Annotated in this window: 49 protein-coding genes (2 of these 49 running past the window's edge); 24 read left to right on the top strand and 25 right to left on the bottom strand. The window is 67.8% G+C overall.

The window, feature by feature from the left end; translation table 11 throughout:
- Window positions 1–1,528: the 5' portion of an AcrB/AcrD/AcrF family protein gene (locus tag ACTHQV_RS16920; RefSeq protein WP_440491907.1), read on the bottom strand. The gene continues 323 nt to the left of window position 1, outside the view; 1,528 of the gene's 1,851 nt are visible here — the first part of the coding sequence; it begins with the start codon at window positions 1,526–1,528; its stop codon lies off the left edge, out of view.
- Between the two features lie 94 nt (window positions 1,529–1,622).
- On the opposite strand from ACTHQV_RS16920, the gene ACTHQV_RS16915 reads away from it, so the two are divergent.
- Both ACTHQV_RS16915 and ACTHQV_RS16910 read left to right on the top strand, forming a co-directional pair.
- Window positions 1,623–2,054 (top strand): GtrA family protein, encoded by a 432-nt coding sequence (locus tag ACTHQV_RS16915; protein ID WP_440491906.1) that lies wholly within the window; start codon window positions 1,623–1,625, stop codon window positions 2,052–2,054.
- A gap of 1 nt (window position 2,055) precedes the next feature.
- Complete coding sequence (locus ACTHQV_RS16910) at window positions 2,056–2,778, top strand: class I SAM-dependent methyltransferase (RefSeq protein WP_440491905.1); 723 nt, start codon at window positions 2,056–2,058, stop codon at window positions 2,776–2,778.
- Between the two features lie 37 nt (window positions 2,779–2,815).
- Here ACTHQV_RS16910 and ACTHQV_RS16905 read toward each other — a convergent pair whose 3' ends face one another.
- The 6 genes from ACTHQV_RS16905 to rpiB all read right to left on the bottom strand — a co-directional run bounded on the left by ACTHQV_RS16905 (window position 2,816) and on the right by rpiB (window position 7,647).
- Window positions 2,816–3,838 (bottom strand): glycoside hydrolase family 5 protein, encoded by a 1,023-nt coding sequence (locus ACTHQV_RS16905; RefSeq protein WP_440491904.1) that lies wholly within the window; start codon window positions 3,836–3,838, stop codon window positions 2,816–2,818.
- Between the two features lie 67 nt (window positions 3,839–3,905).
- The gene (locus tag ACTHQV_RS16900; protein ID WP_440491903.1) at window positions 3,906–4,949 is read right to left on the bottom strand and encodes a TrmH family RNA methyltransferase; all 1,044 of its coding nucleotides are present in this window, start codon (window positions 4,947–4,949) and stop codon (window positions 3,906–3,908) included.
- 196 nt (window positions 4,950–5,145) lie between these two features.
- On the bottom strand, window positions 5,146–5,607 hold the full coding sequence (nrdR, locus tag ACTHQV_RS16895) for a transcriptional regulator NrdR (protein WP_440491902.1): 462 nt from the start codon (window positions 5,605–5,607) through the stop codon (window positions 5,146–5,148).
- Window positions 5,608–5,664: 57 nt separating this feature from the next.
- On the bottom strand, window positions 5,665–5,820 hold the full coding sequence (locus ACTHQV_RS16890; protein ID WP_440491901.1) for a hypothetical protein: 156 nt from the start codon (window positions 5,818–5,820) through the stop codon (window positions 5,665–5,667).
- A 9-nt stretch (window positions 5,821–5,829) separates the two neighbouring features.
- Window positions 5,830–7,125: a serine hydroxymethyltransferase gene (gene glyA, locus ACTHQV_RS16885; RefSeq protein ID WP_440491900.1), complete on the bottom strand. Its 1,296-nt coding sequence runs from the start codon at window positions 7,123–7,125 to the stop codon at window positions 5,830–5,832.
- 81 nt (window positions 7,126–7,206) lie between these two features.
- Complete coding sequence (rpiB, locus tag ACTHQV_RS16880; protein WP_440491899.1) at window positions 7,207–7,647, bottom strand: ribose 5-phosphate isomerase B; 441 nt, start codon at window positions 7,645–7,647, stop codon at window positions 7,207–7,209.
- 73 nt (window positions 7,648–7,720) lie between these two features.
- Here rpiB and ACTHQV_RS16875 point away from each other — a divergent pair, with 73 nt between their 5' ends.
- The 3 genes from ACTHQV_RS16875 to ACTHQV_RS16865 all read left to right on the top strand — a co-directional run bounded on the left by ACTHQV_RS16875 (window position 7,721) and on the right by ACTHQV_RS16865 (window position 9,562).
- Window positions 7,721–8,188, top strand: coding sequence for a hypothetical protein (locus ACTHQV_RS16875; RefSeq protein WP_440491898.1), 468 nt, complete (start codon window positions 7,721–7,723; stop codon window positions 8,186–8,188).
- 1 nt (window position 8,189) lies between these two features.
- A complete protein-coding gene (locus ACTHQV_RS16870) occupies window positions 8,190–8,654 on the top strand; it encodes a DUF3429 domain-containing protein (RefSeq protein WP_440491897.1) in 465 nt (154 codons plus the stop codon).
- Window positions 8,655–8,719: 65 nt separating this feature from the next.
- Complete coding sequence (locus ACTHQV_RS16865) at window positions 8,720–9,562, top strand: GGDEF domain-containing protein (RefSeq protein ID WP_440491896.1); 843 nt, start codon at window positions 8,720–8,722, stop codon at window positions 9,560–9,562.
- 7 nt (window positions 9,563–9,569) lie between these two features.
- Here the strand turns inward: ACTHQV_RS16865 and hemA are convergent, their stop codons facing one another.
- A complete protein-coding gene (gene hemA / locus ACTHQV_RS16860; RefSeq protein ID WP_440491895.1) occupies window positions 9,570–10,814 on the bottom strand; it encodes a 5-aminolevulinate synthase in 1,245 nt (414 codons plus the stop codon).
- 248 nt (window positions 10,815–11,062) lie between these two features.
- Window positions 11,063–11,860, bottom strand: coding sequence for a glutamate racemase (gene murI / locus ACTHQV_RS16855; RefSeq protein ID WP_440491921.1), 798 nt, complete (start codon window positions 11,858–11,860; stop codon window positions 11,063–11,065).
- 97 nt (window positions 11,861–11,957) lie between these two features.
- Here murI and plsY point away from each other — a divergent pair, with 97 nt between their 5' ends.
- The 3 genes from plsY to topA all read left to right on the top strand — a co-directional run bounded on the left by plsY (window position 11,958) and on the right by topA (window position 16,481).
- Window positions 11,958–12,563 carry a glycerol-3-phosphate 1-O-acyltransferase PlsY gene (gene plsY / locus ACTHQV_RS16850; RefSeq protein WP_440491920.1) on the top strand — a complete coding sequence of 202 codons (606 nt, stop codon included), beginning with the start codon at window positions 11,958–11,960 and terminating at the stop codon, window positions 12,561–12,563.
- Between the two features lie 103 nt (window positions 12,564–12,666).
- Window positions 12,667–13,788 (top strand): DNA-processing protein DprA, encoded by a 1,122-nt coding sequence (dprA, locus tag ACTHQV_RS16845; protein ID WP_440491919.1) that lies wholly within the window; start codon window positions 12,667–12,669, stop codon window positions 13,786–13,788.
- A 110-nt stretch (window positions 13,789–13,898) separates the two neighbouring features.
- Window positions 13,899–16,481 carry a type I DNA topoisomerase gene (topA, locus tag ACTHQV_RS16840; protein ID WP_440491894.1) on the top strand — a complete coding sequence of 861 codons (2,583 nt, stop codon included), beginning with the start codon at window positions 13,899–13,901 and terminating at the stop codon, window positions 16,479–16,481.
- A gap of 39 nt (window positions 16,482–16,520) precedes the next feature.
- On the opposite strand, the gene ACTHQV_RS16835 is transcribed toward topA, so the two are convergent.
- The 6 genes from ACTHQV_RS16835 to ACTHQV_RS16810 form a co-directional block, all read right to left on the bottom strand.
- On the bottom strand, window positions 16,521–16,814 hold the full coding sequence (locus ACTHQV_RS16835; RefSeq protein ID WP_242118508.1) for an SEL1-like repeat protein: 294 nt from the start codon (window positions 16,812–16,814) through the stop codon (window positions 16,521–16,523).
- 105 nt (window positions 16,815–16,919) lie between these two features.
- Window positions 16,920–17,348 (bottom strand): TIGR01244 family sulfur transferase, encoded by a 429-nt coding sequence (locus ACTHQV_RS16830; RefSeq protein ID WP_440491893.1) that lies wholly within the window; start codon window positions 17,346–17,348, stop codon window positions 16,920–16,922.
- Between the two features lie 134 nt (window positions 17,349–17,482).
- The gene (recQ, locus tag ACTHQV_RS16825) at window positions 17,483–19,246 is read right to left on the bottom strand and encodes a DNA helicase RecQ (protein ID WP_440491892.1); all 1,764 of its coding nucleotides are present in this window, start codon (window positions 19,244–19,246) and stop codon (window positions 17,483–17,485) included.
- Window positions 19,247–19,285: 39 nt separating this feature from the next.
- Entirely contained in the window at window positions 19,286–20,068 is a 783-nt protein-coding gene (locus ACTHQV_RS16820) for a class I SAM-dependent methyltransferase (protein ID WP_440491891.1), read from the bottom strand.
- Window positions 20,065–20,997, bottom strand: a complete 933-nt coding sequence (locus ACTHQV_RS16815) for an alpha/beta fold hydrolase (RefSeq protein ID WP_440491890.1) — start codon at window positions 20,995–20,997, stop codon at window positions 20,065–20,067. The genes ACTHQV_RS16820 and ACTHQV_RS16815 overlap by 4 nt, the downstream gene beginning before the upstream one ends.
- A 66-nt stretch (window positions 20,998–21,063) precedes the next feature.
- Window positions 21,064–22,881 (bottom strand): ABCB family ABC transporter ATP-binding protein/permease, encoded by a 1,818-nt coding sequence (locus ACTHQV_RS16810; RefSeq protein ID WP_440491889.1) that lies wholly within the window; start codon window positions 22,879–22,881, stop codon window positions 21,064–21,066.
- Between the two features lie 95 nt (window positions 22,882–22,976).
- Here ACTHQV_RS16810 and ACTHQV_RS16805 point away from each other — a divergent pair, with 95 nt between their 5' ends.
- Together ACTHQV_RS16805 and ACTHQV_RS16800 are read left to right on the top strand one after the other, a co-directional pair.
- The gene (locus tag ACTHQV_RS16805; RefSeq protein WP_440491888.1) at window positions 22,977–23,213 is read left to right on the top strand and encodes a hypothetical protein; all 237 of its coding nucleotides are present in this window, start codon (window positions 22,977–22,979) and stop codon (window positions 23,211–23,213) included.
- Window positions 23,214–23,271: 58 nt separating this feature from the next.
- Complete coding sequence (locus ACTHQV_RS16800) at window positions 23,272–24,021, top strand: Coq4 family protein (protein ID WP_440491887.1); 750 nt, start codon at window positions 23,272–23,274, stop codon at window positions 24,019–24,021.
- A gap of 83 nt (window positions 24,022–24,104) precedes the next feature.
- On the opposite strand, the gene ACTHQV_RS16795 is transcribed toward ACTHQV_RS16800, so the two are convergent.
- Complete coding sequence (locus tag ACTHQV_RS16795; protein WP_440491886.1) at window positions 24,105–24,446, bottom strand: hypothetical protein; 342 nt, start codon at window positions 24,444–24,446, stop codon at window positions 24,105–24,107.
- A gap of 126 nt (window positions 24,447–24,572) precedes the next feature.
- Here ACTHQV_RS16795 and recF point away from each other — a divergent pair, with 126 nt between their 5' ends.
- Window positions 24,573–25,646 (top strand): DNA replication/repair protein RecF, encoded by a 1,074-nt coding sequence (gene recF, locus ACTHQV_RS16790; RefSeq protein WP_440491885.1) that lies wholly within the window; start codon window positions 24,573–24,575, stop codon window positions 25,644–25,646.
- Here the strand turns inward: recF and ACTHQV_RS16785 are convergent.
- Entirely contained in the window at window positions 25,628–26,044 is a 417-nt protein-coding gene (locus ACTHQV_RS16785) for a response regulator (RefSeq protein WP_440491884.1), read from the bottom strand. The genes recF and ACTHQV_RS16785 overlap by 19 nt on opposite strands.
- On the bottom strand, window positions 26,034–27,155 hold the full coding sequence (locus ACTHQV_RS16780) for a GAF domain-containing protein (protein ID WP_440491883.1): 1,122 nt from the start codon (window positions 27,153–27,155) through the stop codon (window positions 26,034–26,036). The genes ACTHQV_RS16785 and ACTHQV_RS16780 overlap by 11 nt, the downstream gene beginning before the upstream one ends.
- Before the next feature lie 266 nt (window positions 27,156–27,421).
- Between ACTHQV_RS16780 and ACTHQV_RS16775 the strand changes: the two genes are divergently transcribed.
- On the top strand, window positions 27,422–28,846 hold the full coding sequence (locus ACTHQV_RS16775) for a DEAD/DEAH box helicase (protein ID WP_440491882.1): 1,425 nt from the start codon (window positions 27,422–27,424) through the stop codon (window positions 28,844–28,846).
- Window positions 28,847–28,881: 35 nt separating this feature from the next.
- Here ACTHQV_RS16775 and ACTHQV_RS16770 read toward each other — a convergent pair whose 3' ends face one another.
- The gene (locus ACTHQV_RS16770) at window positions 28,882–31,374 is read right to left on the bottom strand and encodes an ABC transporter permease (protein ID WP_440491881.1); all 2,493 of its coding nucleotides are present in this window, start codon (window positions 31,372–31,374) and stop codon (window positions 28,882–28,884) included.
- A gap of 151 nt (window positions 31,375–31,525) precedes the next feature.
- Window positions 31,526–32,221 (bottom strand): ABC transporter ATP-binding protein, encoded by a 696-nt coding sequence (locus ACTHQV_RS16765; RefSeq protein ID WP_440491880.1) that lies wholly within the window; start codon window positions 32,219–32,221, stop codon window positions 31,526–31,528.
- Between ACTHQV_RS16765 and ACTHQV_RS16760 the strand changes: the two genes are divergently transcribed.
- The 8 genes from ACTHQV_RS16760 (at window position 32,220) to ACTHQV_RS16725 (ending at window position 45,008) form a co-directional block, all read left to right on the top strand.
- A complete protein-coding gene (locus ACTHQV_RS16760; RefSeq protein ID WP_440491879.1) occupies window positions 32,220–32,984 on the top strand; it encodes an arylesterase in 765 nt (254 codons plus the stop codon). The two genes, ACTHQV_RS16765 and ACTHQV_RS16760, sit on opposite strands and share 2 nt — an antisense overlap.
- A gap of 319 nt (window positions 32,985–33,303) precedes the next feature.
- Window positions 33,304–34,251, top strand: a complete 948-nt coding sequence (locus ACTHQV_RS16755; protein ID WP_440491878.1) for a dihydrodipicolinate synthase family protein — start codon at window positions 33,304–33,306, stop codon at window positions 34,249–34,251.
- Window positions 34,251–35,246, top strand: a complete 996-nt coding sequence (locus tag ACTHQV_RS16750) for a 4-hydroxyproline epimerase (RefSeq protein WP_440491877.1) — start codon at window positions 34,251–34,253, stop codon at window positions 35,244–35,246. Before ACTHQV_RS16755 ends, ACTHQV_RS16750 begins: the two co-directional genes overlap by 1 nt.
- A 26-nt stretch (window positions 35,247–35,272) precedes the next feature.
- On the top strand, window positions 35,273–36,688 hold the full coding sequence (locus ACTHQV_RS16745) for an amino acid permease (protein ID WP_440491876.1): 1,416 nt from the start codon (window positions 35,273–35,275) through the stop codon (window positions 36,686–36,688).
- On the top strand, window positions 36,685–37,920 hold the full coding sequence (locus tag ACTHQV_RS16740) for an NAD(P)/FAD-dependent oxidoreductase (protein WP_440491875.1): 1,236 nt from the start codon (window positions 36,685–36,687) through the stop codon (window positions 37,918–37,920). The genes ACTHQV_RS16745 and ACTHQV_RS16740 overlap by 4 nt, the downstream gene beginning before the upstream one ends.
- A gap of 76 nt (window positions 37,921–37,996) precedes the next feature.
- On the top strand, window positions 37,997–38,659 hold the full coding sequence (locus ACTHQV_RS16735) for a GntR family transcriptional regulator (protein ID WP_440491874.1): 663 nt from the start codon (window positions 37,997–37,999) through the stop codon (window positions 38,657–38,659).
- A gap of 237 nt (window positions 38,660–38,896) precedes the next feature.
- Window positions 38,897–41,836, top strand: coding sequence for a TonB-dependent receptor domain-containing protein (locus tag ACTHQV_RS16730; protein WP_440491873.1), 2,940 nt, complete (start codon window positions 38,897–38,899; stop codon window positions 41,834–41,836).
- Between the two features lie 61 nt (window positions 41,837–41,897).
- Window positions 41,898–45,008 (top strand): glycoside hydrolase family 2 TIM barrel-domain containing protein, encoded by a 3,111-nt coding sequence (locus ACTHQV_RS16725; protein WP_440491872.1) that lies wholly within the window; start codon window positions 41,898–41,900, stop codon window positions 45,006–45,008.
- A 197-nt stretch (window positions 45,009–45,205) separates the two neighbouring features.
- Here the strand turns inward: ACTHQV_RS16725 and ACTHQV_RS16720 are convergent, their stop codons facing one another.
- On the bottom strand, window positions 45,206–47,824 hold the full coding sequence (locus tag ACTHQV_RS16720) for a DUF5695 domain-containing protein (protein ID WP_440491871.1): 2,619 nt from the start codon (window positions 47,822–47,824) through the stop codon (window positions 45,206–45,208).
- Window positions 47,825–47,949: 125 nt separating this feature from the next.
- On the opposite strand from ACTHQV_RS16720, the gene ACTHQV_RS16715 reads away from it, so the two are divergent.
- Genes ACTHQV_RS16715 through ACTHQV_RS16700 form a run of 4 tightly spaced genes read left to right on the top strand, consistent with a single transcriptional unit; the run spans window position 47,950 to window position 53,095 of the window.
- Window positions 47,950–49,737 carry a glycoside hydrolase family 127 protein gene (locus ACTHQV_RS16715; RefSeq protein ID WP_440491870.1) on the top strand — a complete coding sequence of 596 codons (1,788 nt, stop codon included), beginning with the start codon at window positions 47,950–47,952 and terminating at the stop codon, window positions 49,735–49,737.
- A 15-nt stretch (window positions 49,738–49,752) separates the two neighbouring features.
- Window positions 49,753–50,322, top strand: a complete 570-nt coding sequence (locus ACTHQV_RS16710; RefSeq protein ID WP_440491869.1) for a DUF6805 domain-containing protein — start codon at window positions 49,753–49,755, stop codon at window positions 50,320–50,322.
- A gap of 17 nt (window positions 50,323–50,339) precedes the next feature.
- Window positions 50,340–51,344 carry an Ldh family oxidoreductase gene (locus tag ACTHQV_RS16705; RefSeq protein ID WP_440491918.1) on the top strand — a complete coding sequence of 335 codons (1,005 nt, stop codon included), beginning with the start codon at window positions 50,340–50,342 and terminating at the stop codon, window positions 51,342–51,344.
- Window positions 51,341–53,095 (top strand): DUF885 domain-containing protein, encoded by a 1,755-nt coding sequence (locus tag ACTHQV_RS16700; RefSeq protein WP_440491868.1) that lies wholly within the window; start codon window positions 51,341–51,343, stop codon window positions 53,093–53,095. Before ACTHQV_RS16705 ends, ACTHQV_RS16700 begins: the two co-directional genes overlap by 4 nt.
- On the opposite strand, the gene ACTHQV_RS16695 is transcribed toward ACTHQV_RS16700, so the two are convergent.
- The 4 genes from ACTHQV_RS16695 to ACTHQV_RS16680 all read right to left on the bottom strand — a co-directional run.
- Entirely contained in the window at window positions 53,092–53,979 is an 888-nt protein-coding gene (locus ACTHQV_RS16695; RefSeq protein WP_440491867.1) for a glycoside hydrolase, read from the bottom strand. The genes ACTHQV_RS16700 and ACTHQV_RS16695 overlap by 4 nt on opposite strands.
- Window positions 53,976–55,154 (bottom strand): M24 family metallopeptidase, encoded by a 1,179-nt coding sequence (locus tag ACTHQV_RS16690; protein ID WP_440491866.1) that lies wholly within the window; start codon window positions 55,152–55,154, stop codon window positions 53,976–53,978. The genes ACTHQV_RS16695 and ACTHQV_RS16690 overlap by 4 nt, the downstream gene beginning before the upstream one ends.
- 91 nt (window positions 55,155–55,245) lie before the next feature.
- Window positions 55,246–56,592: a TadE/TadG family type IV pilus assembly protein gene (locus tag ACTHQV_RS16685; RefSeq protein WP_440491865.1), complete on the bottom strand. Its 1,347-nt coding sequence runs from the start codon at window positions 56,590–56,592 to the stop codon at window positions 55,246–55,248.
- A protein-coding gene (locus ACTHQV_RS16680) for a TadE/TadG family type IV pilus assembly protein (protein WP_440491864.1) crosses the window boundary here: on the bottom strand, window positions 56,589–56,616 show its final stretch. 503 nt of this gene lie beyond the right edge of the window; 28 of the gene's 531 nt are visible here — the last part of the coding sequence; the start codon falls outside the window, past its right edge; it ends in the stop codon at window positions 56,589–56,591. Before ACTHQV_RS16680 ends, ACTHQV_RS16685 begins: the two co-directional genes overlap by 4 nt.

The raw sequence follows: 56,616 nt of genomic DNA, 5'->3' as shown, positions 1-56,616 counted from the left end.
TCAGGCGGGGGCCGAGATCGACATGGGTGAACATCACCGCCGCCGGAATCCGGTTCAGCGCCTGTAGCGCGGGCAGGCTGGCGCAGCGGGCGCTGGCGCGGAGGATCACCTTGGTGCGGGCGTCCTGCGGCTTGATGCGGACATGTTTGGCGAGGCCGCGGTTGGGCAGCATCGAGAGCAGCTTGCTGACCTGATCGACGGCGAGGTTGCCGAGGATGAGGACCGAGACCAGCGCCGCCGTGCCGAGGACGCGCACCGCAGCGCTCTTGCGCGACAACAGCCACGGCACGACCATCCATGCGAGCGCGACGGTGCCGGGGATCGCCAGCAGCTGTGCGGCGGGGCCCGAGCGGATCTGCCAGAACAGCATCGCCACCGCGAATGTCGTGAACAGCGTGACCACCGCCCAGCCGACGAAATCAGCCGACCGCCGTGCGCGCCATGTCGCGAAGATCGCGCCGATCAGGCCGATGATCGGCCCGGTGACGATCAGCAGGATGGTGCGGCCGGGCATGGTGTAGAGCGGTTTCGCCTCGCGCACATTGTTGAGCCAGGTGCGCGCCAGTTCCTCCGACACGCCCTCGGGCCTTTGCAGGCATTGCGGGAACAGCGTCGCGAAGGCGCCGGCCAGCGCGCCGCCCGCGATCAGCGTCAGCACGAGGCGCACGCTCCACGCCTTCGGGCCGATGCGCGCGATCATCACCAGCAGCGCGCCGCCGGCGACCACCGCCGACAGCCAGACCGGGGTCAGCGCGTCGCAGCGCATCGCATAATTGGCGTTGGAGGCGAAGGCGACGAAGCCGATCGCGCTCGCCCCGGCCAGCGTCGCGCCATAGACGGTCAGCCGCCGCGCCTCCGCCCGATCCCACACCCAGCGCAAGGCGACGATCGCCCCGGCCATCGCGCAATAGGGGAGCAGTTCGAGGCCGATGGTCAGCGACGCGGCCGAGGACAGGCCGACGACCATGCCGCCGCGCGCCTGTTTGCGGTCGGCGATGCCGGCGACGGTCCAGGCGAGACAGGCGAGCTGCCAGCCATGATGGTCGATGCGTTCGGGCATGAACATCAGCAGCGTCGACGAACAGCCGAGCAGGAACAGCACCGCCAGCGGCCATGCGACCGGCGATACCAGCCGCCGCACCGTCACCGACAGCGCGATCAGCGCGACGCCCATCGGCAGCAGCGGCGCGATGCCGACCGCCAGCCGCTCGGCCCAGATAGGTCCGGCAAAGGGTTTGAACAGCAGGATCAGCCCGGCGATCGGCAGGTCGACCAGCCGCGACCAGTGGATGTCGAGCCCGACCGGCGGGTTCAGCCGGTATTGGCGCAGATCGTACCAGCCCTGTCCGCCCATCCACGCGCGGACCTGCATCAGCCGCATATTGTCGTCGGTATCGGACAGGGCCAGCCAGTGAACCGCGTTCCACCGCTGCCACAGAAACCATGCCGCCATCACGACCCAGGCGAGCAGCAGCCAGCGCAGCCAGTGCCGGTCGAGTTCGTGGGCGAAGGAGGGATGCCTGGTCAAAACTACTTTCCCCCGCGCGCCGCGCATTCTACGGCGGCTGTCCAGCCATGGTGGCAAAGGCGGCGCTGTATCGGATGGCGCGCAAAGGACAAGGGTGGGCACGCGGGTGATCGCGCGGATCGAACGACTGATACCGGACGGGGTGCTCGGCCAATTGATCCGGTTCGGCATCGTCGGCGGGCTGTCGACGGTGATCTATGCGATCGTGTACCTGCCGCTGGTCACCTATGTCCTGCCGACCGGCTATGCCTTCGTCGCGGTCGTGCCGGCATTCGTCGTTGCCGCCGCGTTCGGCTGGGTCGCGCATGGTCGGTGGAGCTTTCGCGATCACGGCACGCGGTCGGGCGGGGCGGAGCAGCCGGTCAAGTTCTTGCTGGTGCAGGGGTTCGGCATGGTGTTGAACACCCTCTTCACCTTCGGGTTGGTCGATCTGGGCGGCATGGCCGACTGGGTGCCGCTGGTCCCGGCGGTGCTGGTCACGCCCTTCGCCACCTTCGCGCTCAATCGTTCATGGGTATTCGGATAAGATGGACCGCATCGTTTACGACCGCATGGCGGCGCACGACTCGACGCATTGGTGGTACCGCGCCCGCCGCGAGATCCTGGCCGATTATGTCGAACGCTATGCCGGGTTGAAGCCGGGGGCACGCATCCTCGAAATCGGGTGCGGGACGGGGCACAACCTGCCGATGCTGGCCGGGTTCGGCACGGTCGATGCGATCGAGATCGATCCGGCGGCGCGCGAGATCGCCAGCGAGCGGCTGGGCAAGCCGGTCGGCACCGCGCCGCTGCCGACGCTCGACGGGGTCGATGCACAGTACGAAATGATCGCGGTGCTCGATGTGGTCGAGCATATCGAGGACGATGTCGCGACGTTCCGCGGCATGGCCGATCGGCTGGCGCCGGGCGGCAAGATCCTCGTCACCGTGCCCGCGCATCAATGGATGTGGAGCGCGCATGACGTGGTGAACCATCACCACCGCCGCTATTCGAAGGCGACGCTGGCCAAGGCGATCGCCGATGCCGGTCTGAAGCATAACGGCCTGCGTTATTTCAACTCGCTGCTGTTTCCCGCCGCCGTCGCGGCGCGGGTCGCGGGCAAGCTGACCGGCAAGGACGACAGCGACGATTCGCCGCCGCCCAAGCCGCTGAACACCGCGTTCGAAGCGATCTTCCGGCTGGAACGGCATTTGCTGGGGCGCATTCCGATGCCGCCGGGGCTGTCGATCGTCACGCTGGTCACAAAATAGCGCCCCGGTCGACGGCCGACCGGGGCGGTCGGCTGCGCTATCGCTTGGTCGGGGCCAGCGCCTGGCGGATCGGTTCGACCCATTGGCCCTTGTCGATGTCGTAGACGACGAAGTCGCTGTCGAACTGCCAATAGGCCCAGGGGAAGCCGTGCGCCTCCGCCTCGCGCCGGACGGCGCTGGTGTAGCGGACGCGGGCTTCCATCGGGATGCCGCTCTTGTCATAGGCGCCGAATTCGCCGAGCAGGATCGGGCGGTTATTCGCCTTCGACCATGCCGTGACCTTGTCGTAATCGGCCTTGATCCGCGCTTCGTCGGCGGCGGTGAAGGGAATGCCGCTGACCTTTGCCATATCCTCGACCCAGGGTGCGCCCTGATGGGTGAAGCGGAACGGTTCGTAGGAGTGGAACGTCACGATGATGTTCCGGTCGTCCTGCGGGAGGGCAAGCGTCGGCAGTTCCTCGAGATTGTTCCAGCGGGTCGGGCCGATGATGAGCGTCCGGTTGGGATTGGTCGCGCGCACGACCGGGATCAGCCGGGTCAGCATCGCATTCCACCGCGCGGCGTCGAGCGGGGCATGGGGTTCGTTGAGCAGTTCGAACAACACGCTGTCCGGGGCACCCCGATAGCGCTCGCCGATCTGCTGCCAGAAGGCGATCAGTTTCGGTTCGCAGGCATCGGGTGCCGCCGAACAGGGATTGAAGTCGTGTTCGTCGAGGATGACGGTCAGGCCGGCGGCGGTGGCTTCCTTGACCACCCGGTCGAGCGTCGCCAGCCACTGCGGGTTCAGCCGGTTCTGCGCGTCCATATGCTCGAACGCCTGCAACACGACGCGGACGAAATCGAAGCCGCCCTGTTTGATGATCGCGAAATGCTTCGTCTGGAACCGTGCCTTGGCGGGGTCGCGCCATAGCGGGTCGTAGCCGATGATGTTGACGCCGCGCTTCAGCTTCGCCGCCGCCTGCCACGCCGGTTCGGCGGGCTTCGTGGTCTGGGCGGGGGCAGCCGACAACGGTGTCAGGGTGAGCGCGGCGGCGAGAAGGGCGAGGGTTTTGAAGCGCATGAGTGGAATCTTTCGGATCGGGCGGACGCGCGAAGCTATCGCGGTCCGCGCCGCCGTTCAATCGCGCTCAGCGCCGCCGCTTCGCCCCGTCGAGCGCCGAGAGCACGCCGCGCATGGTGCGAACCTCTTGCGACGTCCAGCCGGGCTTGGTCAGCAGCGTGCGCAGCGTCCGGCGCGAGGTGGCGGCGCGCTCGGGTGGGAAGAAGAAGCGCGCGGCCTCCAGCATATCGTCGAGCTGGCCGATCATGCCCTCCAGCTCCTCGTGCGGAGCAGGTTCGCCTAGGTCGACGACCGGCGGGCTGGCGAGGCCCTGACCCTTCGACCATTCGTAGGCGACGAGGATCACGGCTTGCGCGAGGTTCAGCGAGCCGAATTCGGGATTGATCGGGACGGTCAGGATGGTGCGGGCAAGCGCGACGTCGTCGGTTTCGAGACCCGAGCGTTCGGGGCCGAACAGGATCGCCGAGCGGCCGGCCTCGGTGCGGATCGCACTCGCGGCGGCTTCGGGGGTGACGACCGGCTTGGTGATGCCGCGCTTGCGGACGGTGGTGGCATAGACATGCGCGCAGTCGGCGACGGCGTCGGCCACCGTGTCGTAGACGGTGGCATCGCGCAGCACGCTGTCGGCGCCGCTGGCGGCGGGGCCGGCTTCGGGATTGGGCCAGCCGTCGCGCGGGGCGACGAGGCGCATTTCGGTCAGGCCGAAGTTGAGCATGGCGCGGGCGGCCTTGCCGATATTCTGGCCGAGTTGCGGGCGGACGAGGACGATGACGGGTTGGGTGGATGGCGCACCATCCCGTTCGGTTCGAGCAGGATCGAGCCTGTCGAGATCCGTCCGTCGAGAACTGGCGGCGGTCGAGATCGTCGACCAGTCGCCGCGGAATAGTCCTTCCTTTTTCTTCTTCGACCAGTCCTTGACCTGCGCCTCGCGCTCCAGCGCTTCGATGCGGGTCGGGAAGGTCTCGCTCCACATCAGTTCGACCGGGCGGCGGTCATGAGTGTAGCCGGAGATCGTGCCCGATTGGTGCTCGGCGATGCGGCGGTCGAGATCGTCGGTGTGGCCGGTGTAATAGGTGCCGTCCGAGCATTTCAGGATGTAGACGTGGAACATGGCGGGCCTTCTCGGGCGGGTTTCAGCCACGCTCGATACTGCCCGAACCCGGTGGGGGGAAGGGCGTTCCGGGTGGCGTGTTCTCGGTGGCGCGTTCTCGACGGACGCTTCTCGACAGGCTCGAAGCTGCTCGAACCGAACGGATTGGTGCGGGGTGGGGTGGGGTGAGGGGTGGGGGGGGCGGAGGGTGACGGGCCTACCCCTTGGCCGCATCCCCAACCGTGCCGGCAAATTCCTCAAAATCTTTAGCCTCGCGGAAGTCCTTGTAGACGCTGGCGAAGCGGATGTAGGCGACCGGGTCTAGGCCCTGCAGCCCTTCCATCACCAGTTCGCCGATGCGGCCGGCGGGGACTTCGCTGTCGCCGGTGGTTTCGAGCTGGCGCTGGATGCCCGAGACGAGGCGTTCGACCTGGGCTGGGGTGATCGGGCGCTTGCGACAGGCGGTCGCGACCGAGCGGAGCAGCTTGTCGCGGTCGAAGGGTTGGCGGCGGTCGCCGGACTTGACCACGGTCAGGTCGCGCAGCTGGATACGTTCGAAGGTAGTGAAGCGCGCGCCGCAGCCGGTGCACTGCCGCCGCCGACGGATCGCGGCGCCGTCGTCGCTGGGGCGGCTGTCTTTTACCTGGCTGTCGTCATGGGCGCAGAACGGGCAGCGCATCGGTTTTCCTGGGTCAGTCCGCCCGCGCCACCGTGTAGCGGCACGGGCGGCGGCGCGTCAGTAACGCGGCTTCTTGTTCGCCTTGTAATAGGCATAACCCGCACCGGCGGCGGCGCCGATCAGCGGGCCGACGAACGGCACCGGAATGGCGATGACCGCGCCCAGCGCGCCCCATTTCGCCATGCTCTTGCCGACCGATTTGTCCTTCACCATGCGACCTCCTTACAGACCCGGATAGATCGGGAACCGCTCGCACAGCGCCCGAACACGAGCCTTAACGTCCGCCTCGACCGCAGGGTCCCCGGCTTCGCCCTTGGCACGCAGGCCGTCGAGCACGTCGGCGACCATGTGGCCGATCTCGGCGAACTCGGCCGTGCCGAAGCCGCGGGTGGTGCCGGCGGGCGAACCGACACGGATGCCGCTGGTCTTGACCGGGGGGAGCGGATCGAACGGGATGCCATTCTTGTTGCAGGTGATCGCCGCACGCTCCAGCGCCTCGTCGGCGTCTTTGCCGGTGACGCCCAATGGGGTCAGGTCGATCAGCGCCAGATGGGTGTCGGTGCCGCCGGCGACGACGTTCGCGCCGCGATCTTTAAGCGTCGCAGCCAGCGTCTGCGCATTCTCGACGACGGCGCGGATATAGTCCTTGAACTCCGGGCGCAGCGCTTCGCCGAACGCGACCGCCTTGGCAGCGATGACGTGCATCAGCGGGCCGCCCTGAAGGCCGGGGAACACCGCCGAGTTGATCTTCTTGGCGATGGCTTCGTCGTTGGTCAGCACCATGCCACCGCGGGGGCCACGCAGCGTCTTGTGCGTGGTAGTGGTGACGACGTCGGCATGGCCGAACGGGGTGGGGTGCAGGCCGGCGGCGACGATGCCGGCGAAGTGCGCCATGTCGACCATGAACTTTGCACCGACTTCATCGGCGATCGCGCGGAACTTCGCGAAATCGATATGGCGCGGATAGGCCGAACCGCCGGCGATGATGAGCGTCGGACGGTGCTCGCGGGCGAGGGCTGCGACCTGATCGTAATCGATCAGGTGCGTTTCGCGATCGACGCCGTACTGGACCGCGTTGAACCACTTGCCCGACATCGCCGCCTTGGCACCGTGCGTCAGGTGGCCGCCGGCGTCGAGGCTCATGCCCATGATCGTGTCGCCGGGCTTGGTCAGCGCCAGCATCACCGCGCCGTTCGCCTGCGCGCCCGAATGCGGCTGGACGTTGACGAAGCCGCAGCCGAACAGCTGCTTGGCACGGTCGATCGCCAACTGCTCGACTTCGTCTGAGGGGTGGCAGCCCTGATAGTAACGCTTGCCGGGATAACCCTCGGCGTATTTGTTGGTGAAGACCGACCCCTGCGCCTCCAGCACCGCCTTCGACACGATGTTTTCCGATGCGATCAGCTCGATCTGGTAGCGCTCGCGCTCCAGTTCATGGGTGACGCCTGCGAATACGGCGGGATCGGCATCGGCGAGGCTGGTTTCGAAGAAACCGTCGGGGCGGAACTGGTCGGTCATGGGGCGCGGCTCCCGCTGAGAAAGAGGTCGCGCGCGCTTTACTGCCCACGTCACATAATTGCCACCCGGGGAATCGGGTTTTCAGGCGGGCGGATTGCCGAGCTTGTCGACGCGGCGCTGGTGGCGGTCGCCGCCGAACGGGGTCGTCAGGAACGCGCTCAGGCACGCCTTCGCCATTTCGCTACCGACCAGCCGTGCGCCCATCGCGATGACGTTGGCGTCATTATGTTCGCGCGCCAGCGCGGCCGACAAAGGTTCGGACACCAGTGCGCAGCGGCAAGCGGCCACGCGGTTGACCGCGATCGAGATGCCAATGCCCGATCCGCACAAGGCGACGCCGAATTCGGCGTCGTTGCCGCTAACTGCTTGCGCCAGCTTGTAACCATAGTCGGGATAGTCGACGCTTGCCGCTTCGGTGGGGCCGAGATCGGCGACTTCGTGTCCCTGGTCTTGCAACCAAGTGGCGAGTTCTGCCTTGAGCCCTAGGGCGGCGTGGTCGGATGCGAGTGCGATACGGGCCATGTGCCGCTTCTAGCCGTCGGGATCGCCGGGCGCTAGGCTGAGGTCAACGATGAAGGCGAAAGGGACGGAAGGGATGCGTGGAACGATCATCGTCGCGGCGCTTGCGTTGAGCGCATGCGGCGCATCCGAACGGCGCAGCGAAGGAGCCGCGACCCAGGCCGCGATCGAGAACAGCGCCGCCACGCCGCTGCCCGCGCCCAAGGCACCGACCCCGCCGGTCACCCCCACCCCGACACCGACCCCCAGCGCCACCGCGACGCCGGGCGCGAACCATTATCTGGGCCGCTGGACGGGCGTCGAGGGCATGTATCTGGTCGTCAGCGATCCGGCGCAGGGCGATGTGAAGCTGGAGATGCAATATGATCTCGACAACAAGGGCAATTATGTCGGGACGGTCGTACCCGAGGGCATCCGCTTCCAGCGCGGTGGCGAGACGCTGACGCTGAAACCCAGCAACGGCGATGCGACCGGGCTGAAATGGCTGGCGGGCAAGCCGGACTGTCTCACGGTCAAGCCGGGCGAGGGCTATTGCCGTGACTGACATGGCCGAACCGGTTCCGGTCGCGCGACCGCCGATCGCGGCGATGGTGCTCGGCTATGCCGGGCTGCTGCCGCCGATCATCGCGGTCGCGGTGCGGCTGATCGATCCGGCCAAGGGCGGCATGTTGCTGGCGCTGGCGCTGTTCTATGCCGCGCTGATCCTGAGCTTTCTGGGCGGGATGTGGTGGGGCGCGGTATCGGCGCGGGTGAGTGGTGCGACGCTAACGCTGTGGCTGGCGATCGCGGTGGTGCCGAGCCTGGTCGCGCTGGCGGCGGGAGCGGTGCTGTTCGCATCGGTGCTGTCGGCGGCGGCGATCGTTGCCGCCGGACTGCTCGGGTCGCTGCTGGTCGACATGGCGCTGGTCCGGGCCGGACATGTGCCGACGTGGTGGATGAAGCTGCGTGTGCCGCTGTCGGTCGGGCTGGCGGCGCTGACGCTGCTGACCGGGTTGCTGGCGCAGCCGTGAAAACAGCGTGTTTTCCTGTAAACGCCTGATTGAAAATTAGATTAGCTGCCCATATTTGCAGGTTCATGCGGATAGATTTCGATCAGGCGCGTGATGCGCTGGCATTTTTGGAATATCATCGGCTTGAACCAAGTCCGCTAAACTATGGCACCGCGCTCGCTCATCTGTCCGAGGCGTACCGAACACTGTCGTATGATGTCGGGGCGGCAATCGACAACGGTGGTTTGAACGATGCGCGCTTCGCTGAACTAGGCCGGCAATATGCCGCGGTGATCGCCGATCCTGGTCAGGAGCCCGACGCTGCGGAAATGCCGGCGGACGGTGCGTCGATCGCGGAACGGCTGGCCGCGACCGAGCGCGATGTCGCCGCATTGCGCGAACAGGTCACGGCCTTGCTCGCCACGGTCGGAAGCGGCCACGGGGGTATGGTCGATGCCGAGCATGACGAACTGACCCATGCGCTCAACCAGACCGGGGCGCGGCGCGTGCTCGACAACATCGCGGCGCAGGACCAGCGCTATGTGCTGGTGATGTTCGGTATCGACCGGCTGGTCGCGATCAACCGGCAATATGGCAATTCGGTCGGGGACAATATTCTCAACGCGTTCGTCAACAAATTGTCGAACACCTTTCCTGAGCATGAGGCGATCCGCTGGGCCGGCAACGAGTTCATCGTCGCCATTCCGGGGCAGACGCGATCGGCAGTGCTGGCGCAGGCCGAGGAGGCGCTGCTGCTGCTCGAACGGCGCAAGTTCAAGCTGCGCGGATCGGGCGAGGCGATCGGCAAGGTGACGGCGTCGGCGGCGATGGTGGCGGATCAGAACAACGATGTTCAATGGGTGATCGAGGAAGCACGCGCCAAATTGCAGGGCGCGATGCTGTCCGGTGGCAACCGCGTGGTCGCCTGACGCGCGGTCAGGCGGCCTTTTTCAGTTCCAACCGGCCCCAGATTTCGACCAAAGCCGCGGTCAGTTCCTGCATCATCGCGGTGTCGTGCGCCGGGCCGGGGGTGAAGCGCAGCCGTTCGGTACCGCGCGGGACGGTCGGGTAATTGATCGGCTGAACATAGACGCCGTATTCGCGCAACAGGATGTCGCTGATCCGCTTGGCCTTTACCGGATCGCCGACCATCAGCGGCACGATGTGCGTGGTCGTGTCCATCACCGGCAGCCCGGCATCGGCGAACAGCGTCTTGAGCGTCGCGGCGGCGGCCTGTTGCCCTTCGCGCTCGGCGGTCGACGCCTTCAGGTGGCGGACGCTGGCCAGCGCGCCGGCGACCAGCACCGGCGACAGGCTGGTGGTGAAGATGAAGCCGGGCGCATAGGAACGGATCACGTCGATCACGGTGCGATCGGCGGCGATGTAACCGCCCATCACCCCGAATGCCTTGCCCAGCGTCCCTTCGACGATGGTCAGGCGCGAAGCCGCGGCGTCGCGTTCGGAAATGCCGCCGCCGCGCGCGCCGTACATGCCGACCGCATGGACTTCGTCGAGATAGGTCAGTGCGTTGTATTTGTCGGCAAGGTCGCAGATCGCGTGGATCGGCGCGACGTCACCGTCCATCGAGTAGACGCTTTCGAACGCGATCAGCTTGGGCACCGACGGGTCTTCGGCGGCCAGCAATTCCTCGAGATGGGCGAGGTCGTTGTGGCGGAACACGCGCTTTTCGCAGCCCGAATGGCGGATGCCCGCGATCATTGAGGCGTGGTTCAGCTCGTCCGAAAAGATCACGCAGCCCGGCAGGATGCGGGCGATGGTCGACAGCGTCGCCTCGTTCGAGACATAGCCGCTGGTGAACAGCAGCGCCGCTTCCTTGTCGTGCAGGTCGGCGAGCTCGGTTTCGAGGTCGATGTGATAATGGGTGTTGCCGCCGATGTTGCGGGTGCCGCCGGAGCCGGCGCCGACATCGTGCAGCGCCTCCTCCATCGCCGCGATGACCGCGGGATGCTGGCCCATCGCCAGATAGTCGTTCGAGCACCAGACGGTGATCGGCTTCGGCCCGTTATGTCCGGCGAAGCAGCGCGCATTGGGGAACTGGCCCTTGTTGCGCAGGATATCGATGAAGACGCGGTAGCGCCCTTCCTCGTGCAGGCGGTCGATCGCCTGTGCGAAGACACGGTTGTAATCGACCGAGCGGGCCGGAACTGCGTCGATGCTCATGGGGCGCGGGTGTACCTGTTGCGAGGTTACGTTTCCAGCCGATAAAAACGGTTACCGTGATCGACCGGCTTGGACATTTTGTCTCAGGTGGTTGGCGGCGTGGGAGGCGCGGAGGGATTGGGGTTCGCGCAAAGGGGGCCGCGGACGTCATCCCAGCGCAGGCTGGGATCTCCCGGTTACAGAACGCGCGCCTCGCCGCGGGAGGCCCCAGCCTTCGCTGGGGCGACGACGGACGGCGGCGCGCGAACCTACAGCGCCTCGACCGATCCGAAGCCGCGCGATTCCAGCCCCGCCGCGACGCGGCGTTCCCGGTCGCCCAGCCGGGTAAAGACCAGCCGTCCGGGGGAGGGGGCGTCGGGGAAGGGGTGTCCCGCCGTCAGCGCGGCGATGCGGCGGGCGATGCCGGGGCCGCCATCGACGAAGGCGACCTGCGGCGCGACGGCGCGCATCGCGTCCTCCAGTAGCGGGAAATGAGTACAAGCGTTGACGATCACGTCGATGCGATCGCCCGCCGGCTGGTCGAACAATCCGGCGAGTTCGGCAGCGACAGCGGCAATCGGGGGTGGCGTGCCGGCCAGCGCGTGCTCGGCCAGTTCGACCAGCGCGGCCGATCCGTGGCGCAGCACGGTGCAGTCGCCGGCGAAGCGCGCCGCCAGATCGTCGACATAGGGCTGGCGGACGGTCGCCTCAGTCCCGAGCACGCCGATCACCCGGCTGCGCGATCGCTCCGCCGCGACCTTGATCGCCGGCACCGTGCCGACCACCGCCACGTCGAGCGCGGCGCGGACCACCGGCAGGGCGATGGTCGAGGCGGTGTTGCAGGCGATGACGACCAAGCGTGGGCGATAGCGTTCGACCAGCCGCCCGAGCAGCGCCGGCACGCGCGCGGCGATCTCCGCCTCGGTCTTGGTCCCATAGGGGAAGCCGGCCGAGTCGGCGGCATAGACGATCGGCGCGGTCGGCAGCAGCGCGCGGGTCGGCGCGACCACCGACAGGCCGCCGACGCCCGAATCGAAGAACAGGATCGGTTGCGTCGTCTGGCCCATCACCGGGCATACTCCCTTTGGCGTAGTCGCCCGCGTTGCATGGCGCCGCCGAACCCCTTACCCTCCGCGTGACAGACGGCAAGTTCAGGGGGCTATCCTGCCGAGCGAAATACTCTGGATCCCGCCGGCGGCGGCGTTGCTGATCGGCTATCTGCTGGGATCGATCCCGTGGGGCATATTGCTGACCCGGATTGCCGGGGCGGGCGACCTGCGCACGATCGGGTCGGGCAATATCGGCGCGACCAACGTGCTGCGTACCGGGCGCAAGGGGCTGGCGGCGGCGACGCTGCTGCTCGATCTGTTCAAAGGGGCGGCGGCGGTGTGGATCGTCGCGGCGCTGTTTCCGGGTGAGGAACTGATCGCCGGGGCGGCGGCATTCATCGGCCATTGCTACCCGCTGTGGCTGCGCTTTCGTGGCGGCAAGGGCGTAGCGACGATGATGGGCGTGGTCGTGGCGCTCAGCCCCTTTGCCGGGCTGGTCTATGCGGTGGTGTGGCTGGGGCTGCTGGCGGGTCTGCGCATTTCCTCGGTAGCGGGCATGTCGGCGGCGGTCGCGGCGCCGCTGGCGGCGGCATGGGCCGGGCGGTTCGACCTGGTGCTGCTGTTCCTCGGCCTCGCGCTGATCGTGCTGTGGAAGCATCGCGAGAATATCGAACGGCTGTTGGCGGGCAACGAGCCGAGGATCGGCCGCAAGCGTGACTGACTTTTTAAATGAGGGCGGCGCCGGCCCGCTCCCCCACCCGGCCACCCAATCAGAATACGCTGTGGGTGGCCGGGTGCGGGTAGCCCAGCAAAGTACTACTTTGCTGGGACCCGTGGGGGAGCGGGCCGGCGCCGCTGAACAGAACGCGGCGCGGTTCGCGGCGCTGCGGTTGATCCGCTCGGCGAATATCGGGCCGGTCACGTTTCGCACGTTGATCGAACGCTATGGCGATGCGGTCGCGGCGATCGAGGCGTTGCCGGTGCTCGCGGCACGCGGTGGCGGCCGTGCCCCGGTGCTGGCCGACGAAGCCGCGGTCCGGCGCGAGATCGCCACCGTCCGCGCGCTGGGCGGGCGCTATCTGCTGCTCGGCGATCCGGATTATCCGGCGTTGTTGGCCGAGATCGACAGCGCGCCGCCCGCGCTGATCGTGCGCGGCGACCTGTCGCTGCTGGCACGGCCGTGCGTGGCGATGGTCGGCGCGCGCAATGCGTCGGCAGCGGCGTGCCGGTTCGCGCGCGGGCTGGCCGAGGAACTGGGCGCGGCGGGATATTGCGTGGTGTCCGGCCTCGCGCGCGGCATCGACACGGCGGTGCATCAGGGCGCGATCGGCCATGCGACGATCGGGGTCATCGCCAGCGGCATCGACGTGGTCTTCCCGCCGGAGAACGCCGCGTTGCAGGAGGGGGTGGCGACGCGCGGGTTGCTGGTCGCCGAACAGCCGCCGGGCACGCAGCCGCTCGCCCGCCATTTCCCGTCGCGCAACCGGATCATCGCCGGGCTGGCGCTTGGCACGGTGGTGGTCGAGGCGGCGCCACGATCCGGGTCGCTCATCACCGCGCGGCTGGCAGCGGAGGCGGGACGCGAAGTGATGGCGGTGCCGGGATCGCCGCTCGATCCGCGGGCGCAGGGATGCAATGCGCTGATTCGCGACGGCGCCACGCTGGTGCAGAATGCCGCCGACGTGGCGGAAATGCTGCGCCCGATCGACGCGCGGGCGGTGCGCTCGCCGGGCAGAAGCTATGCCGCCGAACCCGCCGCGACCGATGCGAGCGATGGCGACCGGACGCGGATCACGGGGTTGCTGGGACCGGTGCCGGTCGCGGTCGACGAACTGGTCCGGCAATCGGGATGCCCGACGACCGTGGTGCAGACGGTGCTGCTCGAACTGGAACTGGCCGGGCGGCTCGACCGGCATGCGGGCGGGCGGGTCAGTCTGGGGGGATAGCCTGCCATCAAAGCGTAACGGCGCTGCGTCACCAGCCCGACCCGACTTGACGCCACCCCCCGGCGCTCCCCACTCTCGCGTACGTACGCACAAGGACCGACCGCCACATCATGCAGCTTGTCATCGTCGAATCGCCCGCCAAGGCGAAGACCATCGAAAAATATCTGGGGTCCGATTACCGCGTCCTCGCCTCCTACGGCCATGTCCGCGATCTGCCGCCCAAGGACGGGTCGGTGAACCCGGACGAGGGGTTCGCGATGGATTGGGAAACCTATGCCGACAAGACGAAGCAGCTGAAGGCGATCACCGACCTCGCCAAGACCGCCGACCGCCTGATCCTCGCCACCGACCCTGACCGTGAGGGCGAGGCGATCAGCTGGCATGTGCAGGAGGTGCTGAAGAAGCGTCGCGCGCTGCCCAAGGAAGTCGAGCGGGTCACGTTCAACGCGATCACCAAGCCGGCGATCCTGGCGGCGATGAAGGCGCCGCGCGACCTCGATACCGACCTGATCGATGCGTATCGGGCGCGGCGTGCGCTCGATTATCTGGTGGGGTTCACGCTGTCGCCGGTGCTGTGGCGCAAGCTGCCCGGGGCCAAGTCGGCGGGGCGCGTGCAGTCGGTGGCGCTGCGGCTGCTGGTCGAGCGCGAACGGGAGATCGAGACCTTTACCGCGCAGGAATATTGGTCGGTCGTCGCCAAGATGGAGGCCGACGGCACGCCGTTCGACGCGCGCCTCGTTAAACTCAAGGGCAAGAAGCTCGACAAGCTGTCGCTCGGCGATGCCGGATCGGCCGAGGTCGCCAAGGCGGCGGTGGTCGATGGCCGCTTCACCGTGGTCAATGTCGAGACCAAGCCGGCGACGCGCAATCCGCCGCCGCCCTTCACCACCTCGACGCTGCAACAGGAAGCGGCGCGCAAGCTGGGCTTCTCGGCCAGCCATACGATGCGGGTGGCGCAGTCGCTCTACGAAGACGGCGCGATCACCTATATGCGGACCGATGGCGTGCAGATGGACGGATCGGCGATCGATGCCGCGCGCGGGGCGATCGCCAACCGCTATGACGGCAGCTATGTCCCCGACAAGTCGCGCCAGTACCAGACCAAGGCCAAGAATGCGCAGGAAGCGCATGAGGCGATCCGGCCTACCGACTTTTCGAAAGACCGCGCCGGCGGTGGCGATCATGCGCGCCTGTACGACCTGATCTGGAAGCGCGCGCTGGCCAGCCAGATGGCTTCCGCGAGGATGGAGCGGACCGCCGTCGAGTTCGAGGACCAGACTGGCCAGACGGGCCTGCGCGCCACGGGGCAGGTCGTGCTGTTCCCTGGTTATCTGGCGCTGTACGAAGAGGGTCGCGACGACGTGGGCGACGAGGATTCGCGCCGCCTGCCGCTGCTGCGCTCGGGCGATGCACCGGCCAAGAAGGACGTCGTTTCCGAACAACATTTCACCCAGCCGCCGCCGCGTTTCTCTGAAGCGTCGCTGGTCAAGCGGCTGGAGGAACTGGGAATCGGGCGGCCGTCGACCTATGCCTCCATCATCCAGGTGCTGAAGGATCGCGGTTACGTTCGCGTCGAGAAGAACCGGTTCTTCGCTGAAGAAACGGGGCGGTTGCTGACCGCGTTCCTTGAACGCTTTTTCGAGAAATATGTCGGCTACGACTTCACCGCCGGGCTGGAGGAAGAGCTGGACGACGTGTCGGGCGGGCGGGCCGAATGGCAGGCGGTGCTCGAAGCCTTCTGGCGCGATTTCAAGCCGCGCACGTCGGAGGTGATGGAGCAGCAGCCGAGCGCGATCACCGCCGAGCTGGACCAGTTTCTTGGGTCATACCTGTTCCCCGAAAAGGCCGACGGGACCGACCCGCGGCTGTGCCCGAATTGCGGCGAGGGGCGGCTGGCGTTGCGTGGCGGCAAGTTCGGGGCGTTCATCGCCTGCTCCAACTATCCGGAGTGCAAATATACCCGCCGCTTCGCACAGCCGGGTGGCGAGGATGGCGGTGATGCCGGGCCGGAAGGGCTGGGCAAGGATCCGGCAACGGGGCTGGAGGTCGAGCGCAAGTCGGGACGGTTCGGGCCGTACATCCAGCTGGGCGAGGGCAAGGATGCCAAGCGCGCGTCGATCCCGAAGGATATCGGCGAGCTGAATCTCGAATGGGCGCTGAAGCTGCTGAGCCTGCCGCGCACCATCGGCAATCATCCGGAGACGGGCGAGCCGATCGAGGCGGCGATCGGGCGCTATGGCCCGTATCTGAAGCATGCCGGCAAATATGCGCGGTTGCAGTCGACGGCGGACGTGTTCGAAACCGGCATGAACGCGGCGGTGGTCAAGCTGGCCGAGGCGGCGGCAGGCGGCGGGCGTCCGGCGCGGGGTGCGGCCAAGGAGCCGCTGAAGGTGCTGGGCGCGCATCCGCGGACCGAGGCGGAGATCAAGCTGATGGAAGGGCGCTATGGCCCCTACGTGACCGACGGCACGACCAATGCGACGATCCCGAAGTCGATCGAACCGAACGCGCTGACGCTCGAGGAAGCGGCGCAACTGATCGACGACCGTGCGGCGGCGGCGCCGGCCAAGGGCAAGAAGAAGCCCGCGGCCAAGAAGGCGGCACCGAAGAAGGCGGCGGCGAAGGATGCCAAGCCGGCGGCGAAAAAGCCTGCTGCGAAGAAGGCCGCGCCGAAAAAGGCGGCGGCGGACTGAACCCGTCCCCCTGCGGCCGGTTCGTCCGGCCGCAGCGGGTCAGTGCGCGCGAACCTCGGTCCGCAGGAAGGCGCGGGCGGCCTTTTGCGCGTCGGCGATCTGGCGCGGCGTCATGTCGCAGGCGATCTCGGCGCGCCAGTGCTGCGCGTCCTCCAGCCCCGACATCGCGGCGAGGTTGAACCATTTGTGCGCTTCGACGAGGTCGATGACCGTGCCGCCGGTGCCGCTCGAATAGCAGATGCCGAGTTCGAACCACGCGGCGCCGGTGTCGCGTTGCGCTTCTTCCGCCCGGCTTTCCTGGAGAAAGCGGGCGCCTTCCAAACCAATGCCCATATCCACAACCCCTGTTGGTACGGGCAGAGAAATGAGGCAGCGGCCCTTGCAATTTAGTTAATGCGAATAACCACTTAGGTTACGTACGTTAAGGTACAAAGGATTTTAAGTCTCCGACAGTGCGTCGAGCGTGGGGCGGATGCCCGACAGGTCGTACCCCGCAGCACCACCGGCCGCGACCAGTTCGGCGGAATCGCGGCCGCCCTTCGCACTGGCAAGCGCCCACAGGTTGCACGAACGCGTGCCGGAGCGGCAATAAGCGAGGATCGGGCCGTCCGTTTCCGCCAGGATCGATGCCATCGCGTCGAGTTGCGGGTGGCTGAACCCGGCATGGGTGATCGGGATGGCGTGATAGGCGAGGCCCGCCGCCGCCGCGGCTTCGGCGATGGTGTCGCCGTCCGGCTGGCCGGCTTCCTCGCCATCGGGGCGGTTGTTGACGATGGTGGTGAAGCCCTGTGCCTTCAGCGTCGCGACATCGTCGGCGGTGATCTGTGGGCTGACCGAGATGCGGTCGTCGATACGGCGGATGTGCATGGGGGGAGGATAGCGGTGCTTGCAGGGGCAGGCAAATCTTCGCGGGGGAGTAGGCGCGCAACGCAGCCGTTCCGTTTGCCGCAATCCCCCTCCACCAGCTTCGCTGGTCCCCCTCCCCGCGAAGCGGGGAGGATTTAGTGTTGCTTGATGACGCTCAGGAACGCGTCGCCATAGGCTTGCAGCTTCTTTTCACCGATGCCGGTGATGCGGCGCATGCCGCCGATCGTCTGCGGGCGGTCGGTGGCCATGTCGCGCAGGACCGAATCGTGGAAGATGACATAGGGCGGCACGCCCGCCTCCTGCGCCAGTTCGCGGCGTTTGGCGCGCAGTGCCTCGAACAGCGGATCGCCGGTCGGGTTGGGCGTCGTGCCGCTGCCGCGCCGCCGCCGCTCGCGCTTCGGCGGGACGATCAGCGACAGCGTGTCGCCGCCCTTCAGCAACCCGCGCGCGGCGGGGCCGAATTCCAGCCCGCCATGGTCGTTGGCGCGGAGCGCATCGCGCAGTTGCAGTGCGCGGCCGACCGGTTTGAGCAGCGCGACCTCATCGTCATCGACGATGTTCCACACCGACAGGTTTTCGTGGCCGTTGGTCAGGCTGCGCTCGGTCGACTGGCCGGTCAGCACCTGTTCGATATAGGTCGCGCCGAACATCATGCCGGTGCGGAACACCGCCGAGAGATATTTCTGCGCGACCTGCGTCGCGTCGACCGCATTGGGCGGGGTCAGGCAATTGTCGCAATTGCCGCAAAATTCGGGCGGCGACTCGCCGAAATGGCGCAGCAGCATCGCGCGGCGGCAGCCGGCGGTCTCGACCAGCGCTCCGAGCGCGTTCAGCCGCTGGCGCTCGCCGGGCTGGCGGGCAGGCTCGACCTCGCCGATCCGCTGGCGCGCGCGGGCGAAGTCGTCGGCGCCCCAGAACAGGTGCGCGACCGCCGGATCGCCGTCGCGCCCGGCGCGGCCGGTTTCCTGATAATAGGCCTCGATCGATTTCGGCAGCCCGGCATGGGCGACGAAGCGCACGTCGGGCTTGTCGATTCCCATGCCGAAGGCGATGGTGGCGACCATCACCATGTCTTCGGACGCGACGAAGTCGTGCTGGTTGCGCTGGCGGACCGCGGGGTCGAGCCCGGCGTGATAGACGCGGACCGGGCGGCCGGTCTTGGCGAGCGCTTCGGCCAGCTTCTCGGTGCCGGCACGCGACTGGACGTAGACGATGCCGGGGCCGGGGGTGGCGGCGATCACGTCGGCGATCTGGCGCGTGCCCTGATCGCGCGGGGTGATGTGGTAGCGGATATTGGGCCGGTCGAAGCCGGCGACGATCAGCCCGTCCTGCGGAATGCCGAGCTGGTCGAGGATGTCGGCGCGGGTATGCGCGTCGGCGGTGGCGGTGAGCGCCAGGCGGGGGACGTCGGGGAACTGGTCGAACAGTGGGCGCAGCAGGCGGTAGTCGGGGCGGAAGTCGTGGCCCCATTCGCTGACGCAATGTGCTTCGTCGATCGCGAACAGCGCAAGGTTGCCGCGCGAGAGCAACTCGCGGAAATCGCTGCCCGAGGCGCGTTCGGGCGCGACATAGAGCAGGTCGAGATCGCCGTCGAGGAACCGACCACGCGTTTCGGCACGATTGTCGTCGGCGCTGGTCAGCGTCGCCGCGCGGATGCCGACCGCAGTCGCCGCGCGCAACTGGTCGTGCATCAGCGCGATCAGCGGCGAGACGACGACGCAGGTGCCCGGCAGCATCTGGGCGGGCAGCTGATAGGTCAGCGACTTGCCCGCGCCGGTCGGCATCACCGCCAGCGTGCGCTCACCAGCGAGCACGCGGTCGACCACCTGCCGCTGGACACCGCGGAAGTCGGGAAAGCCGAAGGTCGATTGCAATACGGGGATCGGGTCGAGCGCCATTGCCCTCCACCTAGGGACGCGAGGTGGCAGCGTCGAGGGTTAAGGCACCCGGACGGCGCGCCAGTTGTCGCCGGTAATCGCCGCCTCGCCGACCGTGCCGGTATAGCTGCGTCCGGCGGCGGTGAAGCGGATCGCGGTGCCGCGCAGGGTGCCGGTGACCGTCGCGCTGCCCATCGTGCCGGTCACGTCCTGGAACCGCTGATCGAAATGCAGCGGCATCTCGCGTCCGTCGGGCAGCATCGCCAGCCAGTTGCCACCGGCGACCGCCGGGACGATCCACAGATACACGCGGCGATCGGCAACCAGCCGTTCCGCGTCGGCGCGCCATTCGCCCATGTCGAAGGCGTGGGTGACGATCCGCGTGCCGGGGCGGAGTTCGGTGAGCAGGCGCGGGCGCAGCGCCATGTTGATCCTGGGCAACAGGTACATCGTGATGACGCTGGCGTCGCGCAGCGGCACGTCGAACAGATTGGCGCGGGTGAAGCGGGCGCGATCGGCCAGTCCGTAGAGCGCGGCGTTGCGGCGGGCGCGCTCGACCAGCGTGGCGTCGATCTCGACGCCGCTGGCGCGTGCGCCGAGGCGGGCGGCGGCAATCGGAATGCGACCGTCGCCTGACCCCAAGTCGATCAGCGTGTCGGTCGCGCCGACCTGCGCCATCGCCAGCATCGCATCGACGACCGGTTCGGGGGTCGGAACATAGGGAACGTCGTAATCGGGTTCGCGCGCGGCGATGCCCTGTCCGCGCAGGATGTCGCCCATGCCGTCGCCATAGGCGGTGGTGCAGCCGCCGAGCAGCAGTACCGCCGCCAGCAGCGCCCTCACGCGGTCGCCGCCGTCCGCAGCCAGGCGGCGGTTTCGGCCGGGTGGGTGACCGGGATCATGTGACCGCCGGCGATCTTCGTCAGGGTGGCGCCGGGGATCATGGCGGCGGTGCGGTCCCCCTGTTCCTCCGGGTTCAGCAGATGGTCGTCGCGGCCGTACAGGATCGCGACCGGCAGGGCGATCGATCCGTAGCGCGCGGCCATGCCGGATACGGCGCGGTTGGCGTCGTCGATCTCGAACGCGCCCGCCTGATAGCTGGAGGGGCGAAGCGCGACGAGGCCGCCGCCGCGGGTGCCGAAGTCCATCGGCACCGTGTCGGGGGCGAAGACATGCTTGGCGACGACCGGCCCGGTCAGGGTGGTGAGCGGTACGCCATAGGTCCATGCGGCCAGACCCCGGATCGGCGCGGGCGGCGCCTTGCCGCGGAAGATCGGCGGGATATGGTCCATCGGCTGGGTCAGCGGCGCGATGAGGGCGAGCCCACGGACCTTGCCCGGATGGTTGAGCGCGAAGGCCAGCGCGACCGCGCCGCCCATCGAGTGGCCGACCAGTAGCGGGCGATCGAGCCCCAGCGCGTCGATCAGGTCGGCGACCATGCGCGCCTGTTCCTCGATCGGCGGCTGGCTGCCATCGACGCTGCTATGCCCCCAGCCGGGCCGGTCGACTAGGATCAGCCGGTGATCGGCCAGTTGCGCGGTCAGCCCATAGGAGAAGTTGCGGAGCTGCCCGTACAGGCCGTGCAGCATGACCATGACCGGCCCGTCGCCGCCGGTATCGACATAATGCAGCCTCCCGCCCGGCACGTCGACGAAATCGCCATCGGCGGGCACCATCGCTTCGGAGGCGCTGGCGGCGAGCGCCGTCCACAGCGCGAGGCCGCCGCCGATCAGTGCCGTGGTCGTTGCCGCTTTTTTCAGCCTGTCGTTCATCGGTCACTCTCCCGCTTGGCCCTGGCCGATACGCTTGGGCGGCGGGGAGTGTCCATCGGATACGGTTTAGGCCTCGGCCAGTGCCGCCTCGCGCTCGGCGGCCTGGCGCGCCCACATTTCGGCATAGGTGCCGTTCGCGCGGAGCAGTTCGCCGTGCGAGCCGCTTTCGACGACGCGGCCGCCCTCCAGCACGACGATGCGGTCGGCATGGACCACGGTCGACAGGCGGTGGGCGATGACGATCGTCGTGCGGCCGCGCTCGATCGCTTCGAGGGTGGCGAGGATGTCGGCCTCGGTCCGGCTGTCGAGCGCGCTGGTGGCTTCGTCGAGGATCAGCACCGGCGGGTTCTTGAGCAGCGTGCGGGCGATGGCGACGCGCTGTTTCTCGCCGCCCGACAGTTTCAGGCCGCGTTCGCCGACGCGCGTGTCGAAGCCCTGCGGCAGGCTGGCGATGAACGGCGCGATCGACGCGCCCTGCGCCGCGCGGGCGATGTCGTCGGCGGTCGCATCGGCGCGGCCATAGGCGATGTTATAGCCGATCGTGTCGTTGAACAGCACCGTATCCTGCGGCACGATGCCGATCGCGCTGCGCAGCGACGCCTGCGCGACGGTCGCGATATCCTGTCCGTCGATGGTGATGCGCCCGGCGGTCGGATCGTAGAAGCGGAACAGTAGCCGGGCGAGCGTCGACTTGCCCGCGCCCGACGGCCCCACCACCGCCAGCGTCGTGCCGGGCGGAATGTCGAGGTCGATGCCGTTCAGGATCGTGCGGCCGTCGCCATAGCCGAACCCGACTCCTTCGAACCGGACATGGCCGCTGCTGACGGTCAAGGGCGGTGCGCCGGGGGCGTCGACGACCTCGGCCGGGGTGTCGATCAGGTCGAACATCGCGCCCATGTCGACCACCCCCTGCCGCACGGTGCGATAGACCATGCCGAGCAGGTCGAGCGGGCGGAAGAGCTGAGTCAGCAGCGTCGACACCAGCACGACGTCGCCCGCCGAGAATTGGCCACGCGCCCAGCCGAACACGACCAGCGCCATGCCACCGCCCAGCATCAGCGCGGTAATCAGCGCCTGCCCGATATTGAGCAGCGCCAGCGAGTTTTCGGACTTGACCGCCGCATCGGCATAGCTCGCGACGGCGCGGTCGTAGCGGGCGGCCTCGCGCTCCTCGGCGCCGAAATATTTGACCGTCTCGAAATTCAGCAGCGAATCGACCGCATGCGCGACCGCACCGGTGTCGAGGTCGTTCATCCGTTCGCGCAAGCTCGATCGCCAGTCGGTCACCCAGCGGGTGAAGGCGATGTAGAACACGACCATCGCCACCGTGCCGACGACCAGCCAACTGCCAAAGCGCGAGCCGAAAATCCATAGCACCAGCCCGAGTTCGAGGATGGTCGGCGCGATGTTGAACAGCAGGAAATACAGCATCGTGTCGATGCTCTTCGTGCCGCGCTCGACGACCTTGGTCACCGCGCCGGTGCGCCGTTCGAGATGGAAGCGCAGCGACAGCGCATGGAGGTGGCGGAACACCGATGCCGCCAGCCGCCGCGTCGCATCCTGCCCGACGCGTTCGAACACGACGTTGCGCAGATTGTCGAACAGCGTGCCGGCAAAGCGCGCGGCGGCATAGCCGGCGACCAGCGCCACCACCAGCCACAGCGCGTCGCGCGACCCCGCCGCCATGGTGTCGATCGCACCCTGCAAGGCGAAGGGCGCGCCGCGCACCTGCACGACCTTCGACGCGACGACCAGCGCCAGCGCGGCGACGATGCGCAGCTTCAGGCCGGTGGCGCCGGCGGGCCAGAGATAGGGGAGGAATCGGCGGAGGGTCGCCAGCATCGGCCGGGTCGGACCGGAGGCGGTTGCGGTATCGGGGGGCATTGCAAGCGTCATTTGGGGTACCGGGCGCGCCGGCGCAACGCTTCGTCGGAACAAGCGGCGGTCGAACGGATTGAAACAGGGCGAGGAGACGAGCGATGGCACCTCTGGTCTACGTGATGGCGATCCTGGGCTGCGGCGACGATGGCGCGACGTGCAGCCGCGAACGGGTCGCACCGGTCAGCTACCAATCGGTCGCGGAATGCCAGGCGGCGGTGCCGGCGATGCTCGCGCGCAACACCGATCTGTCCTATCCGGTCATCAGCGCATCGTGCGAACGCGGCGCCGCGCAGATCGCTAGCAGCCCGCAACGCACGAGGCGCAGCGCAGGCTGACGCTTGACGCCGAACTGGCTTCCGCATACTTACAGCGGTGTAAGTAACGGAGTCGGCGATGGCGACGCAGGGAATCGACACGGTGCAGCCGCTGCGCCGCGACTGGGGGACTGCTTGGGCGGCGCTCAAGCGGCTGCTGGCCGATGGTAATGATACGGTACAGGTGTTCCGCATCATGCGCGCGCTGAACGCCGATACCAGCCACCGCAACTATGCGCGACTGTTGCTCGAACCGGGCGGCGGGCGGATCGCCTATGACCGGGTCGAACTCACCCGGCGCTTTTCCGATCGCGCTTGGGTCGATGCGCTGCCCGAGGGTAGCGTCGGCGCGCATTATCGCGCGTTTCTCGATCGCACAGGTTTCTCGGCGCAGGGACTGGCCGATATCAGCTATGCCGATGGCGAAGGGTGGCAGGACGCGCCGCATCCGGTAGCGTGGTTCGGCCGGCGCGAACGCGACGTCCACGACATCTGGCACATCCTGACCGGCTACACTGCCGAGGAGCATCTGGGCGAGGCGTGTCTGGTCGCCTTTTCCTATGCGCAGACCGGTGGGCTCGGCTGGGCGGCGATCGGGCTGGGCGCGGCGCTCAAGTCGTTGCGGGTGACCGGCGAGCGAGCGTTCGCGAAGGCGGTGTGGGAAGGATATCGCCATGGCCGCCGCGCACGCTGGCTGCATGCCGAGGATTATGAGGCGCTGCTGGCCGAACCGCTCGACGCGGCGCGGCGGCGGCTGAACATCATCGAGCCTGTGGCCTATCATGCCGCGCAACAGCGGCTGCGCGAGCAGGGGTTGCAGGGGATTTAAGGACGGATTGGGCGTTCGCCCTCACCCTTCCGCGGCTGTGCCGTTCCCTCCCTCTCCCGTCGGGAGAGGGAAAGACGGGGTGCTTATTTTGCCAGTGCTGCGCTCGCCTTCGCCTCGCCGGCGTCGCGGACCGCCTTGGCGCGGGCTTCGGCCTGTTGCTCGACCAGCTTGGCCTCGTCGCGCATCGCGTCGGCGCGGACCTTCAGCCGTTCGGCGTCATAGCCGCCGGCCTGCTGCGCCTGGTTGAGCAGCCCTTCGGCCTCCACCTTCATCTGCGCGGTCTGGTTTTCGGCGGCAGCCTCGATCGCATCGGCTTCGGCATCGGCCTGATCGCGCAGCTGTTCGGCCTGCTGTTGCTGCGGGGTCTGCGATCCGCAGGCGGTGAGGGCGAAGGCGGCGGCAGCCGCGAGAGCGAAGCGGGTCATTGGGTTTTCCCTGTTCTAATTCGACAACCCCAATTCCCGGCGGCGCGGAAAGTTGCGTTCGTATAACATGGGCGCGGTCATGGCGGGTTCCGTCGGGCGGGGCGGGGCGGTAACGGTCGGTCGCAGATGCTGAACCGCCTGACCCTGACCGACTTTCGCAATCATGCGGCGGCGACACTCGAACCGGGACCGGGCTTCGTGGTGCTGAGCGGGCCGAACGGCGCGGGCAAGACCAATGTGCTGGAGGCGGTGTCGCTGCTGGCGCCCGGACGCGGGCTGCGCCGTGCCGCGCTGTCGGACATGGCGCGCGAGGGCGGGGCGGGCGGGTTCGGGGTCGCCGCCGAACTGCCCGGCGACGTGCGGCTGGGGACGGGGACGCAGGCCAACGCGCCCGAACGGCGGATCGTGCGGGTGAACGGGGCGGCGGCATCGGCGACGGTGCTTGCCGAATGGCTGTCGGTGCTGTGGCTGACCCCAGCGATGGATCGGCTGTTCGTCGAGCCGGCGGGCGAGCGGCGGCGGTTTCTCGACCGGATGACGCTGGCGCTGCTGCCCGGCCATGCCGCGCAGGCGACGCGCTATGATGCGGCGATGCGCCAGCGCAACCGGTTGCTGGCCGAGGACGTCGCGCCCGATCCCGACTGGCTGTCGGCGCTGGAGGCGCGGATGGTCGAACATGGCGTGGCGCTGGGCGCGGCGCGGGCCGAGTGCGTGGCGATGCTCGACGCACGGATCGCCGCGACGCCGCCCGCCGATTTCCCGCGCGCGGCGCTGGCGCTGGAGGGTTGGCATGGCGATGGCGCATTGTTCGCGCGCGAGCTGACGGCGGGGCGGGCGCGCGATGCGGCGGCAGGGCGAGCGCTTAGCGGACCGCACCGGGCCGACCTGATCGTCACCGATCGCGACCGGGGACAGGCGGCGGCACGCTGTTCGACCGGCGAGCAGAAGGCATTATTGTTGGGGCTGGTGCTGGCGCATGCCGAGCTGGTCGCCGAGCGCGCCGGGCGACCGCCGGTGCTGTTGCTCGACGAGGTGGCGGCACATCTCGACCCTGCGCGGCGCGCGGCGCTGTTCGCGCGGGCGGCGGGGGTGGGGCAGGTGTGGCTGACCGGGACCGAGGCCGGGCTGTTCGACGGGATCGCCAGCGATGCGACGCGGTTCCACGTCGCCGTTGGAAGCGTTCAGTCGACGGGCGCGTAGAAGCGCAGTTCGTTGGGGATTTTCTCAGGCGCTTCGCCATGCACCCGCGCCATCGCCGCCGCGATCGCATAGCCCAAGCCGGCGGTGTAGAAGGGTTTGGCGATGCAGCCGAGGATCAGTGGATGGTCGGCGACGTCCGGGCAATTGCCGCTGAGGAACAGGCAGGGGATGCCCCGCGCCGCCAGCGCGACCGCGACGGTCCGGCCCGAATCGCCCTGCGCGAGGCGCACGTCGCACAGCGCCAGATCGGGGCGATCGGCCTCCGCCAGCGCCAGCGCGCCCGCCTGCGTATCGGCGACGCCGGTGACGATATGGCCGTGCAGGGTCAGCGCATCCTCGACCAGCATCGCGACCAATGCCTCGTCCTCGACCAGCATGATCCGCAACCTATCCGGCATGGGCGCGCCCCGGAATGGAAAGGGTGAGACGATCGGTGCCGTTGCGGGTGATCGTGGCCCGCAATTGCCGCGACAGGCCGCGCACCAGCCGGCCGTCGTCGATCGCGGGCCGGGCGATGCCCATGGCCGGGCCGATCAGCGCGATCCGCATCGCATCGCCGCGCGCATCGATCGCGACCTGCGTCAGCGCGTCGGGATCGGGGTCGAGCATCGCATGGACCAGCAGCGCGACGGCGGCGGCCTGCTCGATCGGCAGACAGGCGGTGCCGTGCGCGGTGACCGCAATCGGGTCGCCATCGCCGCGTTCGGTGATCGCATCGAGCAGCGCGGCGATATCGATCGAGGTCGGCGTATCGGCGGCATAGAGCGGGCGGTGCGCGGCGGCCAGCACCTCCAGCCGGGCGGCGGCGGCGGCGAGCGCGGCCTTTGCCGTGTCGTCGACGGTATCCGCCGCACCCAGTCGGACGACGGCGACAGCGGTCTGCAACGCGTTGCGGACGCGGTGGTTGAGTTCGCCGAGCAGCCGTTCGCGGGTCGCGATCCCCTCACGCAACTCGGCCTCTATCTTCAGCCGGTATTTGGCGAGCGCGACATAGTGGCAGACGGTGTGGAGGAAGGCGAGTTCGTCGGCGTCGAACCGGTCGGTCCAGCGCCGGCCGAAGCCGAGCGTGCCGAGCAATGTCGATCCATGGACCAGCGGCGTGCAGGCATAGGCATCGATGCCGAGATCGCGGACGAAGCCGGTCAACGGGTCGTCCGACGTCTGCACGCAGAACGCCTGGATCGGGCGGCGCTCCTTTGCCGCATAGCCGCAAACCGCCTGTCCGACCTCCAGCCGCGCGCCGGCGGCGGCCTCCGCCTCGGTCAGGCCGGCATGGGCGACCAGCGTCAGGCCATCGGGGTCGAGCCGGTAGTTGAAGAAGACGTCGAGCCGCAATTCGTCGGAAATCAGCGCGAACAAATCCTCGACCATCGCCGCCGGATCGTCGGCGGCCAGCATCCGGTCGGCGGCTTCGCCCAGCAGGCGCAACTGGCGGCGCGGCAGGTTGTCGACCGGATCGGCAGGACGCGGACTGCCGGGAGTCGCGCCGAACGGGGCGAGATCGTTCATGTCCCGGCATGTACGGGCTTCACCCGGCGGATTCCATAGCGAAAACAGGCAAAACGGACCATGGCTTGACCATCGCGCCGCCCTCGCCTATCTGCCGCGGTGCAGCGACGCTTTTTCAGGCAGCGTGATCGGACCTTGATGGTTTCGGCTCCGCGTCGATGCTGAACCGGCTTCCCTAGTCACGCGGGTCGCAATTTTTTGCCCCGCCATTCGTGCGCCCATCGTGTGCGCTGCACGGATGCCGGACCTGTTTTATAGGAACTCTCATGTCCTTCCAGTCGCTCGGCCTGTCGAAGTCGATCCTCGACGCGCTCGCCGCCAAGAATTACGAAACCCCGACCCCGATCCAGCGCGACGCGATCCCGCTGGTCCTCGAAGGGCGCGACCTGCTGGGCATCGCCCAAACGGGTACCGGCAAGACCGCCGCGTTCGTGCTGCCCTCGATCGACTTGTTGGTGAAGGCGAATGTTCGTCGTCGCCCGATGCGCTGCCGGATGCTGGTGCTGGCGCCGACGCGCGAACTGGTCAGCCAGATCGCCGACAATGCCAGGGCTTATGCCAAGCACAGCAAGCTGACCGTCGCGACCGTGTTCGGCGGCGTGCCGGTCGCGCGCAACATCCGCGACGTAGCATCGGGCGTCGACATCCTCGTCGCGACGCCGGGCCGTCTGCTCGACCTGATCGACCAGAAGTGCCTGGGGCTGGGCGAACTCGAAATCCTCGTGCTCGACGAAGCCGACCAGATGCTCGACCTCGGCTTCATCCACGCGCTGCGCCGGATCGTGTCGATGGTGCCGAAGTCGCGCCAGACGCTGTTCTTCTCGGCGACCATGCCCAAGGACATTCGCGAACTGGCCGACAAGTATCTGACCGATCCGGCGACCGTGCAGGTGACGCCGGTGTCGTCGACCGCCGAGCGGGTCGAGCAATTAGTCACCTTCGTCCAGCAGACCGAGAAGCAGACGCTGCTCACGCTGTTCTTCCGCAATACCAAGATCGATCGCGCGCTGGTGTTCACGCGGACCAAGCACGGTGCCGACCGCGTCGTGAAGCTGCTGGCGGCGAACGGCATCGCGTCGAACGCGATCCATGGCAACAAGTCGCAGCCGCAGCGGGAAAAGGCACTGGCCGCGTTCCGCGACGGCACCGTGCCGATCCTGGTCGCGACCGACATCGCCGCGCGCGGCATCGACGTGTCGGGGGTCAGCCATGTGGTGAACTTCGAACTGCCCAACGTGTCGGAACAATATGTCCATCGCATCGGCCGCACCGCGCGTGCGGGTGCGTCGGGTGTGGCGTTCAGCTTCTGCGCCGATGACGAGCGGCCGTTCCTGAAGGGGATCGAACGGCTGACCAAGCAGAAGGTCGAGGTCGTGCCGCTGCCCGACGATTTCCTGCAGCAGAGCGCGCAGATCAAGGCGAGCCGTGCGCCCTATGCCCCCGACCGGCCCGAGCGGTTGCCCAGTGAGCGTGGCCCGGCGCGGCCGCGTGCTACCCATGCCCATGGCGCGAAGCCCGCGCATGGTCGCGGTGGTCCGGCGCGGGGCGGCCAGCCGCAGCGCGGCGAAGGGCAGGGCGGTGGTCGTCCGCCGCAGCGTGAGGCCGGTGCCGGTGGCGGCGGTCGTCCGGGTGGCGGCGGTCGCGGTCGCGGCGGTCGCGGCCGTGGCGGCGCACCGCGGGCCACGGCGTAACACTCCCAGATCCTCCCCGCTGCGCGGGGAGGATTTTATAGTTCGCGCAATGCCCTTGCCGGTCTTGCGCTCAGGATCGGCAGGGCGCCGAGCAGACCGATGCCGACGGTGACCCCGACCCCGGTCGCGAGCGTCAGGCCGATCGCGCGGTATTCGGGCAGCCATTCGAACGCGAACAGTTCGACCACGACATACCAGCCGCCGGCAATGCCGATCAGTGCCGCCAGCGCCGCGAGGATCGCGGCGAGCAGCAGATATTCGAGTGCCTGCGCCGCCAAAATCTGGCCGCGGGTGGCGCCGAGCGTCTTCAGGATCACCGAATCATAGGTCCGCGTCTCGCGTGCCGCGGCGATCGCGCCGACCAGTACGGCGATACCGGCGAGGATGGCGATGCCCGCCGCCGCGGCAATGGCGGTGGCCATTTGCGACACGATATCGCGGACCTGCCCGATCACCTCGCGCACTTCCACGACCGAGGTCGAGGGGAAGCGTGCCGAGAGCGCGCGCAGGATGGCGCGTTCGCGACCGGGTGGCATGGTGATCGTGGCGGCGAGGTTGTGCGGCACGTCGGACAGTGCGTTGGGGCTGAACACCATCACGAAATTGAAGCCCATATTGTCCCACGCGATCTTGCGCAGCGAGGCGATGCGAGCGGTGCGTTCCTGCCCGGCGACGCTGATCGTCAGCGGATCGCCGAGCTTCAGGTTCAGCGCCTGCGCCATGCGTTCGTCGACCGATACCAGCGGCGGGCCGGCATAGTCGGCGCCCCACCATTTGCCCGCGACCAGTTCGCTGCCGGGCGGCAGGGTACGGGCGAAGGTCAGGCCGCGCTCGCCGCGCAGCGCCCAAGCCCCTTCGGGAATGGTCTTCAGGTCGGTTACGCGGGTGTTGGCATAGGCGGTGATCGTGCCGCGCATCAGGGGCACGGTCTGGATGTCGGCGTCGGGCTGGAAGTTGACGATAGTTGCACGGAACGACGATTCCTGAGCCGGCGGCACGTCGAGCGCGAATAGCGCGGGTGCGCGGGCCGGGACGGTCCGTGCGATGTTGGCATCGAGGCTGGTGCGGATGGTCGCCAGCAGGACGAACAGGGTCAGGCCGAGGCCGAGTGCCACGACCAGTGCGCCGGTGCGCGCGCCGGGACGGTGCAGGGCGCTGACCGCAAGGCGCAGCAAGGGCCGGCGCGGGCGGGGCAGACGGGCGGCGCTCCAGCGGATCGTCCAGCCAAGTATCGATAATATCAAGAGAAGTCCGCCCGAAGCGGCCAGAAATGCCGCCCCGAACCAGGGGCGTTCGCTGGTCGACAGGACCAGCGCGACGATGCCGGCGAACGCCGCGCCCATCCATGCCGCCGCCTTCCACCGGGGCGGCTTGCGGCCGTCATGGACGCCGCGCAATAGTCCGGCGGCAGGGACTGCGCCTGCCGCCAACAACGGCGGCGCGGCGAAGGCGAGTGCGATCAGCAGGCCATAGGCGGCGGCCTGTAGCAACGGCAGGGGCTGGATGGCGAAGCGGGGCGCGACCGGCAGGACGTCGCCCGCGACCGCCACGATCAGCGGCACGGCGGCGACGCCGACGCCCAACCCGATGGCGATGCCGATCGCCGAAACTGCCATGATCTGAAGCAGATAGACGCGCGCAATCAGGCCCGAGGTCGCACCCAATACCTTGAGCGTGGCGATGCTCGACCGGCGGGTGGCGAGGTAGCTCGATACGCCGTTGCCGACGCCGATCCCGGCGATGACCAAAGCGGTCAGGCCGACCAGCACCAGAAATTCGCCCATCCGCGTCAGGAAACGTTCGGCCCCCGGTGAGGCACGGTCGCGGGTGCGGCTGTCCCAGCCCTGCGCCGGATAGCGGTCGGTAAACGCCTTGATCGCGGTTGCCGGGTCGTAGCGGCTGGCGATGCGGTACTTGCTTTCATACAGGCTGCCCGGCGCGATCAGGCCGGTACGCTGCAATCCCTCAGGCGACACCAGTGCCACGGCGCCCAGCGTGAACCCCTCGCTCAGACGGTCGGGTTCGTCGGCGATGATCCCGGCGACGGTGAAGCGCGCGGTGCCGAAGCGGACCGGGCCACCGACGCGCAGTTTCAACCGATCGACCAGCGCCGGCCCAACATAGGTTTCGCTCGGGCTGAGCGGGCGGGCGGTGCCGGTTTGCAAGGTCAGCGTGCCGTAGAGCGGGTAGTCGCTGTCGACCGCCTTCAGCTCGATCGGGGCCGTTTCCCCGCCGAAGTTGACACCCATCGATTGCATGCGCAGCGTTTCGGACACGCGGCCGAGCCGCGCCATCGAGCGGCGTTCGGCATCGGTCGCGGTCCGCTGCGATACCGAGAGTTCGAGATCGCCGCCGAGCAGGCTGCGACCACGGGCGGCGAGTTCGCCGGTGATCGATTGCGTCAGGCTGCCGATCGCGGCCAGCGCGCCGACGCCGAGGATCAGGCAGACCAGCAGCAGCCGGAGGCCGCGGAAGCGGGCATCGAGCTCGCGGCGGGCGAAGCGCCATGCGAGACGCCATTCGGTCATGCGATGGCTCGATGGGTGGCGGTTTGGACTAAAGGCACGATCGTACCCCCGCGCAGGCGGGGGGCCAGGGCGGCACACGCGACCGATAGTGCTGCTTGGCCCTGGGCCCCCGCCTGCGCGGGGGTACGAAAAGGGAAATTGCGCGACGTTCTCATCGCCCCGTATCCCGTGCGATACGGCCATCGGCCAGTTCGACCACCCGGTCGCAGCGTTCGGCCAGCGCCGGGTCGTGGGTGATGACCAGCAGCGTCGCCTGCGTGGCGGCGCGGCGTTCGAATAGCAGGTCCATGATCGCATGGCCGGTCGCACGGTCGAGATTGCCGGTCGGTTCGTCGGCGAACACCAATGCCGGGCGCCCGGCGAGTGCGCGGGCGATGGCGACGCGCTGTTGCTCGCCGCCCGACAATTGCGTCGGATAATGGTGGAGGCGGTGACCCAAGCCCACCGACGCCAGTTCGGCCTCGGCACGGGTGAAGGCGTCGGCGACGCCGGCCAGTTCCATCGGCACCGCGACATTTTCCAGCGCGGTCATCGTCGGCAGGAGGTGAAAAGCCTGCAACACGATGCCGATCCGGCCCCGCCGCGCGCGGGCCAGATCGTCCTCGCCCATGGCGCCGAAATCGGCACCGGCGACATGGACCTGCCCGCCGCTGGCGCGCTCCAGCCCGGACAGCACCGCCATCAGCGACGACTTGCCCGATCCCGATGCGCCCAGCAGTGCGACGCTGGTCCCGGCGGGGACGGCAAGGTCGATGCCGTGCAGGATGCGGGTCGCTGCGTCACCTTCGCCCAGCGTCAGGGTGACACCGCGCGCGTCGATGACCATATCGTTCGAAACGGATTGCATGGAAGGTTTGTCGCCAGTGACGAAGCAGGGACCCACATATGCGGGCGCGTTCGCCATTCTCCAAGGCGCGTTGCTGCTGTCGGGCTGCAACCAGCCCGATTTGTCGGAAGCCAATGACGCGACGCCGGTGAACGTCGCCGCCGATGCGACGCCCGCCCCGGTCGCTTCGCAGGCGCCGGTGGCCGGGCCGGAGCGGCTGGTGCTGGCGTTCGGCGACAGCCTGTATGCCGGATATGGCCTTGCCCGCGGCGACAGCCTGCCCGACGATCTGCAGGATGCATTGCGTGCCGAGGGGATCAATGCGCGGGTGGTGAATGCCGGGATTTCGGGCGACACCAGCGCGGCGGGGCGGCAGCGGCTGGCCTATACGCTCGACCGGCTCGACCGGAAGCCGGACCTCGTGCTGCTGGGGCTGGGCGGTAACGACCTGCTGCGGCAGATTCCGCCGGCCGAGACGCGGGCGAATTTCGTGGCGATGCTCGACGAATTGCAGAAGCGCGGCATTCCGGTGGTGCTGACCGGCATGATGGTGCCGCCCAATCTGGGGCCGGACTATGCCGCGGCGTTCAACCGCATCTGGCCCGACATGGCCAAGCGGTACGACGCGACGCTCGATCCGTTCATTCTGGCCGGGGTGATCGGCAACCGCGCGTTGATGCTGCCCGATGGCATCCACCCCAATGCGCAAGGGGTCGACCGGATCGTCGCGCGGCTGGGGCCGGTGGTGGCCGGGCGGTTGCGAGCGATCGATCCGGCGGGGTGAGAAGGATTTTCCCCTCGCCCCTCGTAGAGAGAGAGGGTTGCGCAGACTTGGTCTTTGCGTGGCAAAGGCTTAGTCGGAGCTGGGTGAGGGGTGATGCGCTCGCCCGAGCGAGCGCGCGAGCCTTTGGCTCGCACGACCCCTCTCCCAAGCTGCGCTAGCCAGCACGCTGGCAAGCTCCGCTAACCCTCTCCCCTATCGAGGGGAGAGGGATGAATAGGGACCATGGGCGAATGGAACGGATGTCCGATCGTCCTCACAAACCACCGCTCCGATTTCAGTTGGCATCCTCCACTTAATATCGTATACGAAAAACGCGATCATGGAGGATGATGTGGTTTCTGGTTCGAGCATGTGGACGGGCGTCTATCCCGCAGCGACGACGCAGTTCGCGGCGGATGGTTCGGTCGATATCGACGCGACGCAGCGTGGATTGGTAGCGTTGGTCGAGGACGGTGTCGACGGGTTGATCCTGCTCGGCACCTGTGGCGAGAATAATTCGCTCGACGTCGAGGAAAAGCATGCGGTGCTGCGCGCTGGCGTGGAAGCGGTCGGCGGGCGCGTGCCGTTGGTGTGCGGCGTGTCCGAATTCACGACGCGCCGCGCGGCGGCGTTCGCGAAGGAGGTCGAGGATATCGGCGTCGACGCGCTGATGCTGTTGCCGGCGATGGTCTATGTGCCGACGCCCAACGAACTGGCGACGCATTTCCGCACCGTGGCGGAAGCGACCGGGCTGCCGATCATGCTGTACAACAATCCCCCCGCCTATCGCGTGTCGGTCGATTTCGCGACGCTTGAACTGCTTGAGCCGGTCAAGAACATCGTCGCGGTCAAGGAAAGCGCGCCCGATCCGCGCCGCTTTACCGATGTCATCAATCGCTTCGGCGACCGTTACATCGTGATGGCTGGGCTGGATGATGTCGCGCTGGAGGGGATGTTGCTGGGTGCCAGCGGCTGGGTGTCGGGCCTGACCAGCGCCTTCCCGCAGGAATCGGTCGCGCTGATCGCGGCGGTCGATCGCGGCGACTGGGAAGAGGCGCGGCGCATCTATCGCTGGTTCATGCCGCTGCTGCACCTTGATGCCGAGCATGACCTCGTCCAGTCGATCAAGCTGGCCGAGGAGATCATGGGTCGCGGGTCCGAACGCGTTCGCTTGCCGCGCCTGCCGCTGGAAGGTGCACGTCGGGCCGAGGTGATCGCGATGGTCGAGAAGTGCGCGGCGACGCGGCCGGTGCTCAAGGCGGCGCCCGTCTCCTCCGTCGCCGCCTGATGCGGCACACCTTCTTCTGCATCGACGGCCACACGGCGGGCAATCCCGTCCGCCTGGTGGTCGGGGGCGCGCCGCTGCTGCGGGGTGCCAGCATGGCGGAGCGGCGCCAGGATTTCCTGGCGCGCTTCGACTGGATCCGCACCGGGCTGTGCTTCGAGCCGCGCGGGCACGACATGATGTCGGGCGGATTCCTGTACCCGCCGTGCGGTGATGCGGATGCGGCGATCCTGTTCATCGAGACGTCGGGCTGCCTGCCGATGTGCGGGCATGGCACGATCGGGATGATAACCTTCGGGCTGGAGAACGGGCTGATCACCCCGCGCGCGCCGGGGCGGTTGCGCGTAGAGGTGCCGGCCGGGGTAATTGACATCGATTACGTCGCGGAGGGCAACCGCGTCCGTTCGGTCAAGATCCGCAACGTGCCCGCTTATTTAGCGAAGCAGGGGCTGGAGATCGACGTGCCGGGATTCGGGCCGCTGTCGATTGATGTCGCCTATGGCGGCAATTATTACGCGATCATCGAGCCGCAGGGGGCCTATACCGGGCTCGACGATCTGGGCGCGGCGCGGATCGTCGAACTCAGCCGGACGATCCGCGACATGGTCCGCGCGGTCTATGAACCGGTCCATCCGACGGAGCCGACGATCCGCGGCGTCAGCCATGTGCTGTGGGCCGACCAGCCGAAGGGCGAGGGTGCGGACGGGCGCAACGCGGTATTCTATGGCGAGCGCGCGATCGACCGCAGCCCGTGCGGGACCGGCACCTCGGCGCGGCTGGCGCATCTGACCGCGACCGGACGGTTGCGGGTCGGCGACCGCTTCGTGCATGAAAGCTATATCGGCAGCCGCTTCGTCGGGCGGGTCGAGGCGGAGACGATGATCGGCGGCCAGCCGGCGATCGTACCGTCGATCGAGGGGTCGGCGATCGCGACGGGTTTCAACACGATCTGGATCGATCGCGAGGACCCGTTCTTCGCCGGCTTCACGGTGGTGTGACGTAGAACAGATATGGGGGAGCGGGCGTGGCACGAGGGATATGGGGGCCGCTGAAGCCCCTCGACGCAGTAGATGCGGAGCCGGATCGCAAGTTGCGCAAGACGCTCAGCTGGCCGCATCTGATTGCGCTGGGCATCGGGGCGATCGTCGGGACCGGCATCTATACGCTGACCGGGGTCGGAGCGGATCGCGCCGGGCCGGCGGTGATCCTGTCCTTCGCCATCGCGGGCGCGGTGTGCGCCTGCGCCGCGCTCGCCTATGCCGAGATGGCGACGCTGATCCCGACCGCGGGCAGCGCGTACACCTACAGCTATTCGGTGATCGGCGAAGGGGTGGCGTGGATCGTCGGTTGGAGCCTGATCCTCGAATATTCGCTCGCCTGTTCGACAGTGGCGGTCGGCTGGTCGGCCTATCTGGTCGGGTGGCTGGAGAGTGCCGGGGTGCAGTTGCCGGCGATGCTGTTGTCGGGGCCGCATGGCGGGGGAATCGTGAACCTGCCGGCGGTGCTGGTGGCGCTCGGCATTGCCGGCATGCTGGTCGCGGGGACGCGCGAGAGCGCGACGTTCAACATCGTGCTGGTCGCGATCAAGATGGTCGCGCTGGCAGTGTTCGTCGCCTTTGCCCTGCCGGCGTTCAACGGCGGCAATTTCGAACCGTTCATGCCATACGGCTTTGGCAGCGAGGTGCAGGGCGGGGCGACGCGCGGGGTGATGGCGGCGGCGGCGATCGTGTTCTTCGCCTTTTACGGCTTCGACGCGGTCGCGACCTCGGCGGAGGAGGCACGCAATCCGGGGCGGGACCTGACGATCGGGATCATCGGGTCGATGGCGGCGTGTACCGCCATCTATATGGGCGTCGCGGTCGCCGCGATCGGCGCGGTCAGCTATGTCGATCTCGGGCGCTCGGCCGAGCCGCTGGCCTATGTACTGCGCACGCTCCAGCATCCGTTTGCCGCATGGGCGATCGGGCTGGCGGCGCTGATCGCGCTGCCGTCGGTCATCCTGGTGATGATGTATGGGCAGAGCCGTATCTTCTTCGTCATGTCGCGCGACGGGTTGTTGCCGCGGGGATTGAGCCGGGTGTCGGCGCGGACGGGCTCGCCGGCGCTGGTGACGATGGTGACCGGGGTGTTCGTGGCGGCGGTGGCGGGGTTCTTCCGGTTGGACGAGATTGCCGAACTGGCGAATGCCGGCACGTTGCTGGCGTTCATCGCGGTCGCGACCTGCATGATGGTGCTGCGCAAGCGGGCGCCTGATTTGAAGCGCGTGTTCCGCTGTCCGGCGCCGTTCGTGGTGGGGACGCTGGCGATCCTTGGCTGCCTGTACCTGCTGGTCAGCCTGCCGACGCAGACACTGGTCCGCTTCGGGCTTTGGAACGTGGTCGGGGTGCTGTTCTATCTCGGCTATGGCCGGGCGCGCAGCCTGGTGCGGGCGCGCGGATGATCGATCGCACGCCGGCGACCGCGATCGTCATCGGCGATGGCGTCGTCGGGCTGAACGTCGCGCTGGCGTTGCAGCGGCGCGGCACGCTGGTGACGATCGTCGCCCCCAATGCGCCGTGGCGCGGGGCGTCCTGGGGCAATGCCGGGCATATCGCGGTCGAACAGGTCGAACCGCTGGCGTCGCTCGCGACGATCAGGAGCGTGCCGAAACGGCTGTTTTCGCGCGGCGGGGCGCTGGCACTGCCGCCGCGCGCGATCGGGGCGTGGTTGCCCTTCGCGCTCCGGATGCTGGCGGCGGCACGGCCGGCGCGCTTCCGGCGGGGGAAGGCGGCGCTGTCGGCGCTGCTCGCGACCGCGATCCCTGCGTGGCAACGGGTGCTGGCCGACGCGGGCGTGCCCGATCTGCTGCGCGTCGACGGACATTTCGTGGTGTGGGAGACGCCCGGGACCGCCGCGCGCGGCCGGGCGGCGTGGCTGGCAGCCGACACTGGCACCGCCCGCGTGCGCGATGCGACGGCCGACGAACTGGCGCGGCTGACGACGCTTTCCCGCGTGCCGATCGCCGGCGCGGTGCGGTTCGAAGGCAGCGGGCAGATGACCGACCCGACCGCGCTGGGCGCGGCGCTGACCGCCCGGTTCCTCGATCGGCGCGGGCGGTTCGTGCATGGCCGGGTGCGCGCGGTGGATCGCGACGGGCGGGTGACGCTGGACGACGGTACGACCCATGAAGCCGATGTCGCGGTCATCGCCGCCGGCGCCGCGTCGGCCGCGCTGGTCGCACCGTTGGGCATGAAGGCACCATTGATCGCCGAGCGCGGCTATCATGTCGAGGGCGATCCGGGCGACTGGCCGGCCGACCTGCCGCCGGTGGTGTTCGAGGATCGATCGATGATCGTCACCCGCTTTGCGCAGCGGCTGCGCGCGGCGAGCATCGTCGAATTCGCCCGGATCGACACCCCGCCCGATCCGAAAAAATGGGCGCGGCTGCGTGCGCATGTCGCGGCACTCGGGCTGAGCCTGCGCGAACCGGTCGAGCCGTGGATCGGCGCGCGGCCGACGCTGCCCGACTATCTGCCCGCGATCGGGCGGCGCGGCGCGGTCGCCTATGCCTTTGGCCACCAGCATCTGGGGCTGACGCTGTCGGCGACGACGGGCGAGGCGCTGGCGACGCTGTTGCAGGGCGGGACACCGGCGGTCGACCTGACGCCGTTCGATCTGGGACGCTTCGCATGAGGTGCGATTGCAAGGCCGGCTGCGCCCACGCTAAGGAACCGCGCCCGGCATCCTCCGACCGGGGGAGGCGCATTGCATGACCGGCATCATCATCCGCAACCTGTCCGACCAGCTGGTCGACCTGGTCCGCGATCGCATCCTCGCCGGCAATGTCGAGCAGGACCGCGCGATCCGCCAGGATGCGCTCGCCGCCGAACTGGGCGTCAGCAAGATCCCGCTGCGCGAGGCGCTGACCCGGCTGGAACAGGAAGGGCTGCTGCGCTCGCGTGCCAATCACGGCTATTTCGTCCGCGAACTGACGATCGACGAGGCCGAGGAAGTCTATGCGCTGCGGCTGCGGCTCGAGCCCGACGTCGCGGCGCTGGCGGCGACCCATGCGACCGAAGCCGAGCGCGAGACGGCGACGCGGACGCTGGCCCGGCTCGACGCGGCGACCAATGCGCATGGCGACGGGGTCGGCGCATTCAACCGCGCCTTCCACCTCGCCCTGTTGCGCCCGTCGCGCCAGCCGATCACGACGACGATGCTCGAGCGGCTGCACGTGCTCGGCGAACGCTATGTGCGCAAGCACCTCGAACCATTGGGTCGCGACCAGCGCGCCAACGACGAACATGCCCGGCTGCTCGACCGCTGGCTGGCGCGCGATGCCGCCGCGGTGCGCGACGCGATGTACGCGCATATCGAACAGACCGTGCTCGACCTGCGCAGCCAGTTCCAGCCGGACGCGCCGTCGGCCTGAGCGCGCCGACGCTAGGCGAACGATCTACCGGCAGCCGCAAGGTTGGCGGACCTCCGCTCGTATTCACCATATCCACCTACGACCAAACTGAAGCCAAAAAAGGCCATTTCCGCATCGAACGCATAGCCACCGGCCCAATACCGCAATAATCATACGCGTACATCGTATAATATATTTGATGAAACGCTATGGATGTGTATGGTCTGCCCATAATCATGGGGGGTAACGATGCGACAGATGACGAGATTGCTGGCGTCCGGGGCGGTGACTGCGCTGGTGCTGGGATGTGCCGTTCCGGCGGTGGCGCAGGTGACGACCGACGGTCAGGTAGCCAGCGATACGGGCGAGGGTGACGGCGAAACCATCACCGTCACCGGTACGCGCCTTGCTCAGCCGGGCGTGGCGAGCAACAGCCCGATCACGACCGTCGGTGCCGAGGAAATCCGCCTGCAGGGCGCGACCAACATCGAAAGCGTGCTCAACCGCCTGCCGCAGATCACCCCCGACGCGAACGAGAATGTGTCGAACGGGTCGGACGGCACCGCCCGCGTCAACCTGCGCAACCTCGGCAGCAACCGCAATCTGGTGCTGGTCAACGGGCAGCGGCTGTTGCCGATTCAGGCGACCGACCTGAACTTCATCCCGTCGTTCATGGTGCAGCGGGTCGACGTCGTGACCGGCGGTGCGTCCGCGGTCTACGGGTCGGACGCGGTGTCGGGCGTCATCAATTTCGTGCTGCGCGACAATCTGAACGGCGTGAAGACCGACGTGCAATACGGGTTTTCGGCGCACCATAACGACAATGCCGTGAACCGCGCGCGGGTGGTCGGAGCCGGGTTCAGCCCGGCGCTGCGCACCCCGATCGACGGCCAGCGTTTCGATGCGAACATCGCGCTGGGCGCCAATTTCGCCGAGGATCGCGGCAACGTCACCGCCTATTTCGGCTATCGCGACGTGAAGCCGATCCTGCAATATAACCGCGACGTGTCGGCCTGTGCGCTCGACCCGGTGTTTTCGGGCACGCCGTCGGCGGCGACCTCGCTCACCTGCGGCGGTTCGTCGAACAACCAATATGGCCGGTTCGTGCCGCTGCGCTCGGGCATTGCCGCCGGCGGATACAACAATACCAAGGATGGCGAGAAGACGTGGGTCCAGTACAATCCCAGCTTCCGCTACAATTACGCGCCGCTCAACTATTTCCAGCGTAACGATACCCGCTTCACCGCCGGTGCGTTCGCCAAATATGAGGTGAACCCTGCGGTCGAAATCTATGGCAGCTTCATGTTCATGGACGATCGCACCAATTCGCAGATCGCACCATCGGCGCTGTTCCAGGGCTATCCTTATTCGATCAACTGCAACAACCCGTTGATGAGCGCGCAGCAGGCGGCGTTGCTGTGCGGTGCCGCGGCGGCAGGCACCAACGTCAACCAGGACGTCTATATCGGCTATCGCCCGGTCGCCGCCCCGGCCCAGCCGCGCCGCGACGACCTGCGCCATACCGACTACCGCGTCACCGGCGGCTTCCGCGGCGAACTGGCGCCCGGCATCCGCTACGACGCCAACGCGCTGTTCTCGACCGTCATCTTCAACGAAACCTATCAGAACGACATCGACCCGCAACGTGCCAACCGCGCGCTGAAGGTCGATCTGGTCAACGGCGTGCCGACCTGCCGGTCGGTGATCGACGGTTCTGACCCGACCTGCGTGCCCCTGAACGTCTTCCAGTTCGGCGGGCCGACCGCGGCGGCGCTGAACTATGTCTATGCCCCGACCAGCACCGAGGGGCTGGACAAGGAAACCGTCCTGTCGGGCACGCTGACCGTCGATGGCGGGGAATATGGCGTGAAGCTGCCCTGGGCCGACAGCGGCATCGGCGCGGTCTTCGGCGTCGAGCATCGTCGCGAGAGCCTGGAATTCCGGGCCGATGCGCTGGCGATCGCCAAGGGGACGAAGGAGATCGAAGGCGGGTTCAACGTGACCGAAGGGTTCACCGAAATCCGCGTGCCGATCGTCGAGGAACGGCCGTTCTTCAGGGAATTGTCGCTGACCGGCGGCTATCGTTTCTCGAAATACAGCACCAACAGCGACGGCATCTCGACCTACAAGGGCGAAATCGCCTGGGCGCCGTCGCGCGATCTGCGCCTGCGCGGCGGATATAACCGCGCGATCCGTGCGCCCAACATCTCCGAACTGTTCGGCGCGCAGAGCCCGGGCAACGTAACGACGCAGGATCCGTGCGCCGGCGCCAGCCCAACGGCGACCCTGCAACAATGCCAGAACACCGGCGTCACTGCCGCGCAATATGGCAACATCATCGAATGCCCGAGCGAGCAGTGCACCGGCTTCTACGGCGGCAATCCGGCGCTGCGTCCCGAAGAGGCGGATACCTACACCGCCGGGCTGGTGCTGACGCCGCGCTTCGCCAAGCGGCTGATGCTGTCGGTCGATTACTTCAACATCAAGGTGAAGAACTATATCGGCGTGATCCCGGTCACGCTGACGATCAGCCAGTGCATTTCGACCGGCGATCCGTTCTTCTGTTCGCTGTTCAACCGCAATCCGCGCAACGGCGTGCTGTTCGGCGGCGATGCGACGACGGCGGGCTTCGTGACGTCGACGACGCAGAATACCGGGTCGCTCGCCACCAGCGGCCTCGATCTGGGCGTCAGCTATGGCGTGGATACCGGGATCGGCGGGTTCAGCGTCGACATGGTCGGTACGTGGCTGCGCGACCTGACCACCGAACCGCTGCCGGGTCTGGGTTCCTACGACTGCAAGGGGCTGTTCGGCGGCACCTGCGGCCAGCCGAGCCCCGAATGGCGGCATCAGGCGCGCTTCACCTGGACGTCGAGCGACGACAAGGGCTCGATCTCGCTCAACTGGCGCTACATCGGCCCGGCCAGCCTGTCGTTCAACACCAGCGATCCGTTCCTGCAAGGGTCGACCTATGTCGTGAATTCGCGCCTGCCGGTCGCCAATTATTTCGACCTTGCCGCGAGCGCTTCGGTGATGAAGGACGTGTCGCTGCGCATCGGCGTCAACAACCTGCTCGACCGCGATCCGCCGGCGATCGCGCAGGGCGTGCTGGCGTCGTTCGGCAACGGCAACACCTATCCGGGCGTGTACGACGCCAATGGGCGGACCTTCTTCGTCGGCCTGTCGGCCGAATTCTGATGAAGGACATGGGCGGCCGGCATCGGGTGGGTGTCGGCCGTCCGCGAATGGAGAAGAAGCAATGATCGGTCGCGTGGCGCTTGCCCTGCTGGTGTCCACGCTGGCGATCGCGACGGCGACGGCACAGACGCCTGCGGCCCCAACGGCGGCGCCTGCCGAATGGGAGCGGCCGGAGGTGATCCGCATCGGGGCCGAGCCGATGCATGCGACTTTCGACGGCTATGAGACGCGCGCGCTGGCGCTGCGCGACGATCCGGCGCGGTCGCGCTATCATCTGTCGCTCGACGGGCAGTGGCGCTTCCGCCGGTCGCCGACGCCGGAGACGCGGCCGGTTGGGTTCGAGCGGCCCGATTATGACGTCAACGGCTGGGGCACGGTGGCGGTGCCGGGCATCCTGCAGGCCGAGGGGCAGGGGACGCCGGTGTTCGTCGGCTCGGGATATCCGTTCCCGATGGACCAGCCCCAGATCGACCACCGGCTGAACGAGGTCGGGTCGTATCGCCGTGAGGTGATGGTACCTGCGCAGTTCGCCGGGCGGCGGATGCTGCTGACGATCGGCGCGGCGGGGGCGGCCTATTACCTTTGGGTCAACGGGCAGCGGATCGGCTATTCCGAAGACTCGAAACTGCCCGCCGAGTTCGACGTGACCGCGGCGATGCGGCCGGGGCGCAACACCGTCGCGATCGAACTGTATCGCTATGCCGATGGCAGCTATCTGGAAGATCAGGATTTCTGGCGGGTCAACGGGATCGAGCGCAGCGTCACCCTCTACGCCGCGCCGCCGACGCATCTGCGCGACATCGATGTGCGCGCGGGTCTGTCGAACGGCTATCGCGACGGGACGCTGGCACTGGATGTCGCGGTCGCCGGGACCGATGCCGTGCGCGTACGCGCGAGCGTGCTCGACGGCCGCCGGGTGCTGCTGTCGCGTGAGGGGCTGCCCGATGCGGCGCGCAACGTCCGCCTGACCGGCGACATCCCGGCGGTGCGAGCGTGGAGCGCGGAGACGCCCGAACTCTACACGCTGCTGATCGAACTGCTCGATGCGAAGGGCCACGTGGTCGAGGCGACGAGCCGGCGCATCGGTTTTCGCACCGTCGCGATCGACGGGGGCGAGGTGCGCGTCAACGGGCGGCGGATCATGATCCGCGGCGTCAACCGGCACGAGCATGACCCGCACACCTTCCGCATTGTCTCCGAAGCGACGCTGCACCGCGATCTGGAACTGATGAAGGCGGCGAACGTCAACGCGGTGCGCACCTCGCACTATCCCAATGATCCGCGCCTCTATGAACTGGCCGATCAGGTCGGGCTGTACGTGATGGACGAGGCCAATATCGAGAGCCACGGCTATCTGTCGCAGGCGCAGCAGAATGGCGATCCGGAGCATACGCTGCTCGGCTACAAACCCGAATGGAAGGCGGCGCATCTCGACCGGGTCGAGCGGATGGTCGAGCGCGATAAGAACCACCCCTCGATCCTCTTCTGGTCGCTGGGCAACGAAACCGGTGTCGGCAGCAGTTTCGAGGCGGCGGCGCAGTGGGTGAAGGCGCGCGATACGACGCGGCTGGTCAGTTTCCTCGGCCACAGCATGAGCGGGTGGCGGCACCCGACCAATGCCTATGTCGATATCTTCGCGCCGATGTACGACGATGTCGAGAAGATGGTCGATTATGCCCAGCGGCGCGAATTTACCCAGCCGCTGATCCTGTGCGAATATGCCCATGCGATGGGCAACAGCCTCGGCAATCTTCAGGACTATTGGGACGTCATTCGTCGATACCCGAAGTTGCAGGGCGGGTTCGTGTGGGACTGGGTCGACCAGACCGTCATTCGCAAGGATGCTGCGGGGCGTGACTATTGGGCGCAGGGGCGCGACTTCGTGGCCGATGGCGACGACAGCCCGGTCGGCGACGGGGTGATCCGGTCGGACCGGACGCCCGATCCCGAATATTGGGAAATGGCCAAGGTCTATGCCCCGATCGCGTTCGAACGCGACGGCGAAGGCTATGCGGTGCTCAACCGTCACGACCATATCGACCTGTCGCGCTTCACGCTCGATTATACGGTGCTGGAGGACGGGCGCGCGATGGCGACGGGACGCGTCGACATGCCGTCGGTCGCGGCGGGGCAGCGGGCGCCGCTTTCGCTGACGGTCCCGCCGGCGCGCGATGCCGGGGCGGAGCGGATGCTGGTCCTGCGCGCGCGGGCGAAGGCGAGGGCGATCCCGCTGGTCGCGGCGGGGCATGTCGTCGGCTACGAACAGTTCGCGCTGTCGCCGCCACGCGCGCTGGCTGCGCCCCAGGGGAGCGCCGTGCCGGTCGATGGCGGCGAGGTGCTGCGGCTGGCCGCGGGCGATGCGGTGCTGGAGATTGACCGGGCGAGCGGGCTGGTGCGGCGCTATGCGCGCGGCGGCACGACGATGCTGAGCGGCGGCACCCCCGATTTCTGGCGCGCGCCGACCGACAACGATATCGGCACCGGCATGACAAAAACCCACCGGATGTGGGAGCAGTTCAGCAACAACCGGCGGCTGGATGCGATCGCGGCCGATGGCGACGCGATCGTCGTTCGCCATGACATGGGCGTGGGATCGGTCAAGGTCACTACCCGCTGGACGATGGATGCGACCGGCACGGCGCGGGCGACGGTGCGGTTCGTGCCGCTGCGCGACGACCTTCCCGATCCGCCGCGGATCGGCATGCAGTTCCGCACGCCAGCGACGCTCGACCGCATCCGCTGGTATGGGCGCGGGCCGTGGGAGAGCTATGCCGATCGCAAGACCGCGGCGCTGGTCGGCGACTATGCGGGCACGCTGGCCGATCAATATCATGGCTATGCTCGACCACAGGAATCGGGGACCAAGCAGGACTTGCGCTGGATCGACCTGACCGGTGCCGGCGGGGCGGGGGTGCGCGTGACCGGCGACCGGCCGATGGCGGTCAATGCGCTGCCCTTTCCCTATGCCGACCTGATGGAGAAGCCGCCGGGCAAGGCGCATAGCAGCGACATCCGCCCGCATGGCGACGGCACGCTGCTGATCGACGTTGCGCAGAGCGGGGTCGGCGGCGATACCGGGTGGAGCACCGACGGCCGCCCGCATATGCGCTACCGCGTGCCGCTGGCACCGGTCGAGTGGACGTTCACGCTGGGCGCGCCGGCTGCGCGCTAGAGCAGGATGACATGGGTCAGACCCGTTCGTCCTGAGTAGCCATTGAGCTTGTCGAAATGGCGTATCGAAGGACCGTTGGTGGCAGGTGCTTCGATACGGGTCTTCGGCTTCGCTCAGCCCCTACTCAGCACGAACGGTTCTGCCTATTGTCATCATGCTCTAAGCTTGCCTCTCCGTCTCCCGGCGAGCGAAGGGGCCTAACTTGGCGTCAGCGTCACCACCGTTTGCGTCGCCGCCAATGGGATCGTCTTGAAGCCGCGCGCTAGCGAGCCCCGATCGACACGATAGGCAGTCCCGCCCGCCGGTGCCTCGATCGACAGATGCGCATTGGGCGTCGTCGCGCTGGCCGGGTCGAGCGTCAGTTCGATGCGGCGCGTCGCCGGCAGCCAGCGGGCACGCGCGATCGTGCCGGCAGCCAGCGTGATCCATTGCCCGGCGGGCGCGACGAACAGGCGGGTGCGCGCCCCGTCGCGCGGTTCGATCGTGATCGCTTGCGGAGCCTCGCGCACGATGCCGCCGAACCCCAGCCAGCCGAAGGTCGCGTCCTGCACCAGATAAGTCGCGGCGGCATAGGCATGGCCGAAATAGCCCATGCCGTAATCGCCGCTATAGGCATCCCAGCGCATCATGTCGGGTTCGGAGTGGAAGGCGGCGGAGGCGAAGCCGTCGCGATCGACATTGGTGATCCCGCCCATGAACCCGCCATAGGCGACGCGCAGCAGATGCAGGTCGGCCGGATTGCGGCGATAGGCATCGAACAAAGGCACCGCGTTCAGCGCCGATCCGTAATGGTGGAGCTGGCGCTCGATCCGCTGGACCTTTCCACCGTAGAGAAAGTCCCAATAGCGGCGGGCATTGCCGTTATAGCCCCAGTGCGGAACGGTCGGGTCGTAGCCGAGGATGACCTCGCGGGTGACTGCCGCCTCCTTCGCATGGCCGAAATGCTGCATCCATGCATAGACTTCGGGCTGGCCGGTCGAATCCCACGCCATCTCGCTGCCGAACGGATAGGCGAGGGTGCGCCAATGGTCGGCCCGCGCGCGCATGCGGCGTTCGATATCGTCGGCCTCGGGGGTCATTCCCTCGCGCCGCAGGTCGGCGAGGATGTCGAGGAACACCTCACCCTCCATCTGCCCGAACTGCGCATAATGCGGCGCGTCGCGCAGCATCGCGATCGTGGTGCGATAGGCATGGTCGAGGTAGAAGCGCCAGTCGTGGCGCGTGACCAGCCCGGCATGATGCCGCGCGAGCCGGTACAGCACCCAGTGCCCGATCGCGACATGCGGATAATTGTACGACCGGCCGAGATCGTCGGCCTGTTTGCGGTCCCACGATGCCCAGGTCGACCAGTCGATGCGCTGGTCGTAAGCGTTGGGGAACGCCTTCGGATCATAATAGAACAGGCTCTTCTTCACGCCGCCGCCTGGCACCTGCAACTTGCCGAGCACGGTTTCGTCGACCATGCGTTCGAGCTTCGCGACCTCGACCGCGTCGGGATGGTCGAGTTGCTTCATCATCGCCGCGACCCATGCGCCGGCGCCGCCCTCGTCGCTCATCCCCGCGATCCAGACGCGCTGGTCCTGCGTGACGATGCGGTTCTCGTCGCGGTCATAGGTCAGGATGGCGGGCGCGCGGCGGAACGGGTCGCGGGTGTCGTCAAACCATTGGCGGGTGGTCGCGAACTGGCCGAGATCGGCGGATACCTGATCGAGCGGCTTGGTGACGTAATAATGGACGCTCTGTACGCTGCCATCGGCATAGGTGATCGCGACCCGCGCCCGGCCCCATCCGGTGCCGGTGACCCGCCAGCGATGCCAGCCGCGCGGGCCGGCGACCTTCGTCAGCGTCAGCGCATCGGCGGGGGTGACGCTGACCTGCCGCACCGCCTGCGGCGATCGGACGAACAGGTCGGCGGGGCTGTCGGTCGGGACGACATAGCCGGGCAACCCGATGGCAAGCGGGCGGCGCTCGGTGACCAGCGTCCCCTCGATGTTGCGGATCGAGGGTGCGGTGACGAGGCGGACGCCGATGCTGCGCACCGCGCCCGGCGCCAGCGTGAAGCCGGTGGCCGGGTTCCAGGGCTGGCCGGCATCGCCCATGCCACCGCTGGCGACCATCCAGTCGTAGAAGCCCTCGAACGTCTGCTGGCGCGGGGTGCGATCGGTGAAGATATCGCCGGCGGGCGCGCGCTTGGCATCGTGCAGGATGCGATATTGTTCGAGCGGGGTGCGGCCATCGGGCAGGACCAGCAGCGCCGGCCCCTTGCCGTTCAGCCGCGTGACCTGAAGATAGCCGGCATCATTGCCGATATAGGGATCGACGAAACTGGCCTTCGCATGCGCCGCCTCCAGCGTGCGGTCGGTGATGATGTTGTCGAACACCATCGGCATGCCGAGCGCGCCGATCTCGACCGGGGTCGTGCCCCGGTTGCGCAGCGTGAAGCGCAGCACCAGCGCCCCCCGGTCGCGCAGCCACGTCCGCTCGACGGTCAGCGGCAGGCGCTCGCCCATCGTCGCGGTCATGTCGGCGCGGGCGATCACGGTACCGCCGGGCGGCAAGGCGCGGACCGCGACGCGGTGCCGTGCCGAGGAGAAGTCGCGCCATGCGCCACCCGCCGTCCGCAGCCGCAGATGCAGGTCGCCCAACTGGACGAAGCCGTCGCCCTGCCGTTGCTGCGCGCGATCGCCAAGGGCGAAGTCGAACCCCGGTTCGGCGCGTGGGGAGAGGTGCAGCAGCGTCTGGCTGGCAGGGTCGAGCGTGACGGTCAGGTCGCCGACGCCATGGCGGACGGGGGCGGGGGCAACGGCCGGGAGCATCGCCCCGGTACCAAGGAACGCGCCGCCCAAATAAAGTGCCCATTGCCGCATAACGCTGCCTCTCCCGTCGACCAATCGGTTGACTCCAATAACCATTGCCCTATCGTATACGATATTATCGGGAGATGGAAATGCTGGTTGGTCGTCGTGCGTTTCTAATGTCGTCGGCGACGTTGCCGATGTTCGCGCTGCCGGCGGCGGCGCGCACCATGGCGGCGATGCCGGCAACCGCCAAGCCGTTTCCTCTGTCGGCGGTGCGGCTGCGCCCGTCCGATTACGCGCGCGCGGTCGAGGTCAACCGCGCCTATCTGCTGCGGCTGTCACCCGACCGGCTGCTGCACAATTTCCACAAGTTCGCCGGCTTCGTGCCGAAGGCGCCCGTTTATGGCGGGTGGGAAAGCGACACGATCGCGGGGCATACGCTCGGCCATTATCTGTCGGGGCTGGCGCTGACCCATGCCCAGACCGGCTGTACCGACTGCGTCACCCGCGCGACCTATATCATCGCCGAACTGGCGCGGTGTCAGGCGGCGCAGGGCGACGGCTATGTCGCGGGCTTCACCCGCAAGCGCAAGGACGGGACGGTCGTCGACGGGAAGGAGATTTTCCCCGAGATCATGCGCGGCGACATTCGATCGGCCGGATTCGATCTGAACGGCTGCTGGGTACCCTATTACAACTGGCACAAGCTCTATACCGGTCTGTTCGACGTCATCGACCATATCGGCCCGAACGAACAGGCGATGGCGATTGCTGTCGCACTGGGCGGCTATATCGACCGGGTGTTCGCCGCGCTCAGCGACGATCAGGTGCAGGCGATGCTGGCCTGCGAATATGGCGGGCTGAACGAGAGTTTCGCCGAACTTCACGTCCGGACCGGCGATGCGCGCTGGCTGCGGCTGGCGGAGCGGATCTACGACAAACGCAACCTCGACCCGCTGACGCAGAAGCGCGACCAGCTGGCGAATTTCCATGCCAATACGCAGGTGCCCAAGCTGATCGGGCTGGCGCGGCTGCACGAGATCACGGGGAAGGCCGAGCCGGCGACCGCGGCGCGCTTCTTCTGGGAACGGGTGACCCGCCATCACAGCTATGTGATCGGCGGCAATGCCGACCGCGAATATTTCAGTGCGCCGGACACGATCGCACAGCACATCACCGAACAAACCTGCGAACATTGCAACACATACAACATGCTCAAGCTGACCCGGCATTTGTACGGCTGGCAGCCTGACGGTGCGTTGTTCGACTTCTACGAGCGCGCGCATCTCAACCATGTGATGGCGCAGCAGGAGCCGGTGAACGGCGGTTTCAGCTATATGACGCCGCTGATGACCGGGGCGAAGCGCGACTATTCGGCGCGCGATGGCGAGGAATTCTGGTGCTGTGTCGGCACCGGCATGGAAAGCCACGCCAAACATGGCGAAAGCATCTTCTGGACCGGTGACGATATGCTGATCGTCAACCTCTACATCCCCGCCGATGCGACCTGGGGGGCGCGCGATGCGACGCTGGGGCTTGAGACGGCTTATCCGTTTGACGGGGCGGCGACGCTGACCTTTGCGACGCTGGGCAGGCCGGGACGCTTCCCGGTCGCGCTGCGGGTGCCCGGCTGGGCGAAGGGGCGCGAACTGCTGGTCAACGGCAAGCCGGTCGAGGCGGCGTCGGCGGGCGGCTATGCGATCGTCACGCGGCGCTGGCAGGCGGGGGACCGGGTGACGATCCGCCTGCCGCTCGACCTGCGGATCGAGGCGACCCCGGGCGATGCGCAGACGATCGCGGTGCTGCGCGGGCCGCTGGTGCTGGCCGCCGATCTGGGCCGCGCCGATGGCGAATGGGACAAGCCCGATCCGTCGATGGTCGGCGACGACCTGCTCGCCGGATTTGTGGCGGTCGCGCCGGAGGCGGCGTAATATGCGACGCGCGGGGTGATCCGCCCCGGCGACCTGAATTTCGTACCCTTCTACCGCCAATATGACCGGCGATCGGTGGTGTATTTCAAGCGGTTCACCGATGCGCAGTGGCAGGTCGAGGAAGCCGCGTTCCTTGCCGAACAGGCCCGGCAAAAGGATCTGGCGGCGCGATCGGTCGACGTCATGCATCTGGGCGAGATGCAGCCCGAGCGCGATCATGCGCTGACGTCGGACATATCGTATCCGGTCGTCTATCGCGGTCGCAACGGCCGCGATGCGCGCAGCGGCGGCTTCTTCGAATTCACCATGGCGGTGAAGCCCGGGCCGCTGGTGCTGCAGGCGATCTATTGGGGTGACGAGCGCAAGCGCAGCTTCGACATATTGATCGACAATCAACGGATCGCGACCCAGACGCTCGACGCCGACCGGCCGGGCGCGTTCTTCGACGTTGAATATCCGGTGCCCGAACCGCTGACCCGAGCCAAGCGGCAGGTGAAGGTGCGGTTCGTGCCGCATGACAAGAACAGCGCCGGGCCGGTGTTCGGCGTGCGGCTGTTCACCGCCAAGCCGGGATCGGTCGCGTGAGCGACGCGCAGGTGCGCATGACGCTGGCGGAGGTGCGCGACTATGCGCGCGCCACGCTGACCCGGGTCGGACTGGCACCGGCGCATGTCGCGGCGGTTGCCGAGACGATCGTCGCGGGCGAGCGCGACGGCTGCGGCGCGCACGGGCTGTACCGGTTGCTGGTCGCCGCCCATTCGGTCGCGAGCGGGGTGGTGGTGCCCGATGCGGTGCCGGTGCTGGAGCAACGCGCGGCGGGCGTCGTCCGGGTCGACGGGCGCGGCGGCTTTGCGCAGCTGGCGTTCGAGACCGGACGCGATGCGCTGGTCACGGCCACGCGCGCGAACGGGATCGCGGCGCTGGCGATCAACAACGTCGTGCATTTCGCCGCCCTGTGGCCGGAGGTCGAGGCGCTGGTCGAGCACGGGCTGGTCGCGCTGGCGGTGACCGCCAACCATGCCTGGGTCGCGCCGGCGGGCGGTACGCAGCCCGTGTTCGGGACCAATCCGATCGCGTTCGGCTGGCCGCGTGCCGGTGCCGCGCCGTTCGTGTTCGATTTTGCGACCAGTGCGATCGCGCGCGGTGAGATCGAACTGCATCGCCGCGCCGGAAAACCGGTGCCGGCGGACTGGGGCCATGCCCCCGACGGCAGTGACACGACCGATGCCGCGGCGGTGCTGGCCGGCGCGATGCGGACGTTCGGCGGGCACAAGGGGTCGGCACTGGCGCTGATGGTCGAACTGCTCGCCGGGCCGCTGATCGGCGACCTGACCAGCGCAGAATCGATCGCCTGGGACGGCGGGCGCAAGGGATCGCCGCTGGGCGGCGAACTGATCCTCGCGCTCGATCCCGCCGGGTTCCTGGGCGAGGCGGCAGCGGCCGAGATGGCGCGTGCGGAAAGCGTTTTCGCCGCGATCGAGGGGCAGGGCGCCCGCATATCGGGCGCGCGCCGCCACGCGCTGCGCCCAATCAGCGACCGCGACGGGGTGTCGGTGTCGCGCGCGCTGCTGCGCGATATCGATCAGGTAACGGGGGACAGGGCATGACGATCACACTGGCACTGGCGCTGTCGATCGCGGCACCGGCCGTGGCGCAACCGGTCGCGACCGTCGCCGCGCCACCGAGCGACACGGCGTTCCGGCAATTGTCCGAGCGCGAATATGCGTGGCGCAAGACGCTGACCGGTCCCGGCGAGGATGCCCCGACCAGCAAGAACGCGACGCTGCCCGATGTCGGCCCGGCGGCGCAGGCGCGCATGACGCAGCGCTGGACCGAGACGCTGGCAGCACTCGACCGGATCGATCCAGCGACGCTCGGTAGCGCGGCCCGCGACGACTATACTGTCTATCGCGCGCAGATCGCGGCGCTGCTCGCCCGGCAGCGGTTCCGCGATTACGAAAAGCCGCTGAATGCCGATACCAGCTTCTGGATGGACCTGGCGGGCATGGCGCGCGAGGCGTATCGCGACGAGGCGGCGTTGCGGCTGTACCTGTCGCAACTGGCCAGCGTTCCGCGCTATTTCGACCAGCAGATCGCGAACATGCGCGCCGGGTTGCAGCGTGGTTTCACGCCGCCGCGCGTGACGCTGCAAGGCCGCGATGCGGGCGTGCGCGAGGTGGTGCAGGCGGGTGCGAGCGAGGCATCCCCCTTCTACGCGCCGTTCCGGACCTTGCCCGCCACGATCCCGACCGCGCGACAGGACGCGCTGCGCGCCGAGGCGAAGCGGGTGATCGCCGAGGCGGTGGTGCCGGCGCATGCGAAGCTGATGGCGTTCCTGCGCGACGATTATATCCCCCATGCGCAGGAGAGGCTGGCGGCGTACGACCTGCCCGACGGGCGCGATTACTACCGGTCGAAGGTCCGCGAATATGTCACCCGCGACCTTCCACCCGAGGAAATCCATGCGATCGGCCTTAGCGAGGTCGCCAAGATTCGCGCGCGGATGCAGACGGTGATGACGCAGGTCGGATGGCAGGGCGACCTGCCGTCGTTCCTGAACCATCTGCGCACCGATCCGCGCTTCTATGCAAAGACCCCGCAGGACCTGCTCGACCGCGCCGCGTGGATCGCCAAGACGTTCGACGGCAAGGCGGCGACCTATTTCGGGCGGCTGCCGCGGATGCGCTTCGCGATCAAGCCGGTCGCGCCCGATATCGCCCCCTTCTACACCAGCGGCCGGGGCGGGCCGGGCATCTATCTGGTCAACACCTACGACCTGCCGTCGCGCGGACTCTATTCGCTGCCCGCGCTGACGCTGCACGAAAGCGCGCCGGGTCATGCCTTCCAGATGCCGTTCGCGATGGAGCTGACCAACCTGCCCGAATATCGCCGCAACGAATATATCTCGGCTTATGGCGAGGGCTGGGCGCTGTACAGCGAGGCGCTGGGCGAGGATATGGGGATGTACGAGACGCCCTATGACCTGTTCGGGATGCTGTCCTATCAGATGTGGCGCGCGGCGCGGCTGGTGGTCGATACCGGCATCCATTCGAAAGGATGGACGCGCGAACAGGCGCAGGCATTCCTGCGCGACAATACCGCATTGTCGAACCATGAGATCACGACCGAGGTCGATCGCTACATCGCGTGGCCGGGACAGGCGCTGAGCTATTATATGGGCGAGCTGGCGTTCCTCGACGCGCGGGCGAAGGCGCAGAAGGCGCTCGGCGACAAATTCGACTATCGCGCGTTCCACGACGCGATGCTGAGCCTGGGGTCGGTACCGCTGCCGATGATCGACGCGCGGGTCGACCGCTTCATCGCCGATGGGGGCAAGGGGCCGTACCCGCTGCCCTAGCAAATCTCCGCCGTCGTCTTGGGTGGGTCGCCGGGCGGTACGCGCGCCGGATGGCGGTAGAAGACATCGCCGGGCAGGCGGTGGCGGTCGCCATAGACCTGCGCCAGCAGCGCGAACAGCGTCGGGTCGTAGCGTTGCAGGTCCTCGTCGTTGAGCAGCCGCTGCCCGTCGACGACGATCAGCCGGTTGGTGTTGAACCAGAGCTGCGTCCCCTCCGCCCAATATTCGTCGAGCGTGGTCGCGGCATATTCGCCGCGCCATGCCCCGCGCGCCATCGCTGCGGCATAGGCGCGCTCTAGCGCGGCATAGAGCGCCGTATCGCGCTGCCGGATAGCGGCGAGGATCGCGTGCGAGAATTCGTGGACGAAATTGTTCTCGCCATAATACCAGGTGCCGGGCGTGCCGATCAGGTTTTCGGCCGGGGCGGTGGTCAGTTGCCCGCCCATGCCGCGCGCGCGGTTGTTCCAGTAATCGCGGTCGCTCAGCCGCCCGATCCGTTCGGCATAATGTTTGCGCTCGCACGTCGTCAGGCGCGGATCGTCGGCGGCGGGTTTGGTCCAGTGGCGCTGTTCGGGCAGGTCGACCAGCCCCTCGGTCAGGGCGATGATCGCGACGCGATAGCCCGATGCTGCCATCCAGCGGCGCAGGTCGGGGCGGTCGGCCAACATGGCGACGGCGATGTCGCGCGCGAACAGCAGTGCGTCGTCGGGGACCTTGGCGGACGACACGATCGGAATGCCGCCGGCATCGACATGGCGGGTGTAGAAGGGGTCGAGCCGCAGCGCCGGCGGCGGCGGGCCGATCGTCGCCGCCGCATAGCGACCGGGCGCGGCGGCCACCGGCACCGCGACCGCCGCCAGCAGCAGCGCGACCAGCGACCTCATTCGAACGGGCGGTCGATCGATGGCTGCGGCTGGGTGAACCATGCCGCGCCGGTTTCGGTCACATGGAAATGATCCTCCAGCCGGATGCCGAAGCGGTCGGGGACCACGATCATCGGCTCGTTGGAAAAGCACATGCCGGGTTGGAGCGGCGTGCGGTCGCCGCGGACCAGATAGGCCGGCTCGTGGATCGACATGCCGATGCCGTGGCCGGTGCGGTGCGGCAAGCCGGGCAGGCGATAATCGGGGCCTAGCCCCTCGCACACCAGCACCGCGCGGGCGGCGGCGTCGACGTCTTCGCACGGGACGCCGGGCGCGGCGGCGGCGAAGGCGGCGGCCTGCGCGGCGTGCTCGATGTCCCAGATCGCGCGGACTTCGTCGGCGACGGGGCCGAAGGCATAGGTGCGGGTGATATCGCTATGATAGCCGCCGACGCGGCAACCGGTATCGATCAGCACCAGCTCGCCCTCCTGCAGCGCGCGGTCGCCGGGCAGGCCGTGGGGGAAGGCGGTGGCGCGACCGAACTGGACGATGCAGAAATAGGAGGGTCCGCCACCGATCGCGCGGTGGGCGGCGTCGATGAAACGAACGACGTCGCTGGCGAGGATGCCGGGATGCAGGATGCGCGCGGCGGCGGCCTGCACTGCGAGCGTCATGTCCTTGGCGCTTTGCAGCAGCGCCAGTTCGGCGGACGACTTGACCATGCGGCAGCCATCGATCGCCGGGGCACCGTCGGTCAGGGTCAGGCCGTGTCGCGCCAGCTTCTGCCCCCAGGCGAAGGGGAGCAGCGGATCGACGGCGAGCGTGGCGCTGGCGGGCAGGGCGTCCTTGACCAGCGCGGTCGGGTCTGCATCCTCCTCCCACAAGAGCAGGTCGGCGGCGATGCCCAGATCGGCCTCCAGCGTGCCGCGCTCGAATGCCGGACACACGACGCGCGGGGTGCCGGTGACCGGCAGCAGCAGCGCGACCATGCGCTCGCTGGCACCCCATGGAATGCCGGTGAAATAATCGAGCGACGCGCCGGTATGGACCAGCAGCGCATCGGCACCGGCCCGTGCGGTCATCGCGCGGGCGCGCTCGATCCGCTCGGCGCGTTCGGCGGGGGTGATCGCCGGGGCGGGGGCAAAGGGCCGGATCGCGGCGAGTTCGTGGGCCGCGGTCGATCCGCCGATGGTCATGCTGGTCTCCTGTCGAACCGCGGCGCAGCGGTAGTTGAACGCCGCTATCTCTAACGACGATCGTGGTCAGCGCCAGCCCGCTCGGCCCCGATCAGCGGGTCAGGCGCGAGGTCCTGATCGCCCGCTGGAACAGCGTGGTCAGCGCCTTCGATATATTGCCGTTGGTCGACACTTCGAAGAACAGACTGTCCGACGCACAGGTCCGCAGCGCCGGCGCGACATCAGGCAGCTTCCCCACTACATTGTCGATCGACCACCGGTCGTAATTGATCGACTCGGGGGTGTAGGTGGTGTAGAGGACCGCGATCCGCACTCCGCGCGCCTTGATGGCGTCGCACTGGTCGGTCGTTATCGCGCCTAGTTGCTGACCATTGGCATTCTCGTTGCGCATGCCGTCGGTGATGAGGAACAGCACTGCCTTCGGCCGATCGCCGGGCACGCGGCGGCCGTTGCCGGGATTGTCGGTGATCGCGGCGTTCAGTTTCGCCAGCGATCGGCCATGTTCGGTCTGTATATTCCAGTTGCCGGCCCCCTTCCTGATCGCGACGGTCTGCGCGGTCGCGGCCTTCGCGCGGACATCGGCGAAATCCGAAGACGGGGTAGCGCCGGTCAGTGCCCGATAGTTGCGCGCCCGATCGAAGGTCGCGAGGTAGAAGCGATATGCCGCGCCGTTCGACTTCGCTTCGGTTTCCGCCTCCGTGACGACGTCGGCGACTGCGCGTTTGCCGGCATCGATCCGCAGTTCGATGTTGTTGGCATGGGCGAAAGTGTAATAGTCGATGACATTGCCGTTGTCGTCGCGAATGTTCGGATTTCCGGGATTGGTCTGGTGACAGGCGAAGGCGCAACCATCGGGTTCATCTTCCCAAACGGTTTTCGACCTTAGGAAATCGATGCCGGCGGTGGTGGTCGGCAACGCCATCGACGACGATACGTCGAGCATGACGTAGAAGTCGGTGTCGGGTGCCGTGCTCGCCTCTGCGGTGGCGGTTCCCTGCACGGTCAGGGTCGGCGTCCCGAGGATGCTGCTGAAACTGTTGAGCGACTGGCCGCGATAGGTGACCGTCGCGGTGCGCAGATAGCCTTCGGTCGGCGACGAGGATTCGGTGACATGGACCATCACCTGCGCCGGGTCGGCGAAGTTGAACGGAATGATTCCTGTCACGGTCTCGGCCTGTGCCTGGAACATGATCCGCGCCTGCGCTTCGGCATCGGCCAGCGGCTTGTCCATCATCGACAGACTGGTCGCCGACAGCGCCGCCGCGTCGGCCGCCGCATTCAGATCGGTCTGGATGCGCATGGCGGTGCCGTAATCGATTGCCATGCCGGTCGCAAAGGTGATCGGCACCAGCGCGAACCCGAACAGCATCAGGATGTTGCCGCGGCGGTCGGAACGCAGCCGGGCGAGAAAGGCGGACAGATGCATCGATCGGCTCATGTCAGGGTGATGGTCGCGGAGCGG

Origin of the sequence: Sphingomonas sp. SAFR-052 (assembly GCF_051965015.1) — a bacterium.
In the GTDB taxonomy this organism is placed as follows: domain Bacteria; phylum Pseudomonadota; class Alphaproteobacteria; order Sphingomonadales; family Sphingomonadaceae; genus Sphingomonas.
Note: the sequence above shows the minus strand (reverse complement) of the source record. Positions and strands in the feature narration are given on the sequence as shown.

Bases quoted from the DNA above. Each gene is read 5' to 3' on its own strand.
- ACTHQV_RS16700 (WP_440491868.1), top strand. From the start codon at position 51,341: ATGACGATCACACTGGCACTGGCGCTGTCGATCGCGGCACCGGCCGTG.
- ACTHQV_RS16785 (WP_440491884.1), bottom strand. From the start codon at position 26,044: ATGCCGGATAGGTTGCGGATCATGCTGGTCGAGGACGAGGCATTGGTC.
- rpiB (WP_440491899.1), bottom strand. From the start codon at position 7,647: ATGGCCCGTATCGCACTCGCATCCGACCACGCCGCCCTAGGGCTCAAG.
- ACTHQV_RS16765 (WP_440491880.1), bottom strand. From the start codon at position 32,221: ATGCAATCCGTTTCGAACGATATGGTCATCGACGCGCGCGGTGTCACC.
- ACTHQV_RS16830 (WP_440491893.1), bottom strand. From the start codon at position 17,348: ATGCACATCCGCCGTATCGACGACCGCATCTCGGTCAGCCCACAGATC.
- ACTHQV_RS16750 (WP_440491877.1), top strand. From the start codon at position 34,251: ATGCGGCACACCTTCTTCTGCATCGACGGCCACACGGCGGGCAATCCC.
- ACTHQV_RS16905 (WP_440491904.1), bottom strand. From the start codon at position 3,838: ATGCGCTTCAAAACCCTCGCCCTTCTCGCCGCCGCGCTCACCCTGACA.
- ACTHQV_RS16705 (WP_440491918.1), top strand. From the start codon at position 50,340: ATGACGCTGGCGGAGGTGCGCGACTATGCGCGCGCCACGCTGACCCGG.
- ACTHQV_RS16865 (WP_440491896.1), top strand. From the start codon at position 8,720: ATGCGGATAGATTTCGATCAGGCGCGTGATGCGCTGGCATTTTTGGAA.
- ACTHQV_RS16690 (WP_440491866.1), bottom strand. From the start codon at position 55,154: ATGACCATCGGCGGATCGACCGCGGCCCACGAACTCGCCGCGATCCGG.
- ACTHQV_RS16735 (WP_440491874.1), top strand. From the start codon at position 37,997: ATGACCGGCATCATCATCCGCAACCTGTCCGACCAGCTGGTCGACCTG.
- ACTHQV_RS16755 (WP_440491878.1), top strand. From the start codon at position 33,304: ATGGAGGATGATGTGGTTTCTGGTTCGAGCATGTGGACGGGCGTCTAT.
- ACTHQV_RS16725 (WP_440491872.1), top strand. From the start codon at position 41,898: ATGATCGGTCGCGTGGCGCTTGCCCTGCTGGTGTCCACGCTGGCGATC.
- ACTHQV_RS16715 (WP_440491870.1), top strand. From the start codon at position 47,950: ATGGAAATGCTGGTTGGTCGTCGTGCGTTTCTAATGTCGTCGGCGACG.
- ACTHQV_RS16685 (WP_440491865.1), bottom strand. From the start codon at position 56,592: ATGAGCCGATCGATGCATCTGTCCGCCTTTCTCGCCCGGCTGCGTTCC.
- ACTHQV_RS16900 (WP_440491903.1), bottom strand. From the start codon at position 4,949: ATGTTCCACGTCTACATCCTGAAATGCTCGGACGGCACCTATTACACC.
- ACTHQV_RS16800 (WP_440491887.1), top strand. From the start codon at position 23,272: ATGGCGACGCAGGGAATCGACACGGTGCAGCCGCTGCGCCGCGACTGG.
- ACTHQV_RS16730 (WP_440491873.1), top strand. From the start codon at position 38,897: ATGACGAGATTGCTGGCGTCCGGGGCGGTGACTGCGCTGGTGCTGGGA.
- ACTHQV_RS16695 (WP_440491867.1), bottom strand. From the start codon at position 53,979: ATGAGGTCGCTGGTCGCGCTGCTGCTGGCGGCGGTCGCGGTGCCGGTG.
- ACTHQV_RS16835 (WP_242118508.1), bottom strand. From the start codon at position 16,814: ATGGGCATTGGTTTGGAAGGCGCCCGCTTTCTCCAGGAAAGCCGGGCG.
- recQ (WP_440491892.1), bottom strand. From the start codon at position 19,246: ATGGCGCTCGACCCGATCCCCGTATTGCAATCGACCTTCGGCTTTCCC.
- ACTHQV_RS16870 (WP_440491897.1), top strand. From the start codon at position 8,190: ATGGCCGAACCGGTTCCGGTCGCGCGACCGCCGATCGCGGCGATGGTG.
- ACTHQV_RS16875 (WP_440491898.1), top strand. From the start codon at position 7,721: ATGCGTGGAACGATCATCGTCGCGGCGCTTGCGTTGAGCGCATGCGGC.
- ACTHQV_RS16890 (WP_440491901.1), bottom strand. From the start codon at position 5,820: ATGGTGAAGGACAAATCGGTCGGCAAGAGCATGGCGAAATGGGGCGCG.
- topA (WP_440491894.1), top strand. From the start codon at position 13,899: ATGCAGCTTGTCATCGTCGAATCGCCCGCCAAGGCGAAGACCATCGAA.
- recF (WP_440491885.1), top strand. From the start codon at position 24,573: ATGCTGAACCGCCTGACCCTGACCGACTTTCGCAATCATGCGGCGGCG.
- glyA (WP_440491900.1), bottom strand. From the start codon at position 7,125: ATGACCGACCAGTTCCGCCCCGACGGTTTCTTCGAAACCAGCCTCGCC.
- ACTHQV_RS16770 (WP_440491881.1), bottom strand. From the start codon at position 31,374: ATGACCGAATGGCGTCTCGCATGGCGCTTCGCCCGCCGCGAGCTCGAT.
- ACTHQV_RS16815 (WP_440491890.1), bottom strand. From the start codon at position 20,997: ATGAACGACAGGCTGAAAAAAGCGGCAACGACCACGGCACTGATCGGC.
- ACTHQV_RS16740 (WP_440491875.1), top strand. From the start codon at position 36,685: ATGATCGATCGCACGCCGGCGACCGCGATCGTCATCGGCGATGGCGTC.
- ACTHQV_RS16795 (WP_440491886.1), bottom strand. From the start codon at position 24,446: ATGACCCGCTTCGCTCTCGCGGCTGCCGCCGCCTTCGCCCTCACCGCC.
- ACTHQV_RS16760 (WP_440491879.1), top strand. From the start codon at position 32,220: ATGGAAGGTTTGTCGCCAGTGACGAAGCAGGGACCCACATATGCGGGC.
- ACTHQV_RS16720 (WP_440491871.1), bottom strand. From the start codon at position 47,824: ATGCTCCCGGCCGTTGCCCCCGCCCCCGTCCGCCATGGCGTCGGCGAC.
- nrdR (WP_440491902.1), bottom strand. From the start codon at position 5,607: ATGCGCTGCCCGTTCTGCGCCCATGACGACAGCCAGGTAAAAGACAGC.
- hemA (WP_440491895.1), bottom strand. From the start codon at position 10,814: ATGAGCATCGACGCAGTTCCGGCCCGCTCGGTCGATTACAACCGTGTC.
- ACTHQV_RS16910 (WP_440491905.1), top strand. From the start codon at position 2,056: ATGGACCGCATCGTTTACGACCGCATGGCGGCGCACGACTCGACGCAT.
- ACTHQV_RS16810 (WP_440491889.1), bottom strand. From the start codon at position 22,881: ATGCCCCCCGATACCGCAACCGCCTCCGGTCCGACCCGGCCGATGCTG.
- ACTHQV_RS16805 (WP_440491888.1), top strand. From the start codon at position 22,977: ATGGCACCTCTGGTCTACGTGATGGCGATCCTGGGCTGCGGCGACGAT.
- ACTHQV_RS16780 (WP_440491883.1), bottom strand. From the start codon at position 27,155: ATGAACGATCTCGCCCCGTTCGGCGCGACTCCCGGCAGTCCGCGTCCT.
- ACTHQV_RS16775 (WP_440491882.1), top strand. From the start codon at position 27,422: ATGTCCTTCCAGTCGCTCGGCCTGTCGAAGTCGATCCTCGACGCGCTC.
- murI (WP_440491921.1), bottom strand. From the start codon at position 11,860: ATGGGCCAGACGACGCAACCGATCCTGTTCTTCGATTCGGGCGTCGGC.